General features: G+C 69.1%; 56 protein-coding genes and 1 tRNA gene (1 of these 57 cut by a window edge). 31 read left to right on the top strand and 26 right to left on the bottom strand.

Translation table 11 applies throughout. The features are described from left to right. Together ACO2SS_RS03960 and ACO2SS_RS03955 are read left to right on the top strand one after the other, a co-directional pair. A protein-coding gene (locus ACO2SS_RS03960; RefSeq protein WP_423276290.1) for a 23S rRNA (adenine(2030)-N(6))-methyltransferase RlmJ crosses the window boundary here: on the top strand, positions 1 to 588 show its 3' portion. The gene continues 267 nt to the left of window position 1, outside the view; 588 of the gene's 855 nt are visible here — the last part of the coding sequence; the start codon falls outside the window, past its left edge; it ends in the stop codon at positions 586 to 588. Between the two features lie 34 nt (positions 589 to 622). Further along, positions 623 to 1222 carry a glutathione S-transferase gene (locus ACO2SS_RS03955; protein WP_423276788.1) on the top strand — a complete coding sequence of 200 codons (600 nt, stop codon included), beginning with the start codon at positions 623 to 625 and terminating at the stop codon, positions 1220 to 1222. A gap of 25 nt (positions 1223 to 1247) precedes the next feature. On the opposite strand, the gene ACO2SS_RS03950 is transcribed toward ACO2SS_RS03955, so the two are convergent. Together ACO2SS_RS03950 and treZ are read right to left on the bottom strand one after the other, a co-directional pair. Further along, on the bottom strand, positions 1248 to 1712 hold the full coding sequence (locus ACO2SS_RS03950; protein ID WP_423276288.1) for a MucR family transcriptional regulator: 465 nt from the start codon (positions 1710 to 1712) through the stop codon (positions 1248 to 1250). Positions 1713 to 1851: 139 nt separating this feature from the next. Next, on the bottom strand, positions 1852 to 3738 hold the full coding sequence (gene treZ, locus ACO2SS_RS03945; protein ID WP_423276287.1) for a malto-oligosyltrehalose trehalohydrolase: 1887 nt from the start codon (positions 3736 to 3738) through the stop codon (positions 1852 to 1854). A gap of 130 nt (positions 3739 to 3868) precedes the next feature. On the opposite strand from treZ, the gene ACO2SS_RS03940 reads away from it, so the two are divergent. Together ACO2SS_RS03940 and glgA are read left to right on the top strand one after the other, a co-directional pair. Beyond that, positions 3869 to 5455: an alpha-amylase family glycosyl hydrolase gene (locus ACO2SS_RS03940; RefSeq protein ID WP_423276286.1), complete on the top strand. Its 1587-nt coding sequence runs from the start codon at positions 3869 to 3871 to the stop codon at positions 5453 to 5455. A 120-nt stretch (positions 5456 to 5575) separates the two neighbouring features. Then, entirely contained in the window at positions 5576 to 7093 is a 1518-nt protein-coding gene (gene glgA / locus ACO2SS_RS03935) for a glycogen synthase GlgA (protein ID WP_423276285.1), read from the top strand. Positions 7094 to 7135: 42 nt separating this feature from the next. On the opposite strand, the gene ACO2SS_RS03930 is transcribed toward glgA, so the two are convergent. The 12 genes from ACO2SS_RS03930 to purC form a co-directional block, all read right to left on the bottom strand. Further along, positions 7136 to 7720 carry a HupE/UreJ family protein gene (locus ACO2SS_RS03930; protein ID WP_423276284.1) on the bottom strand — a complete coding sequence of 195 codons (585 nt, stop codon included), beginning with the start codon at positions 7718 to 7720 and terminating at the stop codon, positions 7136 to 7138. Positions 7721 to 7735: 15 nt separating this feature from the next. Further along, positions 7736 to 8362: an urease accessory protein UreG gene (gene ureG / locus ACO2SS_RS03925; RefSeq protein WP_423276283.1), complete on the bottom strand. Its 627-nt coding sequence runs from the start codon at positions 8360 to 8362 to the stop codon at positions 7736 to 7738. Next, positions 8359 to 9084 (bottom strand): urease accessory protein UreF, encoded by a 726-nt coding sequence (locus ACO2SS_RS03920; RefSeq protein ID WP_423276282.1) that lies wholly within the window; start codon positions 9082 to 9084, stop codon positions 8359 to 8361. Before ACO2SS_RS03920 ends, ureG begins: the two co-directional genes overlap by 4 nt. After that, entirely contained in the window at positions 9029 to 9679 is a 651-nt protein-coding gene (locus ACO2SS_RS03915) for an urease accessory protein UreE (protein WP_423276281.1), read from the bottom strand. Before ACO2SS_RS03915 ends, ACO2SS_RS03920 begins: the two co-directional genes overlap by 56 nt. A 67-nt stretch (positions 9680 to 9746) precedes the next feature. After that, positions 9747 to 10400, bottom strand: a complete 654-nt coding sequence (gene yihA / locus ACO2SS_RS03910; RefSeq protein WP_423276280.1) for a ribosome biogenesis GTP-binding protein YihA/YsxC — start codon at positions 10398 to 10400, stop codon at positions 9747 to 9749. A gap of 124 nt (positions 10401 to 10524) precedes the next feature. Continuing rightward, positions 10525 to 12345 (bottom strand): membrane protein insertase YidC, encoded by a 1821-nt coding sequence (gene yidC / locus ACO2SS_RS03905; protein WP_423276279.1) that lies wholly within the window; start codon positions 12343 to 12345, stop codon positions 10525 to 10527. Between the two features lie 5 nt (positions 12346 to 12350). Beyond that, on the bottom strand, positions 12351 to 12776 hold the full coding sequence (gene rnpA, locus ACO2SS_RS03900; RefSeq protein WP_423276278.1) for a ribonuclease P protein component: 426 nt from the start codon (positions 12774 to 12776) through the stop codon (positions 12351 to 12353). A gap of 17 nt (positions 12777 to 12793) precedes the next feature. Beyond that, positions 12794 to 12928, bottom strand: a complete 135-nt coding sequence (gene rpmH / locus ACO2SS_RS03895; protein ID WP_010300405.1) for a 50S ribosomal protein L34 — start codon at positions 12926 to 12928, stop codon at positions 12794 to 12796. Positions 12929 to 13178: 250 nt separating this feature from the next. Next, positions 13179 to 13254 (bottom strand) — tRNA-Thr (locus ACO2SS_RS03890). Between the two features lie 49 nt (positions 13255 to 13303). Further along, entirely contained in the window at positions 13304 to 13873 is a 570-nt protein-coding gene (locus ACO2SS_RS03885) for a hypothetical protein (protein WP_423276277.1), read from the bottom strand. Next, complete coding sequence (locus ACO2SS_RS03880; protein ID WP_423276276.1) at positions 13870 to 14343, bottom strand: PaaI family thioesterase; 474 nt, start codon at positions 14341 to 14343, stop codon at positions 13870 to 13872. The genes ACO2SS_RS03885 and ACO2SS_RS03880 overlap by 4 nt, the downstream gene beginning before the upstream one ends. Positions 14344 to 14424: 81 nt before the next feature. Continuing rightward, the gene (gene purC / locus ACO2SS_RS03875) at positions 14425 to 15219 is read right to left on the bottom strand and encodes a phosphoribosylaminoimidazolesuccinocarboxamide synthase (RefSeq protein ID WP_423276275.1); all 795 of its coding nucleotides are present in this window, start codon (positions 15217 to 15219) and stop codon (positions 14425 to 14427) included. A gap of 238 nt (positions 15220 to 15457) precedes the next feature. On the opposite strand from purC, the gene ACO2SS_RS03870 reads away from it, so the two are divergent. The 7 genes from ACO2SS_RS03870 to ACO2SS_RS03840 all read left to right on the top strand — a co-directional run bounded on the left by ACO2SS_RS03870 (position 15458) and on the right by ACO2SS_RS03840 (position 23136). Then, positions 15458 to 15781, top strand: coding sequence for a DUF1476 domain-containing protein (locus tag ACO2SS_RS03870; RefSeq protein ID WP_423276274.1), 324 nt, complete (start codon positions 15458 to 15460; stop codon positions 15779 to 15781). Between the two features lie 82 nt (positions 15782 to 15863). Continuing rightward, entirely contained in the window at positions 15864 to 16640 is a 777-nt protein-coding gene (locus tag ACO2SS_RS03865; protein WP_423276273.1) for an HpcH/HpaI aldolase family protein, read from the top strand. Positions 16641 to 16746: 106 nt separating this feature from the next. Further along, a complete protein-coding gene (locus ACO2SS_RS03860) occupies positions 16747 to 17307 on the top strand; it encodes a L,D-transpeptidase (protein ID WP_423276272.1) in 561 nt (186 codons plus the stop codon). A 191-nt stretch (positions 17308 to 17498) separates the two neighbouring features. After that, positions 17499 to 17999: a BA14K family protein gene (locus ACO2SS_RS03855; protein WP_423276271.1), complete on the top strand. Its 501-nt coding sequence runs from the start codon at positions 17499 to 17501 to the stop codon at positions 17997 to 17999. Between the two features lie 117 nt (positions 18000 to 18116). Beyond that, complete coding sequence (locus ACO2SS_RS03850; protein WP_423276270.1) at positions 18117 to 18536, top strand: VOC family protein; 420 nt, start codon at positions 18117 to 18119, stop codon at positions 18534 to 18536. Between the two features lie 300 nt (positions 18537 to 18836). Beyond that, entirely contained in the window at positions 18837 to 20009 is a 1173-nt protein-coding gene (locus ACO2SS_RS03845) for an efflux RND transporter periplasmic adaptor subunit (protein ID WP_423276787.1), read from the top strand. A gap of 1 nt (position 20010) precedes the next feature. After that, complete coding sequence (locus tag ACO2SS_RS03840; RefSeq protein ID WP_423276268.1) at positions 20011 to 23136, top strand: efflux RND transporter permease subunit; 3126 nt, start codon at positions 20011 to 20013, stop codon at positions 23134 to 23136. Between the two features lie 3 nt (positions 23137 to 23139). On the opposite strand, the gene ACO2SS_RS03835 is transcribed toward ACO2SS_RS03840, so the two are convergent. After that, a complete protein-coding gene (locus tag ACO2SS_RS03835; RefSeq protein ID WP_423276267.1) occupies positions 23140 to 24051 on the bottom strand; it encodes a DMT family transporter in 912 nt (303 codons plus the stop codon). A gap of 34 nt (positions 24052 to 24085) precedes the next feature. Continuing rightward, entirely contained in the window at positions 24086 to 24547 is a 462-nt protein-coding gene (locus ACO2SS_RS03830; protein WP_423276266.1) for a PaaI family thioesterase, read from the bottom strand. A 120-nt stretch (positions 24548 to 24667) separates the two neighbouring features. Between ACO2SS_RS03830 and xdhA the strand changes: the two genes are divergently transcribed. From xdhA to ACO2SS_RS03795, 7 genes are read left to right on the top strand one after another with little or no spacing between them, the layout of a single operon-like run. Beyond that, the gene (xdhA, locus tag ACO2SS_RS03825) at positions 24668 to 26143 is read left to right on the top strand and encodes a xanthine dehydrogenase small subunit (protein WP_423276265.1); all 1476 of its coding nucleotides are present in this window, start codon (positions 24668 to 24670) and stop codon (positions 26141 to 26143) included. Then, the gene (gene xdhB, locus ACO2SS_RS03820; protein ID WP_423276264.1) at positions 26136 to 28481 is read left to right on the top strand and encodes a xanthine dehydrogenase molybdopterin binding subunit; all 2346 of its coding nucleotides are present in this window, start codon (positions 26136 to 26138) and stop codon (positions 28479 to 28481) included. Before xdhA ends, xdhB begins: the two co-directional genes overlap by 8 nt. Then, on the top strand, positions 28478 to 29506 hold the full coding sequence (xdhC, locus tag ACO2SS_RS03815; protein ID WP_423276263.1) for a xanthine dehydrogenase accessory protein XdhC: 1029 nt from the start codon (positions 28478 to 28480) through the stop codon (positions 29504 to 29506). The genes xdhB and xdhC overlap by 4 nt, the downstream gene beginning before the upstream one ends. Continuing rightward, complete coding sequence (locus ACO2SS_RS03810) at positions 29503 to 31062, top strand: ABC transporter ATP-binding protein (protein ID WP_423276262.1); 1560 nt, start codon at positions 29503 to 29505, stop codon at positions 31060 to 31062. Before xdhC ends, ACO2SS_RS03810 begins: the two co-directional genes overlap by 4 nt. Continuing rightward, entirely contained in the window at positions 31056 to 32132 is a 1077-nt protein-coding gene (locus tag ACO2SS_RS03805; RefSeq protein ID WP_423276261.1) for an ABC transporter permease, read from the top strand. The genes ACO2SS_RS03810 and ACO2SS_RS03805 overlap by 7 nt, the downstream gene beginning before the upstream one ends. Positions 32133 to 32184: 52 nt before the next feature. Further along, a complete protein-coding gene (locus tag ACO2SS_RS03800) occupies positions 32185 to 33108 on the top strand; it encodes an ABC transporter permease (RefSeq protein WP_423276260.1) in 924 nt (307 codons plus the stop codon). 28 nt (positions 33109 to 33136) lie between these two features. Next, positions 33137 to 34216, top strand: a complete 1080-nt coding sequence (locus ACO2SS_RS03795; RefSeq protein WP_423276259.1) for a BMP family ABC transporter substrate-binding protein — start codon at positions 33137 to 33139, stop codon at positions 34214 to 34216. Positions 34217 to 34261: 45 nt separating this feature from the next. Here the strand turns inward: ACO2SS_RS03795 and phaR are convergent, their stop codons facing one another. Next, the gene (phaR, locus tag ACO2SS_RS03790; RefSeq protein WP_423276258.1) at positions 34262 to 34846 is read right to left on the bottom strand and encodes a polyhydroxyalkanoate synthesis repressor PhaR; all 585 of its coding nucleotides are present in this window, start codon (positions 34844 to 34846) and stop codon (positions 34262 to 34264) included. Positions 34847 to 35152: 306 nt separating this feature from the next. Between phaR and ACO2SS_RS03785 the strand changes: the two genes are divergently transcribed. From ACO2SS_RS03785 to ACO2SS_RS03770, 4 genes are all read left to right on the top strand, one after another. Beyond that, positions 35153 to 35824 carry an amino acid ABC transporter permease gene (locus tag ACO2SS_RS03785; RefSeq protein ID WP_423276257.1) on the top strand — a complete coding sequence of 224 codons (672 nt, stop codon included), beginning with the start codon at positions 35153 to 35155 and terminating at the stop codon, positions 35822 to 35824. Beyond that, positions 35824 to 36480: an amino acid ABC transporter permease gene (locus ACO2SS_RS03780; RefSeq protein WP_423276256.1), complete on the top strand. Its 657-nt coding sequence runs from the start codon at positions 35824 to 35826 to the stop codon at positions 36478 to 36480. The genes ACO2SS_RS03785 and ACO2SS_RS03780 overlap by 1 nt, the downstream gene beginning before the upstream one ends. A gap of 50 nt (positions 36481 to 36530) precedes the next feature. Then, entirely contained in the window at positions 36531 to 37349 is an 819-nt protein-coding gene (locus ACO2SS_RS03775) for a transporter substrate-binding domain-containing protein (RefSeq protein ID WP_423276255.1), read from the top strand. Between the two features lie 113 nt (positions 37350 to 37462). After that, positions 37463 to 37759 carry a hypothetical protein gene (locus tag ACO2SS_RS03770; RefSeq protein WP_423276254.1) on the top strand — a complete coding sequence of 99 codons (297 nt, stop codon included), beginning with the start codon at positions 37463 to 37465 and terminating at the stop codon, positions 37757 to 37759. Positions 37760 to 37766: 7 nt separating this feature from the next. On the opposite strand, the gene ACO2SS_RS03765 is transcribed toward ACO2SS_RS03770, so the two are convergent. Beyond that, positions 37767 to 38504, bottom strand: coding sequence for a methyltransferase domain-containing protein (locus ACO2SS_RS03765; RefSeq protein WP_423276253.1), 738 nt, complete (start codon positions 38502 to 38504; stop codon positions 37767 to 37769). A 99-nt stretch (positions 38505 to 38603) separates the two neighbouring features. On the opposite strand from ACO2SS_RS03765, the gene gloB reads away from it, so the two are divergent. Genes gloB through ACO2SS_RS03750 form a run of 3 tightly spaced genes read left to right on the top strand, consistent with a single transcriptional unit; the run spans position 38604 to position 40574 of the window. After that, positions 38604 to 39374, top strand: coding sequence for a hydroxyacylglutathione hydrolase (gloB, locus tag ACO2SS_RS03760; RefSeq protein ID WP_423276251.1), 771 nt, complete (start codon positions 38604 to 38606; stop codon positions 39372 to 39374). Beyond that, positions 39371 to 39826 (top strand): cupin domain-containing protein, encoded by a 456-nt coding sequence (locus ACO2SS_RS03755; protein ID WP_423276250.1) that lies wholly within the window; start codon positions 39371 to 39373, stop codon positions 39824 to 39826. Before gloB ends, ACO2SS_RS03755 begins: the two co-directional genes overlap by 4 nt. Further along, positions 39819 to 40574, top strand: coding sequence for a GNAT family N-acetyltransferase (locus tag ACO2SS_RS03750; RefSeq protein ID WP_423276249.1), 756 nt, complete (start codon positions 39819 to 39821; stop codon positions 40572 to 40574). The genes ACO2SS_RS03755 and ACO2SS_RS03750 overlap by 8 nt, the downstream gene beginning before the upstream one ends. Here the strand turns inward: ACO2SS_RS03750 and ACO2SS_RS03745 are convergent. The 4 genes from ACO2SS_RS03745 to ACO2SS_RS03730 form a co-directional block, all read right to left on the bottom strand. Then, positions 40554 to 41429, bottom strand: coding sequence for a DMT family transporter (locus ACO2SS_RS03745; RefSeq protein WP_423276248.1), 876 nt, complete (start codon positions 41427 to 41429; stop codon positions 40554 to 40556). The two genes, ACO2SS_RS03750 and ACO2SS_RS03745, sit on opposite strands and share 21 nt — an antisense overlap. A 52-nt stretch (positions 41430 to 41481) precedes the next feature. Beyond that, positions 41482 to 42207 (bottom strand): acetoacetyl-CoA reductase, encoded by a 726-nt coding sequence (phbB, locus tag ACO2SS_RS03740; protein WP_423276247.1) that lies wholly within the window; start codon positions 42205 to 42207, stop codon positions 41482 to 41484. A 142-nt stretch (positions 42208 to 42349) separates the two neighbouring features. Then, complete coding sequence (locus ACO2SS_RS03735; protein ID WP_423276246.1) at positions 42350 to 43528, bottom strand: acetyl-CoA C-acetyltransferase; 1179 nt, start codon at positions 43526 to 43528, stop codon at positions 42350 to 42352. Between the two features lie 98 nt (positions 43529 to 43626). Continuing rightward, positions 43627 to 44712, bottom strand: coding sequence for a polyamine ABC transporter substrate-binding protein (locus ACO2SS_RS03730; RefSeq protein ID WP_423276245.1), 1086 nt, complete (start codon positions 44710 to 44712; stop codon positions 43627 to 43629). Positions 44713 to 44887: 175 nt separating this feature from the next. Between ACO2SS_RS03730 and ACO2SS_RS03725 the strand changes: the two genes are divergently transcribed. Next, a complete protein-coding gene (locus ACO2SS_RS03725) occupies positions 44888 to 46135 on the top strand; it encodes an ABC transporter substrate-binding protein (RefSeq protein ID WP_423276244.1) in 1248 nt (415 codons plus the stop codon). 11 nt (positions 46136 to 46146) lie between these two features. Here ACO2SS_RS03725 and ACO2SS_RS03720 read toward each other — a convergent pair whose 3' ends face one another. After that, a complete protein-coding gene (locus ACO2SS_RS03720; RefSeq protein WP_423276243.1) occupies positions 46147 to 46680 on the bottom strand; it encodes a L,D-transpeptidase family protein in 534 nt (177 codons plus the stop codon). Between the two features lie 94 nt (positions 46681 to 46774). Between ACO2SS_RS03720 and ACO2SS_RS03715 the strand changes: the two genes are divergently transcribed. Further along, positions 46775 to 47461, top strand: coding sequence for a response regulator transcription factor (locus ACO2SS_RS03715; protein WP_423276242.1), 687 nt, complete (start codon positions 46775 to 46777; stop codon positions 47459 to 47461). 12 nt (positions 47462 to 47473) lie between these two features. Then, entirely contained in the window at positions 47474 to 47965 is a 492-nt protein-coding gene (locus tag ACO2SS_RS03710) for a cyclic nucleotide-binding domain-containing protein (RefSeq protein ID WP_423276241.1), read from the top strand. Here the strand turns inward: ACO2SS_RS03710 and ACO2SS_RS03705 are convergent. Then, the gene (locus tag ACO2SS_RS03705; protein WP_423276240.1) at positions 47927 to 48736 is read right to left on the bottom strand and encodes an exodeoxyribonuclease III; all 810 of its coding nucleotides are present in this window, start codon (positions 48734 to 48736) and stop codon (positions 47927 to 47929) included. The two genes, ACO2SS_RS03710 and ACO2SS_RS03705, sit on opposite strands and share 39 nt — an antisense overlap. Before the next feature lie 110 nt (positions 48737 to 48846). Here ACO2SS_RS03705 and ACO2SS_RS03700 point away from each other — a divergent pair, with 110 nt between their 5' ends. The 3 genes from ACO2SS_RS03700 (at position 48847) to ACO2SS_RS03690 (ending at position 51895) form a co-directional block, all read left to right on the top strand. Continuing rightward, positions 48847 to 50217: a serine hydrolase domain-containing protein gene (locus ACO2SS_RS03700; RefSeq protein ID WP_423276239.1), complete on the top strand. Its 1371-nt coding sequence runs from the start codon at positions 48847 to 48849 to the stop codon at positions 50215 to 50217. A 55-nt stretch (positions 50218 to 50272) separates the two neighbouring features. Further along, positions 50273 to 50539: a hypothetical protein gene (locus ACO2SS_RS03695; RefSeq protein WP_423276238.1), complete on the top strand. Its 267-nt coding sequence runs from the start codon at positions 50273 to 50275 to the stop codon at positions 50537 to 50539. Between the two features lie 195 nt (positions 50540 to 50734). After that, entirely contained in the window at positions 50735 to 51895 is a 1161-nt protein-coding gene (locus ACO2SS_RS03690) for an AAA family ATPase (protein ID WP_423276786.1), read from the top strand. A gap of 7 nt (positions 51896 to 51902) precedes the next feature. On the opposite strand, the gene ACO2SS_RS03685 is transcribed toward ACO2SS_RS03690, so the two are convergent. After that, positions 51903 to 52667, bottom strand: coding sequence for a LolA family protein (locus ACO2SS_RS03685; protein ID WP_423276237.1), 765 nt, complete (start codon positions 52665 to 52667; stop codon positions 51903 to 51905). A 65-nt stretch (positions 52668 to 52732) separates the two neighbouring features. Then, a partial coding sequence (locus ACO2SS_RS03680) for a DNA translocase FtsK (RefSeq protein ID WP_423276236.1) occupies positions 52733 to 54529 on the bottom strand: 1797 nt, incomplete at its 5' end.

Below are 54529 nucleotides of genomic sequence, written 5' to 3'. Positions count from 1 at the left end.
CGGGCCCGCTACGGCGAGACCATCTATCCGGGCTCGCCTGCGATCATCCGGGAAATGCTGCGCCCCGGCGATCGCGCCGTCCTGGTCGAAAAGCATCCCGAGGACGGGGCCCTGCTCGCCGAGCGCTTCAACCAGGTTCAGAACGCCAAGGTCATGCGGATGGACGGGTGGATCGCCCTGCGCGGCCTCATCCCGCCGAAGGAGCGCCGAGGGCTCGTGCTGATCGACCCTCCCTTCGAGGAACCGGGCGAGCTCGCCCGTGCGGGCGCCCGTCTCCGCGACGCCGTCCGGCGCTGGCCGACCGGCACCTTCGCGTTCTGGTACCCCATCAAGGACCCGGCCGAGATCCAGGCCTTCCTCGACGAGACGGCGAGCCTGAAGGTTCGGGACATGCTGTGCCTGGAGCTTCTGGTGGATCGCCCGGACGGGGTGCGGCTCGCAGGCAGCGGCCTCCTCGTGATCAATCCACCCTGGCGGCTTGCCGACGAGGCCGGAATCCTGCTGCCGGCTTTCGCCGAGCGGCTCGCGAGGCGTGACTACGGCGCGTTTCGGTGCGAGAGGCTCGGCACCCAGAGCGCCCCGGCTTGAGGCCGACCCAAAGGCGCCGGGAGGAGACGACGTGATGATGATCCTGCGGTTCTCGCCCGCATCCCCCTATGCCCGCAAAGTCCGGATCGCCGCCGATCTCGTCGGCCTCACGGAAAAGATCGAGCTCAAGGTCACAGACACGGGCGACCCGGCGAGCGGCATCCGCGAGGTCAACCCGCTCGGCAAGATCCCGGCGCTCACGCTGGAAAACGGGGAAACTCTCTACGACTCGCGCGTGATCGTGGACTACCTCGATCACCTCGGAGGGGGCCGGCTCGTCCCGGCCGGCGAGGCGCGGTTCGCTGTCCTGCGCCACCAGGCGCTGGCCGACGGCATTCTTGATGCCGCCCTCCTCCAGGTCTACGAGGGTCGCTACCGTCCGCCGGAGCACCGCGTCCAGAGCTGGCTGGACATGCAGGCCGGCAAGGTGTCCCGCGCTCTCGCTCATTGCGAGAGCGAGCTCTCTCGGCCGAGCGACATCATTCACATTGGGCACGTCGCCCAGGCCTGCGCGCTCGGCTACCTCGACCTGCGCTTCGGGGGTGAATGGCGGAAGTCCCATCCCGCCCTGGTCGCCTGGCTGGAGGATTTCGCCTCGCGCGTGCCGGCTTTCGAGGCGACGCGGCCGGCCTGAGCCGGCCGCCCCCAATCGGCGCGGATCAGGCGCTCTTGCGCCGGCGGCCAGAGCCCGCCGGCGGACGCTCGGGCTGGGAGGGACGACGCTGCCGCCCCAATCCCATGGACTTCGCGAGCTCCGAGCGCTGGCGAGCATAGCTCGGCGCAACCATCGGATAGTCGATCGGCAGGCCCCACTTCTCCCTATACTGCTCGGGCGTAAGGCCACGGCCATTGAGGTGGCGCTTCAGCGACTTGTAGCGCCGGCCATCCTCCAGGCTGATGATGTAGTCGTCTCCAATCGACTTCTTGATCGGCACCGGCGGGACGGGGCGCTCGGTCTGCTCGGGTGCAGCCGGCCGGGTGAGGCCGACCAGCGAGGCATGCACGGAGGCGATCAGCCCCGGAATGTCGCTTTTCTGGACTGCATTGTGAGCCACGTAAGCTGCGACGACGTCCGCCGTGAGCTCAACGTAATTGAGCTCCGTGGCGGGTGCGGTATCGGTCATTTTGGAAGTACTTCCGTCTTGATTTGCCCCTCGCGCACGACATGGACCCGCGCAAGTTGAGTGTCAAGATGATTGAGTAGTCGAACAGGCGTCTATCCAGGGGACGTTGTTCTGGTTCAGAGTACCTAGCCCGAGCTAACTAACCCATTTTAGGCGAGAGCACCAACGCAGAATGGCCCGAAATACGCCAGCCCAGCTCTGAAGTTACCTTTGGTGTACCTTGCCCACCATAGCTGAGCGACTCGCTCGACCAGACAATCTGCCAATCCGCTCCGGTTGGCGGGGCAAGCAGAGGCTCCGCGATGCTACGCCGGACGAGGTCCTGACCCAAGTTGACCAGCAGCAGCCGGTCGCCCTCGGGATGGAAGAACCGGAGCGCAAAAGCCGCCGGGCCGATCACGGCCCCATCCACTCCACCCCGTGCCTGGGCGGAGAAGGCCGGCTCGGAGCGCCGAAGCGCCAGGAGATCCTTGTGCAGCGCGAGCGTCTGGCCGTGCTTCTCGCATTCGGACCAATCGAGCTTGCTCCTCAGGAACGTATCCACCGCCCCGGGATCGGCGAGGTTCGAGCGGACCGCCTCGTCGTCCCCCACTCCCGGAAACTGGGATATGAATTCCGCCCGCCCGTCCCGCACCAGCCCCGCAAGCTCGGGATGGTGGTCTGCGAAGTAGAGGAACGGTGACGAGGCCCAGAATTCCTGGCCCTGGAACAGCATCGGCGTGCCGGGCAGGAGCAGGACCAGCGCCGTCATGGCGCGGGCCTGGCCCGGATGAGACAAGGCGTGGAAGCGAAGACCGGACGCCGAATTCGCGACTTGGTCATGGTTCTGGATGAAATTCACGAAAGCTGACGGGTCCAGGTCCAGTCCGGGCGTTCCGCGGTTCTTGCCCTGGTGGAAGTAGAACTGGCCCTGGAACAGGTAGCCGTATTTCGCTGCCGAAATGAATTCCTGCGGCGAGCCGTCGTGATCCTCGTAATAGGCCTCGGCACGCCCGATCAGCGCGACCAGGGCCGAATGATGCAGATCGTCGTTCCACAACGCATCCAGGCCGTAGCCTCCATCGTCCGGATGGCGGACCAGGAGCGTCTCCTGCGGCTCGTTCTCGCCGACGAGGATGATTGCGCGGTGCCCGGCAGCCTTGCGGCAGGTCTCCGCGATCTCCCGGAGGATGTGCCGGTCCGAGGAATCGAAGATGCTCTGCGTCGCGTCGAGGCGGAGCCCGTCGAAGTGGAATTCCTCGATCCAGTAGGCGGCGTTCGCGAGAAAGAAGGCGCGGACCTCGGCGCTGTCCGGACCATCGAAGTTGATCGCTTCGCCCCACTCGGTTTCGTACCGGTCGCTGAAGTAGCGCGGCGAGAAGCAGGACAGGTAATTCCCGTCCGGACCAAGGTGATTGTACACCACATCGTGGATCACCCCGATCCCGTGCCGGTGCGCCGCGTCGATGAAGGCCTTCAGGTCGTCCGGCCGGCCATAGAGGCGGGTGGGCGCAAATAGCGCGACGCCGTCATAGCCCCAGCCGAAGCGGCCCGCGAATTCGGCCACCGGCATCATCTCGATGACCGTGACGCCGATATCCTTCAGGTGCGGCAGTTTCTCGATCGCGGCTCGCCAAGTCCCCTCGGGCGTGAAGGTGCCGACATGCAGCTCGTACACGACCTGTCCGTCGATCCGGATGCCCGGCCAGTCGTCGTCCGTCCACCTGAACGCCTCGGGATCCATGATCTCCGAGGGCCCGTGCGGCCCGTCCGGCTGGAAACGGGATGCGGGGTCGGGGTAGAGCCGCTTGTCGTCGTCGAGCCGGTAGCCGTAGCGCGCGCCGGCCCGCATGCCCGGCACGAATCCGGCGAAATAGCCGCCCTCCTCCGGCTCGAGCTCGTGGCGCTCGCCCGCGATCTCGACGGCGACGCGCCGACGCGCCGGCGCCCAGACCCGGAAAGAGGCTCCCTCCGGGGAAAAATCGGCCCCGAGGGGCAGCTTCCAGCGTGTTTTGGAAGCGCCGTCGCACCCCTTGCCCATGGGCATCCGACACTCCCCCGCATGCGCTGCGGGCTTTGAACCGCCGCCCTACCAGTGCGGTTCCAGGCCGGCGGAACAACCCTGCGGCTGGGGACTTCCGCATTGCATTCGAAAGCAGGCGATCCAGGGAGAGGTCATGCCGGCCAATACGTGGTGGAAGAACGGCATCGTCTACCAGATCTACCCCCGGTCCTTTCAGGACTCGAACGGCGACGGCGTCGGCGACCTCAGAGGCATCGCGTCCAGGCTCGACTATCTCGTCGACCTCGGGATCAACGCGGTCTGGATCTCGCCGATCTTCCCCTCCCCCATGGCGGATTTCGGCTACGACGTGTCCGATTACTGCGGCATCCACCCGCTCTTCGGCAGCATGGAGGATTTCGACCACCTCATCGCGGAGGTGCATCGGCGCGGGTTGAAGCTGATCCTGGATTTCGTGCCGAACCACAGTTCGGACCGGCATCCCTGGTTCAAGGAGAGCCGATCCTCGCGCAACAATCCGAAACGCGACTGGTACATCTGGCGCGACCCGAAGCCCGACGGCTCGCCGCCCAACAACTGGGTGTCGAATTTCGGCGGGAGCGCCTGGCAGTTCGACGAGGCGACGGGCCAATACTACTACCACGCCTTCCTGAAGGAGCAGCCGGACCTGAACTGGCGCAATCCGGAGCTCCGCCAGGCCATGCACAACGTGCTGCGCTTCTGGCTCGACAAGGGCGTCGACGGGTTCCGGGTCGACGTGATCTGGCACCTGATCAAGGACGCGCAATTCCGCGACAATCCGCGCAACCCGGCCTGGCATCCCGACCGGCCGGAGATCGAGAGCCTTCTCCAGGTCCATTCCAACGACCAGGAGGAGGTGCACGACGTCATCGCCGGGATGCGGCGCATCCTCGACGAATACAAGGACCGGGTGCTGATCGGAGAGATCTACCTGCCGACCGACCGGCTGGTGACCTATTACGGGAAGGACCTGTCCGGCGCCCATCTTCCCTTCAACTTCCAGCTCATCCAGGCCGCCTGGAACGCCCGCGCCATTTCCCATCTCGTCAACGAATACGAAGCGGCGCTGCCCGAGGGCGCCTGGCCGAACTGGGTGCTGGGCAACCATGACCAGCCGCGCATCGCGGCCCGGATCGGGGCCGAGCAGGCGCGCGTCGCCGCAATGCTGCTCCTGACCCTGCGGGGGACGCCGACGATGTATTACGGCGACGAGATCGGCCTGCCTCGGGTCGAGATTCCACCGAACCGCGTTCAGGACCCCTGGGAGAAGAACGAGCCGGGGCTCGGCTTCGGGCGCGACCCGGCCCGGACTCCCATGCAGTGGGATGGCTCCACATTCGCCGGCTTCAGCACCGTTCAGCCCTGGCTTCCGCTCGGCCCCGACCACGAGCACGACAATGTGGAGGCCTTGTCCCGAGACTCGGGCTCGATCCTGTCGCTCTACCGGCAGCTGATCCGCCTGCGGCGCAGCACTCCGGAACTGGCGATCGGCGACTACCACCCGATCCCGACGGAGAGCCCAGCCTTCGCGTTCCTGCGGACCTATGGGGAAGGCCGAAGGGTGGTCGTCCTCAACGTTTCGGGGGAACCAACCGCGGCCAAGCTGGTTTCCGTGCCGGATGGGCTCCGTGTGAAGCTGTCGACGTACCTCGACCGGGTAGGTGAGGCGGTTGGCGTGAATGTTGCGCTGCGCCCAAACGAGGGGCTCGTCCTGGGCTAGGTCGTTTCTTCAGTTTGCATTTCCTTAATTGTGCGATGCAGTACTGAGGGCCCGGTCGGGTAGCGATTCAACTTGCCCGAGGCCATATAGGCCTAGGTGTCGTGAGGGCGGACAGGCGGCATGGAAGCGCGGGTGATAGCCGAAGAGGATCGCCTGGGCGAATTGCCTGCGGAGCTGAAGGACCCCGGTGGATCCAGCGCCGCAGGGCCGGTCCAGCGGATTCTCTACGTCACGTCCGAGATGACGGACTACGTGAAGGCGGGCGGGCTCGGCGACGTGTCCGCGGCACTGCCGCGCAGCCTCGGCCAGCTCCACGACGTCCGCGTCCTCATCCCCGGCTACCGTCAGGTGCTCGCGGTCGAAGAGGACATACCGGTCGTGGCGCGACTTCCGGCCGCACATGGCCTGCCTGCCTGCGAGCTGGGCAGGATCGATTGCGCCGACGGCCTCACGGTCTACGTGATCCTCTGCCCGGAGCTCTACGACCGCGAAGGGTCGCCCTATGGCGACGAGAGCGGCACCGACTGGGCCGACAACGACATCCGCTTCGCACGGCTGGGGCTTGCGGCCGCGCAGATCGCCGCAGGGGTCCGGGATCTCGACTGGACACCGAGCCTCCTCCATCTCAACGACTGGCCATCGGCACTCGGCTCGGCCTACGTGGCCTGGGCCGGCATGACGACGCCCAGTGTCCTGACCATCCACAATCTGGCGTATCAGGGCCTGTTCGAGCCGAGCCGCCTGCGCAGCCTCGGCGTGCCCGATTCCGCCTTCGGGGTCGAAGGTGTCGAATTCTACGGCAAGTTGTCCTTCCTGAAGGCAGGCATCGTCTACGCCTCGCACGTCACGACGGTGTCGGAGACCTATGCCCGCGAGATCACGACGCCGGAATACGGCTGCGGCCTCGACGGCCTCCTGCGGAAGCTGGATGGCGAGGGCCGCCTCACGGGCATCCTGAACGGCATCGACGAATCCTGGGACCCGCGGACGGACAGCCACCTCGAAAGCCCGTTCGCCCCGAACGACTTCAAGGGCAAGAAGGCCAATGCCGACGAGGTCCGGCGCGACTTCGGCCTCGCCGTGTCGCGCGGGCCGCTCTTCGCGGTCGTGTCGCGGCTGGTGCACCAGAAGGGCGTCGACCTCACGATCGAATCCACGGAGACGATCGTCCGGCAAGGCGGGCAGGTGGTCGTGACCGGCCGCGGCGAGGATCGCTTCGAGCGCGCCATGGAGCGGCTCGCCTCGCGCTATCCCGGCCAGGTGGGCGTGCGGATCGGCTTCGAGGAGCCGATGGCGCGCCGCATGTTCGCCGGCAGCGACTTCCTGCTGATGCCGTCCCGGTTCGAGCCCTGTGGGCTGAGCCAGATGTATGCCCAGCGCATGGGATCGCTTCCGATCGCCCGCGCGACAGGCGGGCTCGCGGATACGATCAAGGACGGCGTGACCGGGTTCCTGTTCCGGGACCCCTCCCTCGGCGCGATGCTGAGCGCGATCTATCGGGCGGTCGATGCGTTCGGCTCGCGGCGCAAGCTCAACGCCATGCGGCGCGCGGCGATGTCCGAACCCTATGGTTGGACGCGCTCGGCGGCCGGCTACAGCAGCGTCTACGACCGCGCCCTGGCGGGCCCGGCCCCGTAGGGCCGCGGCCAAACGGGACGGCTGCGCGCCGTCCCGGCCGATTCAGACGAGCTTCGCCAGTAGCACGAGGCCCGCGAGCGCGACGCCCCCGCCGGCCGCCTGCGCGAGACGCGGTGTCGCGAGGCGAGCGACGCCCAGCGAGGCCCCGACCCCTACGGCATGCAGGAAGGCCGTGGCTGCCAGGAAGCCGGCCGCGTAGCCGAAGGCGCTCGTCTCGGCCGGCATCTCGGCGCCGTGGGCATGGCCGTGGAAGATCGCGAAGCCACCGACGAGCAGCGCTGCGAGGGCGGTCGGCATGCCGAGCCGGAGCGCGATCGCTGCGCCGAAGGCGAAGACCGAGAGCGCGATGGCGATTTCGACGAACGGCAGCTCCACCCCGGCCATGCCGAGCGCTCCGCCCGCAATCATCATCAGGAGGAAGGCGAGCGGCAGCGCCCAGATCGCCCGGCCGCCGATCTGGCCGGCGAGGAGGCCCACCGCCACCATGGCGAGCATGTGGTCGAGCCCTCCCAGCGGGTGCGAGAGCCCGGCCCCGAACCCGAAGGCCTCGCCATGGCCCGGATGCGCGAGGGCCGGGGTCGTCCCTGCGACCAGGCCGAGAACTGCCCAGAGGGCTTTGCGCGACATTCCCGTGATCTCCGCTTAGGCCGCCGCGGCCAGCCCGCCGGCGTGTTCGATGAAGTTCGCGACGACGTCCACCCCGACGCCGCCCCGGATATTGGTGAAGACGTAGGGGCGCTGGCCGCGCATGCGGCGCGTGTCGGCTTCCATGATGCCGAGATCGGCGCCGACGAGCGGCGCGAGGTCGATCTTGTTCACGACCAGGAGGTCGGAGCGCGTGATGCCCGGGCCGCCCTTGCGCGGGATCTTCTCGCCGCCCGCGACGTCGATGACGTAGATCGTGATGTCGGCGAGCTCCGGCGAGAAGGTCGCCGCGAGGTTGTCGCCGCCCGACTCGATCAGCACGACGTCGAGGCGGGGGAACCTGCGGCGCATCTCCGCCACCGCGGCCAGGTTGATCGAGGCGTCCTCGCGGATCGCCGTGTGCGGGCAGCCGCCGGTCTCGACCCCCATGATCCGCTCCGATTCGAGCGCGCCCGCCACGGTGAGGATACGGGCATCCTCCTTCGTGTAGATGTCGTTGGTGATCGCGCAGATGTCGTAGCGGTCGCGGAAGGTCTTGCAGAGCGCCTCCATCAGGGCCGTCTTGCCCGACCCGACCGGGCCGCCGATCCCGACCCGCAGGGGCCCGTGGGCTGAAAAGCTCATGAACGGAACAGCCTCGTATATTGCGTCTCGTGCCTGAATGAGCCGAGATCGGCCCGGAAGGTCGCCGAGCCGACATCGTCGAGGCCGAGCGTCAGGGTCTCGTCGGCCAGCGCGCTCAGCGCAGGCACCAATCGGGCCAACACCCGCTGCCCGGACGTCTGGCCGATCGGCGCGAGGCGGATCGCGGCCGAGACCAGGTTCTGCGCCAGCGCGACCAGGTAGGCTTTTGCCGTCGCCGCGAGATCGATGCCGTGACAGGCGGAAGCGAGCCCGAGCGCGACCGGCAGGGCTACCTCGTCGAGATCGCCGGCGAGAGCTCCGAGCCGCTCATGCGGCCAGGCCGCCCCGACCGCATCCAGGAAGCTCCTGCCCTGCTGCGCCGTCTCGAGCCGGAACTCGGCCGATCCCGCCATGGCGAGAGCGAGCTCGTTCGCGGCGTCCAGGCCGGCTCGGCTGCCGCTTGCCGCGGCCCGGTATGCGGCGCAGAGCAGGATGGCGTCGTTACGGCCGAAGCCGTCATGGAGGATATCGGAGAGCCAGCTCTCGAGGCTGGCCTCGTCGCGAAGATCCCCCGCCTCCACGGCCCATTCGAGGCCGTGGGAATAGGCGTAGGCCCCGACCGGGAAGCTCGGCGACAGCCAGCAGAGCAGCGGGAGAAACCCCGCCTCAGCCATGGCGGTGGGCGTGACCGTGATCGTGCTTGTGGCCGCCCTCGTGCTCATGCCCGTGATGGTGGTCGCCACCGCCGTGGTGGTGCCCGCAGCCGCAGGCCGCGCCATGCTCGTGCGAATGGCCGTGCCCTGCATGAGAGTGGTCGTGATGGGCATGATCGTGGCCGTGTGCGTGATCGCCATGGCCGTGATCATGGCCGCAATCCGGACCGTGCTCGTGATAGGCGCCGCGCTCCGGCCGGAAGGGCCGCTCGACGAGCGTCGCGGTCGCGCCGAGGCCGCGCACCATCTCCATCAGGACATGGTCATGCGTGATGTAGATCGCGTCGGCCGTGATCTCGGCCGGCACGTGCCGGTTGCCGATATGCCAGGCGACCTTCATCAGCCGCAGCGGGTTGTCGGTCCGGACCTCGACCAGCTTTTCCGGAGCCGCCTTGATCTGCACCAGGCGTCCGTCCTCGAGCTTCACGGCATCGCCGTCGTCGAGCACGACCGCCTTGTCGAGGTCCAGCAGGAAGGACAATCCGCCCTCGCCCGTGAGGGCGACACGCCGCCGATGGCGCGCCTCGTGGTCGAGGGTGAGCGTGTCGGCCACGCGCTCCGGCTTCACGGCAGGGCGGCGGACGACGGAGGTGGCGCGTAACATCTCGAAACCTTGCTGTCCCGGGGTCAATCTAGCGGGTCTTCCGAGGCGGGTCGACGCCGAAGGCCGGCTAGGCGAGCCCGCCGCGCTCGGACAGGAGTTGCGCGATCGAGGCCCGCAGTTCGGCCATGCCGAAGCCCGTGCGGCTGGAGGTCGGCTGCACCACCGGGAAAGCGGCCGGCCGCCGCTTGATCGCGGCCTCGATTTCCGCGATCCGCTTCTCGAGCGCGTCGGCCGTCAGCTCGTCCGTCTTCGTGAGCACGATCTGGTAGGACACGGCGGCCGTATCGAGCCCATCCAGCACGGCCGTGTCGTTGGCCTTGAGGCCATGCCGGGAATCGGTGAGCACGTAGACGCGGGCCAGATTGGCCCGCCCGCGCAGATAGGCGTGGATCGTCTTCGTCCAGGCCTCGACCTTCTCCTTGCCGGCGGCCGCGAAGCCGTAGCCCGGCATGTCGATCAGCCGAAGCTTCCCGCCGATGTCGAAGAAGTTGAGCTCCTGCGTCCGCCCGGGCGTGTGCGAGGTGCGAGCCAGCGTCTTGCGGCCGGTCAGGCCGTTGACGAGGCTGGACTTCCCGACATTCGAGCGCCCCGCGAAGGCGATCTCGACGCCCTGCATGGGTGGCAGGTTGTCGATCCGCGACGCCGCCCAGATGAAATCCGCCGCGCCGGCGAACAGCTTCCGGCCGGCCTCGGTGAAGTCTGTGTCGGTCTGCTCTGTCATTTCGTCATTCCGGGACCCGCCGGCTCGGCGGAGCCGATCGGCGGGAACCCGGAACCCACGGCGGGGCTCCGGAGCACGAGGGCGGGTTCCGGATCACGCTCCGCGCGTCCGGAACGACGGCACGCTACCCTTTCGCGGGGGCGGACTTGCGGTTGAACAACGCGCGCAGGTTGTCCCACAGCTCGATCTTCACGCCGTTGCGCTTCATGATGATGCCCTGCTGCAGCACGGAGAGCGCGTTGTTCCAGGCCCAGTAGATGACGAGGCCCGCCGGGAAGCTCGCCAGCATGAAGGTGAAGATCACCGGCATCCAGGAGAACATCGCCTTCTGCACCGGGTCCGGCGGCTCCGGATTCATCTTCATCTGCAGGAACATCGTGATGCCCATGATGATGGGCCACACGCCGATATGCAGGAACTCCGGAACCGTGAACGGCAGGAGGCCGAAGAGGTTGAAGAGCGAGGTCGGGTCCGGCGCCGCAAGATCGCGGATCCAGCCGAAGAACGGCGCGTGCCGCATCTCGATGGTGACGAACAGCACCTTGTAGAGCGCGAAGAACACCGGAATCTGGATCAGGATCGGCCAGCAGCCGGCGACCGGATTGATCTTCTCGCGCTTGTAGAGCGCCATCATCTCCTGCTGCTGCTTGACGCGGTCGTCCTTGAAGCGCTCGCGGATGGAGAGCATCTCGGGCTGCACCGCCTTCATCTTCGCCATGGAGACATAGCTCCGGTTGGCGAGCGGGACGAAGAACAGCTTCAGGATCAGGGTCACCAGCAGGATCGAGACGCCGAAATTGCCGAAGAGCCGGAAGAAGAAGTCCAGCGCTTTGAACATCGGCTTGGTGATGAAGTAGAACCAGCCCCAATCGATCAGGAGGTCGAACTGCTTGATGCCGAGCGTGCGCTCATAGGCGTCGACGGCCGACACCTCCTTCGCACCGGCGAAGAGATGCTGCGTGGCCTGGGTCGATTCGCCGGGCGCGAGGGTCTTCCCGTCGGACAGCGAATTGGCCTGGTAGATGAAGCCCGAACCTTCCTGGCGGGACGTGAAGCTGCCCTGGAAGGGCTGGTTCTGGTCCGGGATGACCGTCGCGGCCCAGTACTTGTCCGTGATGCCGAGGAAGCCCCCGGTCACCCCTTCCCAGACCTTGCCGCGCGTCGTCTGGGCCAGGATGAACGGCTCCTTGTCGAGCGCCGCATAGCCCCATTCCTGGAGGCCGTTATTGCCGAGGACGCCGATCAGGCCCTCGTGGAGCACGTAATAGCCCTGGGTCGGCGGCTTACCGTGCCGGGAGACGAGCGAGTACGGATAAAGCGTGACGGGCGCCGAGCCCTTGTTCTCGACCGAGTCCTGGACGGTGAACATGAACTTGTCGTCCACCGAGATGACCCGCTTGAACACGAGGCCTGCGCCGTTGTCCCAGGTCAGCGTGACCGGGCGGGCGGGCGTCAGGGTCTGGGCGTCGGCGGTCCAGAGCACATCCTGGCTGGGGGCGCCGGGCCCGACCCAGCCGAATTCCGCGTAATACGGATGCGGGCTGCCGGACGGCGACAGCAGGACGATCCGGGGCGAATTCGGATTGACGGTCTCGTGGTAGTTCTTGAGCAGGACGTCGTCGATGCGGCCGCCCTTCAGCGAGATGGAGCCCGCGAGGGACGGCGTGTCGAGGGAAATCCGCGGCGCGCGCGCAAGCGCGGCCTCGCGGGTCTCGACGCCCGCCACGCCGGGCGCGCTCGGGATCGTCGAGGGGGCGGGCGTCGAAGGCTGCCCTCCCTGCGGCGACGGGCTCGGGATGTGGCTCTGGCCGGGCGCGGTCTGGGCGGTGGTCGCAGGCGGCCGCTGCCGCTCGACCATCGGCACGCCATAGAAGTAGTTCCAGCCGATCAGGACGACGATCGACAGGGCTATGGCGAGCAGCAGATTCTTGTTGTCTTCACGCATGATCGTCAGGTCTGCCCGGGGGCGGCCTCTTTCGCGGGGTTCGTCGCATGATCGCGGTCGCGCGCCGGCGCCTTCGGTCGCGTCACGGCCTTGAGGCCGCGGGACAGATCCTCGATCAATGTTGCGTAGGGGGCGGCGAGCGTATCACGCCGGCCGATCACGACGACGTCGACGGGCTCGCCCGAATAGGGCTGCCCGGCCTCGGCTATGGCGCTGCGGAGCCGGCGGCGGATGCGGTTGCGCTCGGTCGCATGGCCGACGCGCTTAGTCACGGTGAACCCGACGCGGAGGCCGGACCCGGCCTCACCCTCGGGGCGGCGGCGCCCCTGGAGGCTCATCCGCTCGGTATGGAATCGGCGGCCGGAGGCCGCCGCCAGGAATTCGGGCCGCTTCGTGAGGCGCTCCAGCGCCGCATCACGCCGGGTGCGCACCCACGCGGCCCCCGGTATCAGGCCGAGAGGCGCTTGCGCCCGCGGGCGCGCCGCGCCGCGATGACCTTGCGGCCGCCGACCGTCGCCATGCGGGCCCGGAAGCCGTGCCGACGCTTGCGGACGAGCTTCGACGGTTGATAGGTCCTCTTCACGTGTCATCTCCGGTCGCGTGTCCGGGTGGGCTCCCGACCGCTATGTGGTGTTGCGACTGTGTCCGAAAAGACGGGCGGGGCGCCGCAAGGGCACCCTCTGCTCGCCGGGGCTTATGCGGAGGATCGGCTCCGATGTCAATGTGAGGGGTCGGACCGGATGGCAGCCATGCAGGCCGGGCGCCTGCCGGGCGGGAAGCCTGGGACGGCGACCCGGCGCCAGAGCGCATTCGACGGAGGGTGGGGAAGAAGGTGGTGCCGCAAGAGGGATTCGAACCCCCGACCCCCTCATTACGAATGAGGTGCTCTACCAGCTGAGCTATTGCGGCGCACCGGCACCTCTTAATCGCTCAGGCGGCCCGAGCGCAAGGTCAACGATCAGCCTTGTCGCGCGACGACGTCGCGGGCGAGGCGCAAGGCCGCGTCCGCCGCGGGAGCGACGACGACGAGCGCCGTAAGGACGCCGCCGGCCATCCGGGTCAGCACGGCCGCATGGGCGGCCCGGGATCCGTCCTGCCGCGAGAGGTGGAGCGCGAAGCCGCGCCACGTGCCTTCCCGCAGAGGTTCGGCTTCGGCCGCGATCTTCGGCCGCGGGACGGTTGCGCGCGCCTTCTGGCGTGGCTTGCCTTCCAGGAGAGCCCTGGCCAAGCGCTGCGGCTCGCCGGCTTCCCGGGCCAGGCGCTCGGCGACCGAGCCGCGGGCCCGGAACAACCCGATCGCGCCCGGGGGCGAGCAGGATGGGGCGAAGCAGCCCGCGATTGCGACGGGCTCGATGCCGCCCTCGGACACCCAGGCATCCACGGGCAGGCGCACCCAGGGCTGCGAGATGTCGAGACCGGGCACGTCAGGTGGGAAGGCGACGGAGGATGTCAGGTCGAGATCGACGCAGCCGGCGAGCCCGAGGCCGCAGATCGCGGCCGCGAGACCGGCCAGGCGGCGCCGGATCACGCCTCGGCTCCTCGCGCGCCGCCGCCGGCCCGGTGCTCCGACAGCGCCTTCCAGGATCCCTGGCAGGAGGCGACGAGCCGCCGCCCCGAGCGCAGGAGGCCGCGCATGAAGACCATGCTCCGGGTGCGCTGGACCACCTCGCCCTCGAGCTCGACGAAGGATCCGATCCTTCCCGCGCCGACGAACTGCATCTCGAAGCTCGTCGTCACGAGAGGGCGCCCGGCCGCGTCCCAAGCCAGGATCCCGAGCCCGCGATCGGCGAAGGTCATCAACATGCCGCCCTGGACGACGCCGACGAGGTTGGCGTGGCGCGGCTCGGCCAGGAAGCCGAAGCGTTTCTCCGCCCCTTCGCCCCGCGCCCAGATGGGACCGACCAGGCCGATGAAGCCTTCCTCCTCGGCCGAGGTCCAGCCGGCCTGGCGAAGGCTGTCCGGCGTCTCTGGGGGCCGGGGCGAATGCGGTGATGTCATCGGGGGGAGGGCAAGGGTGCGCGGAGACAAGAAAAAGCCCGGCCGAAGCCGGGCTCGCGAAGGCGGCGCGGCGCCGCCGGATTACTGGACGAGGCGGGGGCCGGTCGCCTGGATGTTCTCGTTCTCGCCGAGGATGCCGAGCCGGCGCGCGACCTCCGAATACGCCTCGATGAGGCCGCCGAGATCGCGGCGGAACCGGTCCTTGTCGAGCTTGTCCTGGCTCTTGATGTCCCAGAGCCGGCAGGAATCGGGAGAGATCTCGTCGGCCACGACGATCCGCATCATGTCGCCCTCCCAGAGGCGCCCCGCCTCCATCTTGAAGTCGACGAGCCGGATGCCGACGCCGAGGAAGAGCCCGGACAGGAAGTCGTTCACCCGGATGGCGAGCGCCATGATGTCGTCGATCTCCTGCGGCGTGGCCCAGCCGAAGGCGGTGATGTGCTCCTCCGACACCATCGGGTCGTTGAGGGCGTCGTTCTTGTAGTAGAACTCGATGATCGAGCGCGGGAGCTGCGTGCCCTCCTCGAGGCCGAGCCGCTGCGCGAGCGAGCCGGCCGCGACGTTGCGCACCACCACCTCGAGCGGGATGATCTCGACCTCGCGGATCAGCTGCTCGCGCATGTTGAGCCGCCGGATGAAATGCGTCGGCACCCCGATATCGTTGAGGTGCTGGAAGACATATTCCGAGATGCGGTTGTTGAGGACACCTTTCCCGTCGATCACCTCGTGCTTCTTGGCATTGAACGCGGTCGCGTCGTCCTTGAAGTGCTGGATCAGCGTGCCCGGCTCGGGACCCTCGTAGAGGACCTTCGCCTTGCCCTCGTATATGCGACGGCGGCGGTTCATGGGCGTGTACCGTGGTTTGAGGAAATCCATGGGGGCCGGGGCTCCTGACGGGACGATCGGTCCGCGGCTGCGCGCGCGGCCAGCAACATGACGTTGCCGACCGGCCACTCGCAGGTCCGGAATCTAGACGATCAACTGGCTGCGCACAACGCGCTGCGCCCGCTCGCCCACTTCTATGGTGATCGAAAGCGGCTTATCCAAGGCTGGCGAAAGCTTGGCAGGAGCTACATATAGCGGCGACAGCTCAAGTGAGGAGGACACGACCCGTATGGCTCAGTTCGACGATCGGCGCGACGCGTTCGAAAAGAAGTTCGCCCATGACGAGGAGCTTCGCTTCAAGGCGACGGCCCGTCGCAATAAGCTTCTCGGGCATTGGGCCGCAAGCCGGCTCGGCAAGTCCGGCGCCGAGGCCGAGGAATACGCGAAGTCGGTGGTCCTGGCGGATTTCGAGGAAGCCGGCGACGACGACGTGATCCGCAAGGTCAAGGCCGATCTGGAGCAGGGCGGCCATCCGGCCTCCGAGTCCGACATCCGGGCCAAGCTCAACGACTTCCTGTCGGAGGCCGTGGCGGAGATCCAGGCCGGCCGCTGACCGCGAGCGGCTTGACTCACGGGCGGCCGTCGCGTTCTCCCGCCCCTGATCCCGGACGATGCCGGGACAGGGAGGAAAACCGATGGCGTCACCCGTCCAGGCGCTTGCCGCAGGCCTGACCGGCACCAGGCCGGTCTTCACCGCCTGGTGCGGGCTGCCAGAACCCTCCATCGCGGGCTATCTCGCGCGGGAGGCCGGGATCGATGCCGTCGTGCTCGACATGCAGCATGGTGTGATCGATTTCCTGAACGCGACCCGCGCCATCCCGCTGGTGGCGGCGTCCGGCAAGCCCGCGATCCCCCGCATCCCGGTCGGCGAGTTCGCGACCGCCTCGCGGCTCCTGGATGCGGGCGCTGCCGGCATCATCGCCCCCATGATCAACACGGTCGAGGATGCCAGGCGCCTTGCCGCCTTCATCAAGTTCCCGCCCCTCGGCGAGCGCAGCTGGGGCCCGCATCCGGCCCTGACCCTCACGGGGCTGCAGCCCGCGGATTATTTCGGGACCGCCAACAGCTTCCTGCGCTCCTTCGCAATGATCGAGACGCGCGAGGCACTCGACCGGATCGACGACATCCTGGCCGTGGACGGGATCGACGCCGTGTTCATCGGCCCGTCCGACCTCTCGATCGGCCTCTCCCGCGGCGCGGCCCTGGACCCGAACGGGGCCAAGGTGAACACCGCAATCGACCACGCCCTCGCGCGGGCGAAGGCGGCCGGCAAGGCGGCCGGCATCTATGCGCCCAACGGCGAACGCGCCGCCGATTTCGCGAAGCGCGGCTTCCATCTGGTGTCCGTCGCGAGCGACATCGGGTTCCTCCGGGCCGGCGCGGCCGCCATGATGAAGGCCGCGACGGCCTGAGGCGGGTACCCCCTTGCCGCGGGGAGATCGTCCCGCGGCTTGACGCGCCCGGGTCGTCCGTCCAGCGTCCCGGGCGATTGTGACACGTGAAAGGAGCAGATTGCCGATGCGATCTGTGATCGCCGCCGCTTCCGCGGCCTTCCTGGCCCTTGCGGCCCCCTCCCCGGCCCGGGCCTTCCTCGATTCCGGGCCGGTAGCTGATTTCTTCAACGAGTTTCGCGAGCAGGCGATCCCGCGCCAGACCGTGCGCTACACGGGGGGCGAGAAGCCCGGGACGATCGTGGTCTCCACGGGCCAGCGCCGGCTCTATTACGTGCTCCCGGGGGGCCGCGCGATCCGCTACGGCGTCGGGGTCGGCCGCCAGGGATTTTCCTGGTCGGGCATGAAGACCGTCACGATGAAGAAGGAATGGCCGTCCTGGCGGCCGCCGAGCCAGATGCTGAAGCGCCGCCCGGACCTGCCGCGCTACATGGCAGGCGGGCAGGACAATCCCTTGGGCGCACGCGCGCTCTATCTCGGGTCCAGCCTCTATCGCATCCATGGGTCGAACGAGGCCGAGACGATCGGGTCGGCCGTCTCGTCCGGCTGCATCCGCATGACGAACCGGGACGTCGTCGATCTTTACGATCGCGTCCGGATCGGCACGAAGGTGGTCGTGAAAGGCTGAACCTGCCGGCGGCCGCCCCGCGCCTTGCAAGGGACGCAATCAGCTGGAAACCTTGGCCGTATATCCTGGTACTGTTCGGGCGAGAGCTGGAACCAGGCTATACCCAGAGCATTGGCTCACTCAGCCGGAAGGCGGGGCGGGGCGGACCCGCCTGCGGCTTGAACGATGAAGGTCGGAACGGAAGGACCACGATGACAAGTTCGCTTCGCAAGTGCCTCGGTGCCAGCGCCCTCGGCGCGGCGCTCCTCGCAGGCAGCATGATGTCCGCGCAGGCCGCACCGGCTCCGGCGGATCGCCTCGCCCAGGCTGCCGCGCAGGCGCAGAGCCAAGCCTATCCCGGCGAGAGCTTCACGCAGGGCAAGATCTATTACGGCCGTCCCGGCCGCGGCGGATATCGCGGCGGCTATTACGGACGCGGCTATTACGGGCGCGGCTACGGGTATCGCCGCGGCTATGGCGGCGGCGGAGTTGCGGCCGGCGTGGTCGGCGGCCTCGCGCTCGGTGCGCTGGCCGGCGCGGCGATCGCGAATTCGCAGCCGGCACCCGGCTATGTCGGCCCCGGCACTCCGGTCGGAAACGTCTACGGGGCGGACCCGAACTGGGTGAATTATTGCGCGAGCAAGTATCGCTCGTTCGATCCCCGCACGGGCACCTACCTGGCGAACGACGGATACCGGTATCCCTGCCAGTAAGACGCAAGAACTGCGAATGGGCCCCTCGGGGCCCATTTTCGTTTCTCCGGCGCGGAGGCGCGATTCCGCGACAGGCGCCGCGCCTGGCCTGCGAGGATCGGACCGGAAGGAGCCGAGATGATCGACCATGTCGGCTTCCGGGTCACGGATCTGGGCGCGGCGCGCCGCTTCTACGATGCCGCGATGGCACCGCTCGGCCTCCGGGTCATCGACAATACCGCGACCTCCTTCCTCATCGCCCGCAGCGGCGACGAGCCGGCCCCCTTCATCTGGGTCGGGACAGAGAAGCCGAGCTTCTGGATGCCGGGCCACAGCACCGCCGCCGCCCCGATCCATCTGGCTTTCACGGCGAGCAGCCGTGCCGCCGTCGATGCCTTCCACGAGGCGGCCCTGGCCGCAGGCGGACGGAACAATGGCGTGCCCGGGCCGCGTGGCCCGGAGGGAATGGGCTATTACGCCGCCTACGTGCTCGACCCGGATGGCAACAACGTCGAAGCCGGAATTCGCGCGGCCGCGAATGCGTCTCCAGCGGGATGAGGAGTCGGCGGCACTGGCACCGCGCCCGAAGATGTCGCTGCTCGCGGCCGATGGGCGCCAAGGGAGCGCGACGGGTACTTTCGCGCCTATTTTCGATTTTCTGGTATCCTACACGTGATCGGGCGGCCTTGAACTTGCCTTCGAAGCTCTGCGTACTAGCTGGAGCGTAGGTCGGACAGGATGGCCAAGTTGGACAGCACCCCGCATGCGGGCGGCGGCGCGGCGCGCGCATCCCGCTCGGGGCCGGCTGTTCGCCCGAGCGAGGCCCAGCCGGCGCGCTCGCGCGGCTGGGTCTGGGGAATGCTCCTCGTGCTCGCCCTTGCCGGAGGCGGTGTCTGGTACTGGCAGCGAGGCAATGCGGCAGCCCCTCGACAGCAGGATGCGGCGGGCCAGCGCGCGCAGCCGGCCGGCATCCCGGTGGAGGTCGCGGCCGCCCGCAAGACGGACCTGCCGATCTATCTGGACGGGCTCGGCACCGTGCAGGCCTTCAACACGGTGCTCGTGCGATCGCGCGTCGACGGCGAGCTGGTGAAGATCGCCTTCCAGGAAGGCCAGATGGTCAAGCAGGGCGACCTGATCGCCCAGATCGATCCGAGGCCCTATCAGGCGGCGCTCGACCAGGCCCGGGCGAAGAAGCAGCAATCCGAGGCGAACCTCGTCAGCAACAAGAACGACCTGGACCGGACGCGCCAGCTCGCCGGCCGCGGCTTCGCCCCCCAGCAACAGCTCGACCAGCAGACCTCGACGGTCGGCTCGACCACGGCCCAGATCGCCATGGACCAGGCCGCCATCGAGAATGCCGAGCTCCAGCTCGGCTTCACGACGATCCGGGCGCCCATCTCGGGCCGTACGGGCGTGCGGCTCGTCGACCAGGGCAACATCGTGCGCGCGTCCGACCAGGCCGGCATCGTCGAGATCGCCCAGATCGATCCGATCTCCGTCCTCTTCACGGCACCCGAGCAGCAGCTCCCAGGGATCGCCCGCGCCATGGGGCGGGGGCCCGTCAAGGTGATCGCCCTGTCGAGCGATGCGCGCGAGAGCCTCGCGCAGGGGACCCTCAACCTCATCAACAACCAGGTCGATCCGGCGAGCGGGACGGTGCGCCTCAAGGCCGTGTTCGAGAATGCGGACGAGCGGCTCTGGCCGGGCCTCTCCGTCAATACGCGCCTCCTCGTCCGGACGCTGCGCGACGTCGTCACGGTGCCGGAGGACGCGATCCAGCGGGGCCCCGACGAGCTCTTCGTCTTCGTCGCGAAGGACGACGGCACGGTCGAGAAGCGGGGCGTGAAGGTCGGGCCATTCAGCGAAAGGCAGGCCGTGATCGAGGAGGGGCTCGCGTCCGGCGAGCGCGTGGTGACGCTCGGGCAGTCGCGCCTCCAGCCCGGCAGCCGCATCCAGGTCGTCACGCCGCAGGCGCAGCGCACCGCGCATGGCGGGGCCGCGACCGCTCCGGCTCCAGCCGCGGCGCGCTGACATGCGCACCAACATCTCGGCCCTCTTCATCCGGTTTCCGATCGGGACGTCGCTCCTGATGGTGGCGTTCCTGTTCCTGGGGGTCGCGGCCTTCCCGAACCTCTCCGTCGCGCCCCTGCCCCAGGTCGATTTTCCGACCGTCCAGGTCACGGCCAACCTGCCTGGCGCCTCGCCCGAGACGATGGCGACCTCCGTCGCCCAGCCGCTCGAGCGCCAGTTCGCCCAGATCCCGGGCATCCAGCTGATGACCTCCACGTCCTTCCTCGGGACGACGCAGATCACCGTGCAGTTCGAGCTCGGCCGCAATGTCGATGCGGGTGCGCAGGACATCCAGGCGGCCATCAACGCGGCGGGAGGCGAGCTGCCGCAGGACATGCCGAGCCCGCCCTTCTACCGGAAGGTGAACCCGGCCGACCCGCCCATCATGATCATCGGCGTGACCTCCGACACGCTGCCCCTGATCGAGGTCAACGAATACGCCGATGCCCGGCTCGGGCGGCAGATCTCGCAGCTTTCCGGAATCGGGCAGGTCTTCATTGGCGGCGAGCAGAAACAGGCCATCCGGGTCCAGATCGACCCCGCCAAGCTGGTGGCCAAGAACCTGCAGCTCGACGACATCCGCCAGCAGCTCGCGCTCACGACCGTGAACATGCCGAAGGGCACGCTCGACGGCGACCGCCGCTCCTTCGCCATCTACGCCAACGACCAGCTCACCGAGGCGGAGAAGTGGAACGACGTCATCGTCGCCTACCGGGCGGGGGCGCCGGTGCGGGTCCGCGACATCGGCCAGGCCGTCGCGGGGCCGGAGGACATCAAGCGCGCCGCCTGGGTCGGGCAGAAGCGCGGGGTCTATCTCGTCATCTTCAAGCAGCCGGGCGCCAACGTGATCGAGACCGTCGAGCGCGTGAAGGCCGAGCTGCCGCGCCTCCAGGCCTCGATCCCGCCCTCGGTCGAGATCTCGGTGGTGAGCGACCGCACCCAGACGATCCGGGCCTCGGTGCACGAGGTGGAGCTGACGCTGCTGCTCACGATCGGCCTCGTCGTGCTCGTGATCTTCCTGTTCCTGCGCAGCTTCTGGGCGACCGTGATCCCCAGCGTGACGGTGCCGATCGCGCTCGCCGGCACGGTCGCCCTGATGTGGGCGGCGGGCTACAGCCTCAACAACCTGTCCCTGATGGCCGTCATCATCGCCGTGACCTTCGTGGTCGACGACGCGATCGTGATGCTCGAGAACATCGTCCGCCATGTCGAGGAGGGCGAGCGGCCGATGGAGGCCGCCTTCAAGGGCGCGGCCGAGATCGGCTTCACCATCGTGTCCATCTCGATCTCGCTGATCGCCGTCTTCATCCCCCTTCTCTTCATGGGCGGGATCATCGGGCGCCTGTTCCGCGAGTTCGCTGTGACGGTGTCCATGATGGTGGCCGTCTCCGCCCTGGTCGCGCTGACCCTCACGCCCATGATGGCCTCGCGGCTGCTCAAGGCCCGGGAGGAGGAGCATCACGGCGCCCTCTATCTCTGGCTCGAGCGGGCCTTCGCCAGGATCGAGGGCGCCTATGAGCGCAGCCTCGACGTCGCCCTGCGCCATCGCTTCGTGACGCTGCTCGTCTTCCTCGGCACGATCGCGCTGACGGGCTCGCTCTTCGTCGCGATCCCGAAAGGCTTCTTCCCGCAGCAGGATACCGGCCTGCTGATCGGCAACGCGGAGGCCGCGCAGGACGTCTCCTTCGCCGAGATGACGCGCCGCCAGGAGGCGATGCTCGACATCTTCGCCCGCGATCCGGCCGTTGCGAACTTTTCCGCCCAGATCGGCGGCAACAATGCCGGCAATGTCGGCCGCATCTTCGTGACGCTCAAGCCACACGCGGAACGCGACGTCACCGTCTACCAGGTCATCGAGCGGCTGCGCCCCCAGCTCGAGACCATCCCCGGCATCCGGGTCTTCCTCCAGGCTGCGCAGGACATCAATGTGGGAGGGCGCTCCTCCCGCACGCAGTTCCAGTACACGCTCCAGGACGCGGATTCGGACAACCTGACCGAGTGGTCGCCCCGCATGCTGGAGGCGATGCGGCGCCTGCCCGAGCTGCGCGACGTAGCCAGCGACCAGCAGAATGGCGGCGGCGTCCTGCGCCTCACCATCGATCGCGACCAGGCCTCCCGCTACGGCATCACGCCACAACTCATCGACCAGACGCTCTACAGCGCCTTCGGGCAGCGCCAGGCCGCGCAGATCTTCACGCAGGTCGACACCTACAAGGTGATCCTCGAGATCCTGCCCGGGCTCCAGGGCCAGACGGAGACGCTGCAGCGCCTCTACGTGAAGTCACCGATCACGGGCCAGCAGGTGCCGCTCGCCGCGATCGCGAGCTGGACGACCCGCGGCGTCGTTCCGCTATCGGTCAGCCACCAGGGCCAGTTCCCGGCCGTGACGATCTCCTTCAACCTAGCGCCCGGCGTTTCGCTCGGCCAGGCCACGGACGCCATCCAGCGCGTCGCGCGCGAGATGCGGCTGCCCGCCTCCATGCAGGGCCGCTTCCAGGGGAACGCGCAGGAATTCCAGAAGTCGCTCGCGACCGTCCCGCTCCTCGTCCTTGCGGCCGTGATCGCCGTCTACCTGATCCTCGGCATCCTGTATGAGAGCCTCATCCACCCGCTGACGATCCTCTCGACCCTGCCCTCGGCCGGGCTCGGCGCGCTGATCGCCCTGAAGGTCGGCGGGTTCGACTTCAGCCTGATCGCCCTGATCGGCGTGATCCTCCTCATCGGCATCGTGAAAAAGAACGGCATCATGCTCGTCGACTTCGCGATCGTGGCCGAGCGAGACGGGAAGCTCGAGCCCGAGGAGGCGATCCGGAAGGCGGCCGTGCTGCGCTTCCGGCCCATCATGATGACGACGCTGGCGGCGATCTTCGGCGGCATCCCGCTGATGATCGGCTTCGGGGCCGGGGCCGAGATCCGCCAGCCCCTCGGCTACGCCATGGTGGGCGGCCTCGTGGTCAGCCAGGCGCTGACGCTCTACACGACGCCCATCGTCTACATCTATCTCGACCACCTCTCGTCCTGGCTCGGCAGCTTCCGCCGCGGCCGGGGCGCCGATCGTCGCCAGGCCGCCGCGGCGCCCGCCGAGTAGCCCTCAGGCCCGTGCCGCAGCACGCCGCTCCCGGCGCTCCCACCAGAGCAGGTACAGCCCCGACGCGATCACGATGGCGGCCCCGACCAGCGTCCAGCCGTCCGGCACGTCGCCGAACACCAGGTAGCCGAGGATCCCCATCCAGAGGAGCTGCGTGTAGATGAAGGGCGACAGCACGGGCGCCGGCGCCCGCGCATGCGCGAGGACGAGCAGCCAGTGCCCCGCCGCCGCCGTCACGCCGATCCCGATCATCAGCGCCCAATGCAGCAGATCCGGCGGCGTGCTCCAGACGAAAGGCAGGATCGGCGTCATGATCAGCACGCCCACCATCCCCGAATAGAAGACGGTCGTGGAACTCCGGTCGTGCGCCGCCAGGGTCCGGGTCACGATCGCGTAAAGCGCATAGAGCACCGTGCTCGCGACCGTCAGGAAGGCCGCCGGATGCAGGGCGCCCGAGAGCGGGCGGGTCACCACCAGGACGCCGAGGAAGCCCACGCCGATCGCCGCGAGGCGGCGAGGTCCCGCCCATTCGCCCAGGAACGGGCCTGCCATCAGGGCCACCAGCAGCGGCATGGCGAACTGGATCGCCATGGAGGTCGTGAGCTGCAGGTGCTGGAGCGCGAAGAAGTTCAGGACCGTGCAGCCCACCAGGATCGCCGACCGCAGGATCTGCAGCCCGAGGCGGTTGCTGCGGGCGATGCCCGGAACAGTGATCGGGTTCAGGAAGGCGGAGACGACGACCACGTTGAAGGCGTAGCGCGCCCAGGCCGTCATCATCGGGTCGAGCGTCCGGTTCAGCCATTTCGCGCTCGCATCGCAGAGCGAGAAGCACACGACGCCCACGCACATCAGGAGGATGCCGCCGAGCCGCGAGCCCTGCGGCAAGGCCGGCCGCTCCGCGCCCTTCTCCTTCATGCCGGCCGCCGCCGGAGCGGGACCGGGCCTTTTCTCAAGCGTGACCGGCTGGCGCGATGGCCGAGGCCTCCACGATCGAGATGGTGGCGATTGCGGTCGCGGTCGGGATCTCCTCGGCGCCCGTGACGCAGACTACGTCGGCCGCCACCACGGAGGCGAGCCGCCCCGCCCGGACCACGCGTGCGCGGCAGACGAGCCGCTCGCCCTTGGCGGGGCCGAAGAGATTGAGCCGGTAATCGGTCTGCAGGCAGGCCTCGCCGTCGTCGAGCCGGGTCGCGGCCGCGATCCGGGCGCCCTGCTCCACCAGGATGGCCGTGATCTCCTCGTGGAAGCAGCCCTCCTCCTCCAGCAGTTCCGGGCGACAGCCGACGGAAATCGTCGCCCCGCCGGGCTCCAGGACGGACAGGTCAGCGCCCATGAGCGCCATGACGGTCTCGCCGGCCACCCGCTCCCGGATGGCGCGAAGGCGATGCTGAAGGGGCGAGACGTCGCTCATGGGGGAAGTCTTAGCAAGGCGCAGGCCGCCGACAAGCGCGCGCGACGGGACGGACCATTGACGCAGGGGCGCAGGTCGGCCGACCATTGCCCTGTCCGCAGAGCGATTTGTGCGGGGACGATGCGCGAGAGGGTCCGGTTTTATCTCGGGGAGGAGCGCATCGAAATTGCCTCCTGTGACCCGACGGCAACGCTGCTGGACTGGCTCCGCCTCGAACGCGGGCTGACCGGCACCAAGGAAGGCTGTGCCGAGGGAGATTGCGGTGCCTGCACGGTCGCGGTCGGGCGCCCCGACGGCGACCGCATCCGCTACGAGGCCATCAATGCCTGCATCAGGTTTCTGCCGACGCTCGACGGCTGCCAGGTGCTCACCGTCGAGCATCTGCGGAAGGCAGGAGCCCTCCACCCGGTTCAGGCGGCGCTCGTCGAACACCACGGCTCGCAATGCGGGTTCTGCACGCCGGGTTTCGTCATGTCGCTCTTCTGCCTCGCCCAGAACGAGCGCGATCCCTCGACCGACCGCATCGATGATGCGATCGCGGGCAATCTCTGCCGCTGCACCGGTTACCGGCCCATCGTGGATGCGGCCCAGGCAGCCTGCGCGAGCGATGCCGCCCGCCTGGACGTTGCCGCTCCCTTGAAGAGGCTCGCCGCGCTCTGCGACGACGAGATGGTTGCGGTGGGAGATGGCGAGCGGCGCTTCTTCGCCCCGGCAACTGTCGAGCAGCTCGGGTCCCTCCTCCAGGATCATCCCGACGCCATCCTGGTGGCCGGCGCCACCGATGTCGGTCTCTGGGTCACCAAGGAGATGCGCCGGCTCGACCCCGTCGTCTTCCTGGGTCGGATCCGGGAATTGCAGGCGATCGAGGAGACGGGCGAAAGCCTCGCGATCGGAGCCGCCGCGACACTCACGGAGGCCCAGCGGCGGCTCGCTTCCATCCACCCCCATGTCGGCGAGTTGATGCGCCGGTTCGGCGGCGAGCAGGTCCGCAATGCCGGGACGGTCGGGGGGAACATCGCCAATGGCTCGCCCATCGGCGACCTGCCGCCCGTTCTGATCGCCCTCGGGGCCACGCTGGTCCTGCGCGGCCCGAGCGGCCGGCGCGAGATGCCGATCGAGCGCTTCTTCCTCGCCTACAAGAAGCAGGACCGCGAGCCGGGCGAGTATGTCGAGCGGGTGCTCGTCCCGCGGCTCGGCCCGGACCACGCCTTCCACGCCTCCAAGGTTTCCAAGCGCTTCGACGAGGACATCTCCGCCGTCTGCGGCGCGTTCCGGCTGACGCGGGACGGAGCGGGCACCGTCACGGAAGCCCGGCTCGCCTTCGGCGGCATGGCGGCCATCCCCAAACGTGCTCCGGCGGCCGAAGTGGCTCTCATAGGACGGCCCTTCGACGAGGGCGCCGCCGAGGGCGCCGCAGCCGCGCTGGACCAGGACTTCTCGCCGCTCGACGATTGGCGCGCGAGCGCCCGCTACCGGTTGCTCGTCGCCGGCAATCTCATCCGCCGCTTCGCGATCGAGGAGAGGGAGCCGGACACCGTGACGCGGGTGGCCGGGCGTCTGGCGCGAGCCGGGGCGGGGAGCGCAAGCCATGCTTGAGCGGTCGCCTGCCCTCTCGGTCGCGGGCGACATGGGCGCGCCGCAGCGGCACGATTCCGCGCACAAGCATGTCGCGGGCGAAGCGCCCTACACGGACGATATCGTGGCGCCCGCAGCGCTGCTCCACGCCTATCTCGGCCTCTCCGAGCGGGCCCATGCGGGTATCGTGGGGCTGAATATCGACGCGATCCGGGCCGCGCCGGGCGTCGTGGCGGTGCTGACCGCGGAGGACATCCCCGGCGTCAACGACGTGACGCCCGTGACCGGCTTCCACGACGAGCCGCTCTTCGCGACCGACAAGGTCACCTGCCACGGCCAGCCGCTCTTCGCCGTGATCGCGACGACGCGGGACGCCGCCCGCCGGGCCGCGAGGCTCGCGGAGGTCATCTATGTCGACCTGCCGCCCGTGCTCGACGTCAAGGCGGCCCGTGGCTTCGGGACCGGCTTCGTCGCGCCCGGCATGACGCTCACCCGCGGCGACGCGAAGGACGCGCTCTCGGCCGCGCCGCAGCGGATCAAGGGCCGCGTCACGATGGGCGGCCAGGATCATTTCTACCTCGAGACCCACGTCGCGCTCGCGGTGCCGGGCGAGGACGGCGACGTGACCGTCCATTCCTCGACCCAGCACCCGACGGAGGTGCAGCACATGGTGGCCCATGTGCTGGGCGTGCCCTTCAACGCCGTGACGGTCGAGGTGCGGCGGATGGGCGGCGGCTTCGGCGGCAAGGAAACCCAGGGCAACCTCTTCGCCGCCGTCGCGGCGCTCGCGGCCGTGAAGCTGCGGCGGCCGGTGAAGATCAGGCCCGACCGCGACGACGACATGATCGCGACCGGCAAGCGGCACGATTTCGTGGTCGATTACGAGATCGGGCACGACGAGGAGGGACGCATCCTCGCGGTCGAGGCGACCTATGCGGCGCGCTGCGGGCACACGGTCGACCTCTCGGCCGCCATCACGGACCGGGCGCTCTTCCACGCGGACAATTGCTACTACTACCCGGCCGTCCACGTGACGTCCGAGCCATGGCGGACGAACACCGTCTCCAACACGGCCTTCCGGGGCTTTGGCGGCCCACAGGGCATGGTCGGGGCCGAGCGCTTCATCGAGGAGGTCGCCTTCGCGACGGGACGCGACCCGCTCGATATCCGCATGCTCAACTTCTACGGCGAGGGAGAGCGGGCGGTGACGCCCTATCATCAGGTCGTCGAGGACAACATCGCGCCGGAGTTGGTTACGGAGCTCGAGCGCCGCTCGGATTACCGCACCCGCCGGGAGGCGATCCGGGAGCTGAATGCCCGCAGCCGGATCGTGAAGCGGGGACTCGCCCTCACGCCCGTGAAGTTCGGCATCTCCTTCACGGCGACCCAGTACAATCAGGCGGGCGCGCTGGTTCACGTCTACACGGACGGCTCGATCCACCTGAACCATGGCGGCACCGAGATGGGCCAGGGCCTCTACACGAAGGTCGCCCAGGTCGTCGCCCGTGCCTTCCAGGCCGATCTCGACGCCGTGAAGATCACGGCCACCAGCACCGGCAAGGTGCCGAACACCTCCGCCACCGCCGCCTCCTCGGGCTCCGACCTCAACGGCATGGCGGCGCTCGATGCCTGCGAGACCATCAAGGCGAGGCTGCGCAGCTTCGCTGCCGGGAAATGGGACGTGGACCCGGCGGAGGTGGCATTTCTGCCCGGCCGGGTGCGGATCGGGTCGGAGGAGGTGCCGTTCGCCGATTTCGTCTGCGCGGCCTACAACGCCCGCATCCAGCTCTCGGCCACCGGCTATTACCGCACGCCCAAGATCCACTGGGACCGCCAGAGCGGCCGCGGCCACCCGTTCTACTACTTCTCCTACGGGGCGGCCTGTTCCGAGGTCGCGGTCGACACGCTGACGGGCGAGTACAGGGTCGAGCGGGTGGACATCCTCCATGATGTCGGGCGCTCGCTGAACCCGGCCATCGACCGCGGGCAGATCGAGGGCGGCTTCATCCAGGGCATGGGCTGGCTCACCACGGAGGAGCTGTGGTGGGATGCCCAGGGCCGCCTGCGCACCCATGCGCCGGCCACCTACAAGATCCCGGTCGCCTCCGACCGGCCGCGCATCTTCAACGTCGACCTCTGGGACGGCGAGAACCGGGAGGCCACGATCGGCCGCTCGAAGGCGGTCGGCGAGCCGCCCCTGATGCTGGCGATCTCCGTCCTGCACGCGCTTTCCGACGCGGTCGCGAGCGTCGCCGACCATCGCTTCTGCCCCTGCCTCGACGCCCCCGCCACGCCGGAGCGCGTCCTCTTCGCGATCGAGGCCTTGCGGGAGCGGGTGCAGAAAGGGGCCGGGCAGTGAAGCGCGACAGCCCCTGCCCGCCCTCCCCCTCGTGGGGAGCGTGGCCCGATGCCGGGGCTCAGCCCCGGGCAGGAGGGGCGGGTGGGGGGCCGGACGAGATCGCATCCACCGTGGAGCCTGGCGGCACGCCCCCCACCCCCGACCCCTCCCCACGAGGGGGAGGGGAGCGCCTCCCGCTCTCGTCCGCGCTTGCGCATCTCGTCGCCCGCGGCGAGCCCGCGATCCTCGTCGCGCTCGCCAAGGCGCGAGGTTCCACGCCCCGCGAGGCGGGCGCCGCGATGCTCGTCACCACGGGCGAGAGCCGCGGCACGATCGGGGGCGGGCAGCTCGAATTCCATGCGATCGATACCGCCCGGGTGATGCTCGCGCGCGGCGAGGCCAACCGGGAGCTCGACCTGCCGCTCGGGCCGCTGCTCGGCCAGTGCTGCGGCGGCCGCGTGCGGGTGAGGCTGGAACTGGCCGGGCCGGAGCATGTCGGGGCGCTCCGCGCCGCCGAGGAGATGGAGCGGAACCGCGCGCCGAGCGTGCTCGTCTTCGGCTGCGGCCATACGGGCTGGGCGCTCGCGCGCGCTCTCGCTCCCCTTCCCTTCCGGACCACGCTCGTCGACGACCGGCTCGAGACCGGCCTGGAACTGCCCGCGGAAATCGCCTTCGCGCAGCTCGACGACCCGGCCGCCGCTCTCGCCGCCGCGCCGGCCGGAGCCGCCTTCGTCATCCTCACCCATTCCCACGCGCTCGATTACCGGCTCGCCGACGCGGCGCTCCGGCGGGGCGACGCCGCCTATGTCGGGATGATCGGCTCGGCCACGAAGCGCGCCCGCTTCGGCCACTCCTTTCTGCAGGGCGGCGGCTCGGCGCGGGCGCTCCATGCCCTGACCTGCCCGATCGGCGGGTCGGATGTTGCGGACAAGCGCCCGGACGTGATCGCGGCCCTCACGGCCGCCGAGCTGATCCGGGTTTTCGCGCGGCGCAGTTCGTGCGAGGCAGGAGAAATCGGAGAGAAGCCCCGACAGGCTGTCGCGTGACGTCCCCACAACCGCCCCGCCTGGAGCTCTCCGGGATCACCAAGACCTTCCCGGGCGTCGTCGCGAACGAGGACGTGAGCCTGCGGGTCGAGCCGGGCGAGATCCACGCGCTTCTCGGCGAGAACGGCGCCGGCAAGTCCACGCTGGTCAAGATCATCTACGGCGTGCAGCAGGCCGACGAGGGCGAGATCCGCATCGACGGCCGCCCAGTCGCGATCCCGAGTCCCAAGGCCGCGCGCGCCCTCGGCATCGGCATGGTGTTCCAGCACTTCTCGCTGTTCGACGCCCTCACGGTGATCGAGAACATCGCGCTGGGGCTCGACGAGGCGGTGGACCGGGGCGACCTGGCGCGGCGCGTCGATGCGATCCTGCGCGCCTACAGCCTGCCGCTGGATCTTGAGCGCGAGGTCCACACGCTGTCGGTCGGCGAGCGGCAGCGCATCGAGATCGTCCGCTGCCTGCTCGTGAAGCCGCGGCTCCTCATCATGGACGAGCCCACCTCCGTGCTGACCCCGCAGGAGGCCGAGAGGCTGTTCGCCATGCTGCGGCAACTCGCGGCCGAGGGCTGCGCGATCCTCTACATCTCGCACAAGCTGGCCGAGATCAAAGCGCTCTGCAGCCGGGCGACCATCCTGCGGGGCGGCCGCGTCGTCGCGAGCTGCGATCCCCGGGCGGAAACGACCCGGCGCATGGCGGAACTGATGATCGGGACGGAGCTGCGGCAGGTCGAACGGCACGGTCGCGCCGCGCCCTCCGGCGCCGTCCGGCTCCAGGTGGAGGGGCTGTCCCTGCCGCCCGCCGGGCCGTTCTCGGTCCCGCTCCGCGACATCTCCTTCGCGGTCCGGGCCGGCGAGGTATTCGGCATCGCGGGCGTTGCCGGGAACGGCCAGTCGGAGCTCCTGCTCGCGCTCTCCGGCGAGCGCGCTGCGCCGGCGGCCGAAATGGTGCGCCTGGACGGGCGCGCGGTCGGCCGCAACCGCGCCGGCGCGAGGCGCCGCGCCGGGCTCTGCGCCGTGCCCGAGGAGCGCAACGGCCACGCGGCCGTGCCGGACCTCTCGCTCTCGGACAACGCCATCCTGACGGCACGCCACCGGCTGCCGCTGACCGCGACGGGGTTCCTGCGGTTCGGGGCGGCGCGGGGCTTCGCGCGCCGGGTGATCGAGCGCTTCGGCGTCAAGGCCGTCGGGCCGGGTGCGGCGGCCCGGAGCCTTTCGGGCGGCAACCTGCAGAAATACGTGATGGGACGGGAGATCCTGCAGCACCCCGAGGTCCTGGTCGTCTCGCAGCCGACCTGGGGCGTCGATGCCGGGGCCGCGAGCGCCATCCACCGCGCGGTCCTCGACCTCGCCGAGGCGGGCTCCGCCATCGTGGTCATCAGCCAGGATCTCGACGAGCTCCTTGCCCTCTCCGACCGGCTGGCCGTGCTCAACGAGGGCCGGCTCTCGCGGCCGATCCGCGCCGAGGAGGCCAGCCCCGACGAGCTCGGGCTCCTGATGGGCGGGGTGCACGGCGAGCACGCGGGAGCACGGCCCTCCTCGGGAGGCGCCGGATGCTGAAACTCGAGCGACGGCCCGAGCCCTCCCGGGCCATGATCTACCTGACGCCCTTTCTCGCCGTGCTCCTCACGGTCGCGGCCGGCATGATCGTGTTCGGCCTGATGGGCTATGACGGCCCGGGCGCCGTGCGGCAGATCTTCCTGGCGCCCCTCTCGCACCCGGATCGCTGGCCCGAGCTCCTGGTCAAGGCCGGGCCCCTGATCCTGATCGCCACGGGCCTCTCCGTCGGCTTCCGGGCCAATGTCTGGAACATCGGCGCGGAGGGCCAGTACATCGCCGGCGCGATGGCCGGGACGGGCGTCGCGCTCCTGACCTGGGGGCAGGAGGGTCCCTGGATCCTCCCGGCCATGTGCCTCGCGGGCGTGCTCGGCGGCCTGGCCTGGGCGGCCATCCCGGCCTTCCTGCGCACCCGCTTCGGGGTCAGCGAGATCCTGACCAGCCTGATGCTGACCTATGTGTCGGTCCAGCTCCTGTTCTTCCTGGTGCGGGGGCCCTGGAAGGATCCGGACGGGTTCAACTTTCCCCAGACCCGCATGTTCACGCCCGACCAGACCCTGCCGGCGGTCGCGGAGGGCTCGCTCGTCCATCTCGGGATCCCGATCGCGGCCGTGGTGGCGCTCGTGGTGTGGGTGCTGCTCGCCCGCACGCTCGCCGGCTACGAGGTGAAGGTGGTGGGGCTCGCGCCGGCCGCCGCCCGCTATGGCGGCTTCTCCGAGCGCCGCACCATCTGGCTGACGCTGCTCGGCGCCGGCTGCCTCGCGGGCCTTGCCGGCATCTTCGAGGCGGCGGGTCCATTCGGCCAGCTCACGCCGCAATTCCCGGGCGGCTACGGCTACACGGCCATCATCGTGGCCTTTCTCGGCCGCCTGCATCCGGTCGGCATCATCCTTGCGGCGCTCGTCCTCGCGGTGACCTATGTGGGCGGCGAGCTCGCGCAGACCGCCGTCGGATTGCCCCAGGCCGCGACCGGCATGTTCCAGGCGATGCTCCTCTTCTTCCTGCTGGCCGCGGATGTGCTGATCCGCTTCCGCCCGGCCCTCACCCGGTCTGCACGGGCGAGGGCCGCGTGAGATCCTCGATCCGCTCCCGCCTCCTCAGCGCGACGAAAGTGGGAGCCGCCGCATGAACACCGCGCTGCTCGTCTCCTTCGTCATGACGGTCGCGATGGCCGCGACCCCCATCCTTCTCGCCTCGCTCGGTGAACTCGTGGCCGAGAAGGCCGGGGTCCTGAACCTCGGCGTGGAGGGCATGATGCTCATCGGCGCCGTCACGGGCTTCGCGGCGGCGACGCTGACGGGCTCCGCCTATCTCGGGCTCCTGGCCGCGATGCTGGGCGGCGTCGCGGTCTCGCTGATCTTCGCCGGGCTCACCCTCGGGCTATCCGCGAACCAGGTCGCGACCGGGCTCGCGCTCACCATCTTCGGCACCGGCGCCTCGTCCCTGCTCGGCGCGCCCTTCGTGGGGCGTACGATCGAGCGGCTGGGGCCGCTGCTGCCGGCGGACCTCGCGGAGCACCCGCTGCTGCGCGTCGTCTTCGGCTACGACCTGCTCGTCTACCTCTCGCTCGGGCTGACCTTCGCGGTCGCCTGGTGGCTCAAGCGCACGCGCCCGGGGCTGATCCTCCGGGCGGTCGGGGAATCCGACTCCTCGGCCCGTTCGATCGGCTACCCCGTCCTGGCGGTCCGCACGGCGGCGGTCGCCTTCGGGGGGGCGCTCGCCGGCCTCGGGGGCGCCTATTTCTCGCTCGAGCTCACGCCCATGTGGGCCGACCGGCTGACGGCCGGGCGCGGCTGGATCGCGCTCGCCCTCGTCGTCTTCGCGTCCTGGCGACCGCTGCGGCTCCTGGCCGGGGCCTACCTGTTCGGGGCCGTCATGACCTTCGAGCTCCACGCGAAGGCCTCGGGTTTCGGGCTGCTGCCGCCGGAAATGCTGGCGATGCTGCCCTATCTGGCGACCATCCTCGTCCTGACGCTGATCTCCATCCGGCCCGGCCGCCTCTCGGCTGCGGCACCCGCGTGCCTGGGAAAATCCTTTTCGCCTGCCTAAATCGTCACCTGAAAGGAGAGATTGCTCGATGGCCGCCATCATTACCCGCCGCAAGCTGATCACCGGAGCCGCAGGGGCCGCAGCGCTGCCGCTGCTGGGCGGGACGCTCGCCGCGCAGGCGCCGCTCGGGGTGGGCTTCATCTATGTCGGCCCGACCGGGGATTACGGCTGGACCCACTCGCACGACCTCGGCCGCAAGGCGATCGAGAAGGAATTCGGCGGGAAGGTGAAGACGAGCTTCGTCGAGAACGTGGCCGAGGGGCCGGATGCCGAGCGCGTGCTCCGGCAGCTCGCGACGGGCGGCAACAAGCTGATCTTCGCCACCTCCTTCGGCTTCATGAACGCGGCCGTGCGGGTCGCCCGCGCCCTGCCGAACGTCTGGTTCGAGCACGCGACCGGCTACCAGCGCGCGGCCAACCTCGCGACCTACAACGCCCGCTTCTACGAAGGGCGCGCCGTCTGCGGCACCATCGCGGGCCACCTCTCGAAGACCGGCACGGCCGGCTACATCGCGTCCTTCCCGATCCCGGAGGTCGTGATGGGGATCTCGGCCTTCACGCTGGCCGCCCAGAAGGTGAACCCGAACTTCAAGACGAAGGTGCTCTGGGTCTCCACCTGGTACGACCCCGCCAAGGAGGCCGATGCCGCCAAGGCCCTCATGGACCAGGGCTGCGATATCCTCGCCCAGCACACCGATTCACCCGCGCCGCTCCAGGCCGCGGAGGCGCGCGGCATGCTCGGCTTCGGCCAGGCCTCCGACATGCTCGCCTATGCGCCGAAGGCGCAGCTCACCTCCATCGTCGACGAATGGGGGCCCTACTACATCCGCCGGGTCAGGATGGCGCTCGACGGCACCTGGAAGTCGGGCGACACCTGGGACGGCCTGAAGGAAGGCGCCGTCCGTATGGCCGCCTACGGCGAAGCCGTCCCGGAGAACGTCCGGCGCGAGGCGGACAAGGTCAGGGACGGCATCATCGCCGGCACGATCCATCCGCTCGCCGGCCCCATCAAGGACCAGAAGGGCGAGCTTCGGGTCAAGGAAGGGGAGCAGATGACGGACGCGCAGCTCTCGAAGATGGACTGGTACCCGGCCGGCGTTCAGAGCTGACGGGCGCGAGCCCACCCCAGCCGGCGGTGCGGACCCGCCCGCCGGCTATTTCTTGGCCAGGCTCTCCAGCTTCTGCTGCATCTCGGCCATCTGCTTCTTCAGCGCGTCGAGCTCGTTCCCGCCGGAGGCCTGCGTCGACGGGGCTGAAGGCTTCTCCGGCTCGTCCCCGGCCTTGGGCGTGAAAGGCGACCACATCCGCATCGCCTCCGTGAAGAAGGTCATGTTGGCCCGGACCTGATCCTCCATGGCGTGGAAGGCCGAGGGCCCGAAGGTCTTCTCCATCTGGTCGCGCAGCTTCTGCTGGTCGCGCGTCAGGTGGTCCATCGAGAATTCGAGATAGCGCGGCACCAGGGCCTGCATGCTGTCGCCGTAGAAGCGGATGAGCTGGCGCAGGAAGGTCGTCGGCAGGAGGTTCTGCTGCCCGCCCTTGCTCTCCTGCTCGAACATGATCTGGGCGAGAACCGAGCGGGTGATGTCCTCGCCGGTCTTGGCGTCGTTGACGACGAAATCCTCTCCCGCCCGGACCATGGCGGCGAGATCCTCCAGCGTGACATAGGTGCTGGTCCCCATGTGATACAGGCGACGGTTGGCGTATTTCTTGATGACCGTCGGCGCCTTTTCAGTGGCCATTCGACCCCCATCCTCCCCGGAACGGTTCCGAGTTTTTCACGGGCCGTGCTGCACTGCAATCTGGATTTTATCTAAGAAGGACGGAGATCCTTCGCACCGGCAGCGCGGCTGTTGTGCAGCGATGCTGCGCAGCATGCGCCCGAGGATAATAGCCGGGGCGGCAACGTCGCCGCCTTGGCCGGGTGGCACACGAGGCAAGTCACCGCGGGAAGCGGCAGGCTTCGCACCCTTGCCTCCGGCCGCCACATCCGACCATTAGACGGGCCAGCACCAGCCGCGGGTGACGCGGCGTCGGACAGGGGAGCCATGTCCTTCACCCTCCGGTTCGGGCCCGTTCTGGACGCCTGGCGCCAGCTTCTCGACGGCATCTGGGTCACCCTGCAGCTCTCGGCTGCCGCGATGCTGATCGGGCTGGTCGTCGCCGTCGTCTGCGCCTGGGCGAAGGTGTTCGGGCCGCGCTGGGCGGGCTGGATCGTCAACGTCTACGTGGAGGTGATCCGGAACACGCCGTTCCTGGTGCAGCTCTTCTTCATCTTCTTCGGGCTTCCGGCCGTCGGGCTCCGGCTCTCGCCGGACGCCGCCGCGCTCGCCGCGCTGGTCGTCAATGTCGGCGCCTATGCGACCGAGATCATCCGGGCCGGCATCCAGTCGGTGCAGAAGGGGCAGATCGAGGCGGGGCTGGCGCTCGGCCTGCGGCCGCTCCAGGTGTTCCGCCTCGTGATCCTGAAGCCGGCGCTGCGGGCCGTCTACCCGGCCCTGACGAGCCAGTTCATCCTCCTGATGCTGTCCACCAGCGTCGTGTCGGCCATCTCGGCCGACGACCTGACCTCCGTGGCCAACAACATCCAGTCGCGGACCTTCACGAGCTTCGAGGTCTATATCGTCGTCACCCTCATCTATCTCGGCCTGTCCTTCCTGTTCGCCGCCCTGTTCCGGGCGATCGACAGGCGCGTCTTCGCCTACCCGGTGGCCCGCTGATGCTGAGGCAGTTCGGCCCCACGGAGGCGCTCTTCATCCTGGCGGCGGCGCGGTGGACGATCGCGCTCTCCGCGATCGCGTTCCTGGGCGGCGGCATCGGCGGGCTCGCGGTCGCCCTCGCCCGGGTATCGCCTCGCAAATGGCTCTCGCGGCTCGCGAGCGGCTTCATCCAGGTGTTCCAGGGAACGCCGCTGCTGATGCAGCTCTTCCTCGTCTTCTTCGGCGCGAATGCCTTCGGGCTCGGGCTGAACCCCTGGTTCGCGGCCGCGATCGCCCTGACCCTGAACGCCAGCGCCTTCCTGGGCGAGATCTGGCGCGGCTCGATCCAGTCGGTGCCGACGGGACAATGGGAGGCGGGGACGGCGCTCGGCCTGCATTACGGGCGGCTGATGCGCCTCGTCATCCTGCCCCAGGCGATGCGGGTCGCGCTACCGCCCACGGTCGGCTTCCTGGTCCAGCTCATCAAGGGCACGTCGCTGGCCGCTATCATCGGCTTCACGGAGCTAACCCGGGCGGGGCAGATCATCAACAACGCGACCTTCCGGCCCTTCCTGGTCTTCGGGCTCGTGGCGGCCATCTACTTCGCCCTGTGCTGGCCGCTTTCCCTCCTGGCCGCCTGGCTGGAGCGACGGATGGCGGCAGCCCACGCGCGTTGACGCCGCCCGGCCGATCGGCGACGGCTGCGCCACAACCTCTGGAGGAATTCATGTTCAGCACAATCTCGCGCCGGGCCGCGCTTTCGGGCCTGGCCTTTGCGGCGGCGCTCGGCGCGGCGGCGCTTGGCGTCCAGCCGGCCGGCGCGCAGACGGTCGACGAGATCAAGAAGAAGGGCGTGGTGAATATCGGCATGCTGGTCGACTTCCCGCCCTTCGGGATCACCAACCTGGAAGGCAAGCCGGACGGGTTCGACGCCGATGTCGCCAAGGACCTCGCCAAGGCCCTGGGCGTGCGGGCCAACATCGTGCCCGTCACCGGGCCGAACCGGATCCCGTATCTCCTGACCGGGCAGGTCGACATGCTGATCGCCTCGCTCGCGATCACGCCCGAGCGCGCCAAGCAGGTCGCCTTCTCGGATCCCTATGCGGGCATCCGGATCGTCGTGTACGGCAAGACCTCGGCGGCCGTGAAGGAGCCGGCCGACCTGAAGAAGTTCACGGTCGGCGTCGCGCGCGCCTCCACGCAGGACGTGTCCCTGTCCGCGATCGCGCCCGAGGGCACCAACATCCGCCGCTTCGACGACGACGCCTCGGCCGTGCAGGCGCTCCTGTCGGGCCAGGTGGACGTGATCGGGGCCGCGACGCCGGTCGTCGGCGAGATCGAGAAGATCGCCCCCAAGGGTGCCTTCGACACCAAGATCACGCTCCGCGAGCAGGTGCACGGCATCGCGCTCCGGCCCGGCCAGGACGACCTAATGAAGGCCGTGAACAGCTTCATCGCGCAGCAGCGCGAAAGCGGGCAGCTCAACGCCACCTTCAAGAAGTGGCTCAACACGGACCTTCCGGACCTGAAGAAGCCCGCCACCTGAGCGGCGAAACATGCGCGAAACGGAGAGCCGGCTTCGCGCATCATCCAGGCAACGTGGCGAATCTAGACAACCTCTCCGACCGGCAAGAACCACGCCGGCGGATGGGGGTATCGATGATCGCTCGCACCAAGGTTCTGTCCACTCTCGCTGCCGCCGCCCTCCTGGGCGGCGCGACGCTCGGCTCGGCGAGCCCGGCCCAGGCGTGGTGCGGATATTACGGGTGCGGGTACGGCTATTCGGACGGTGCGCTGGCGGCCGGCATCATCGGGGGCCTCGCGGTCGGCGCCATTGCGGCCTCCGCTGCGCACCAGGCCCAGGCGGAACGCGAGGCCGAGGCCCGCCGGGCCTATTACGGCCCGCGCCGCGCCCCGGCCCGCAAGGCGCGGGCGGCCCGCCAGGTCCGGCGCTGAAACTGCGTCAGCCCGCCGTCGGCACGGGCGAGGCGCGCGGCACAAGGACGGGGGCGAACTGGCGCGACCTGCGCCGCTCGTAGACCGGGATCGGACGGTGGAGCTGCTTGGTGGCGTCCACCATGTGCAGCCCGGCGAACGGGAGGGACAGGCTGCGGCCGAGCCCCTCCCAGGCTCCCGCGCCGGACAGGAGGAAACGGCTTCTGAGCGGCGGCACGTAGAGGATCTCGGCCCAGCTCTCGGGCGAGAACAGCGCCCCTTTCATCAGGTGGCGCAGCTGCCGCCGGCTGAAGGGCTGGCCATGCCCGAACGGCGTCGTATCCACCCGCGACCACACTCCACGCCGGTTCGGGCAGACGAGAACGAGGCGCCCACCCGGCGTCAGGATGCGCCAGACCTCGTTCAGGAGCTCCGCCGGACTGGCGACCGTCTCGAGCGCATGCACCACCAGAACCCGGTCCACCGAGCCATCGGCGAGCGGCATCATCATCGGGTCGACCAGCGCGGAGGCGGACAGGCCCGAGGCCGGCCAGTTCACGACGCCCTGCCAGCCCGGCATGAAGGCGAGACGCGGGCCGGTCCCGTCCAACTCGGCCAGGAACGGGACGGCATAGCCGAGGCCGAGCACGCTCAGGCCGCGCAGGTCCGGCCAGAACTGCGCGAGCGTGCGGGTGACCACCCGCCGCGCGACGTGGCCGAGAGGCCCCGCGTAGAAGGCGCGCAGATCCGTGACGTCCACGCTCATCCGACCCTGCCCTGCTCCCGGTCCGGCCGGATCCCGGCCGAGGTTCCATCGTTTCCCGGCCCGTGATAGCCGAACGGCCGTTCACGCGGGATTATATCCATGCCGGCCGACATCCACGCCTTCCGCTGCCTCGAGGACAATATCGGGGTCCTGATTCGCGATCGCGCCACCGGCGCCTGCGCGGCGATCGATGCGCCGGAGGAGGCCGCCGTCGTGAAGGCGCTCGACGAAACGGGCTGGAAGCTGAGCCACATCCTGGTCACGCACCGGCACGCCGATCACGTCCAGGGCATCCCGGGCCTCAAGGCGCGGTTCAACTGCCGCGTCGTGGCACCGAAGAAGGCGGCCTCCGAGGTCCCCGATGCCGACCAGACGGCCGGCGAGGGCGACCGTGTCGCAGTGGGCGACCTCTCGGCCGAGGTCTGGGACACGCCCGGCCATTGCCGCGACCACATCGCCTACTGGTTCGGCGCCGACAAGGTTCTCTTCGCGGGCGACACCCTCTTCACGCTCGGCTGCGGCCGGGTGATGGAATCGACCATGGACGAGATGTGGCATTCGCTCGAGCGCTTCGCCGCGCTTCCCGACGACGCCCGGGTCTATTCCGGGCACGACTACGTCCTATCGAACGCCAGGTTCGCGCTCGCGGCCGATCCGGACAACGCCGCCCTGAAGGCGCGGTTCGCCGAGGCCGAGGCCGCCGCGAAGGAAGGCCGCTTCCTGGTGCCCTCGACGATCGGCGAGGAGAAGGCCACCAATCCGTTCCTGCGCGCGGGCGAGCCGGCCCTCGCCAAGTCCGTCGACAAGGCGGGAGCGCCAGCCAACGAGGTCTTCGCGGCCCTGCGCGAGTGGAAGAACCGCTTTCGATGATCGCCGCGGGCCTCACGGCCGAGGAGGTAATCCGCCTTCTCGACCTCGCGCCACACCCGGAAGGCGGGCATTTTCGCGAAACCTTCCGGGATCCGCGCACGGTCGAGGGGCGCTCGGTCGCGACGGCCATCTACTACCTCCTGGCGGAGGGCGAGACCTCCGCCTGGCACCGCGTCGATGCGGCCGAGACCTGGCACCATTATGCCGGCGCGCCTCTGGTCGTGACGACCTCCTTGGATGGGCATGATGCCGAGGCCCGGCATCTCGGGACGGACCTCGCGGCCGGAGAGCGGCCGCAGATCACCGTGCCTGCCGGGACGTGGCAGAGTGCGGCGAGCCTCGGGGCCTGGACGCTCGTCGGCTGCACGGTCGCGCCCGGCTTCCGCTTCGAAGGCTTCGAGATGGCGCCGCCGGACTGGCGGCCGACGCGGGGGCTCTCCTCCGATGCCTGACCTGTCGCTCGTGCAGGCGCTCGAGACGCGCCTCATCAATGCCTGGCCGTCCTTCGAAATCGAGGTGGTCGGCGGCTGGATCCTTCGCTTCGCGGAGGGCTATTCGAAACGGGCCAACGCGGCGACCCCGTTCGTGCCCGGAGCCACGATCGACCCGGCGCTCATCGACCACATCGTCGGCTCCTTCGAGGAGCGGGGCGTCTCACCCTGCTTCCGCCTGACGGGCGTCGAGGACCGGCGCTGCGAGGAGGTGCTGGCCGCCAGGGGCCTGGTGGATTTCGACCCCTCGCTCTGCCTCGTCGCGCCGCTCGGGCCCGAACTGGAGCACGATCCGTCCCTGATCGTCCGCCCAGCCCCGAAGCCCGCCTGGATCGAGGCGGCGGCGGCCGCCTATGGCGGGGAGAAGGCGAATGCCGAGCGGCTCGGCCGCATCGTGCGGCTGATCCGTCGGCAGGCCGGCTTCGCCACGCTGTCCCTCGACGGGGAGGATGCCGGGTGGGGCCTTGCGGTCGCGGAGCGCGGCTGGGTCGGGCTCTACGATCTCGTGATTTCCCCAAGCCTGCGCGGCCTCGGGCTCGGCCGCCGGCTCGTCACCTCCCTCATGGCATGGGGCCGCGAACAGGGGGCCACGCATGCCTATCTGCAGGTGCGGGAGGCCAACGAGGTCGCCACCAGCCTCTATACGTCGCTCGGCTTCACCACCGGCTACCGCTACACGCACCGCATCCTACCGCCGCCTCCCGGCTAGCGCCGGCAGCGTCGCCACGACGGCGCCGGCCGCGATCAGCCCGCAGGCGAGGGCCAGCGACCAGGTCGGCTCGGCGTAGCCAGCCAGAATCAGGATCCCTGTCGAGGCCACCGGGATCGCATAGGAGCCGATCCCGAGCAGCCTGATGTCGCCGCGCTTCATGCCGACATCCCACAGGTAGAAGGCGGCCCCGACCGGCCCGAGCCCGCTCGCGACGACGGCCGCCCACTGCAGGGGGCTTTCCGGCCAGATCGTCCGTTCGAAAGCGAGGTGGCACAGCAGGCCGAGCGCCGCGGTCGCGAGGCAGAACCCGGTGACGGCGTCGGTCGGCACGGCCGCCACCCGCCGCGACAGGACCGAATAGCCCGCCCACACGAAGGCGCAGGCAAAGGCGCAGGCGTAGCCTGCCCAGTATTCCGGCCGGATCTCGATCGCGCCGCGCCCCGCCACCAGCACGACCACGCCCGCAAAGCCGAGGAGCGCGCCCGCCACGTGCTGCAGGCGCAGCCGATGCCCCGGCAGCAGCGCCGAGAACAACACGATGAGCAGCGGCCAGAGATAGTTGATGAGCCCCGATTCGGCGGGCGGCGCGAGCTTCAGGGCTGCGAAATAGAGCGCGTGATAGCCGAACAGCCCCGCGATCCCGAGCGCCCAGACGGGCGGCGCCTGGCGCAGGGCGGCCGCTGCCCCGGGGCGGGCAAGCCAGGACAGGGCCCCGAGCCCGCCCCCGATCGCGAAGGTCATCGCGAGGAGCTGGAAGGGCGGAACGGGGCCCGTCGCGGCCGTGAACAGCGCGAGCAGGGACCAGAGCGCGGCCGCGCCGAACCCGGTGATCGTTGCGGCGCGGGAAGACATGCCCGCGCCCTAGCGAGCGGGCGCCTCGATGGTCAAGCGGCCGGCGGGCCGCTCAGATCATGTATTGCCCGCCATTGACCGTGAGCGTGGAGCCCGTGATGAAGCCCGCATCCTCGCTCGCCAGGAAGACGACCGCGCGCGCGATCTCCTCGGGCTCGCCGAGGCGGCCGACCGGGATCCCGGGCAGGATGTTCTTCTCCACGATGGCGGGGTCGATCGCCTTGACCATCTCGGTCGCGATGTAGCCGGGGCAGATGGCGTTCACGGTGATGCCGGCCCGCGCGCCCTCGAGCGACAGCGCCTTCACGAACCCGATATCGCCCGCCTTGGCGGCCGAGTAGTTCGCCTGCCCCACCTGCCCCTTCTGCCCGTTGATGGAGGAGATGCAGACGACCCGGCCCCATTTCCGGGACCGCATGCCCTCCCAGACCGGGCGCGTCATGTTGAAGAGCGAGTTCAGGTTCGTGTTGATGACCGAGTACCACTGCTCCTTGGACATGCGGTGGAACATGCCGTCCCGGGTGATCCCGGCATTGTTCACCAGGACGTCGACCGGCCCGACCTCTGCCTCGACCTGGGCGATCCCGGCCGCGCAGGCATCGAAGTCGGACACGTCCCACTTGAAGGTCTTGATGCCGGTCGCGGACGAGAACGCGGACGCAGCCTCGTCATTGCCGGCGTAGTTCGCCGCGACCGTGTAGCCCGAGGCCTGCAGGGCCTTCGAGATCGCCTCTCCGATGCCGCGCGTCCCGCCCGTCACCAATGCCACGCGTGCCATGCGTCACTCTCCCTGTTCGATGCCCCGGCTCTTGTGGCCGACAAGCAAACGGCCCGGCGATGCCGGGCCGTTCACTCATGTTACCGCGATGGGAGCGGGCGTCGATCCCCGCAAATCGCGACTTTCGGATCTTCGTCGGGGCTCAGCGCTCGACGCACATCGCAACGCCCATGCCGCCGCCGATGCACAGCGTGGCGAGGCCGCGCTTCGCGCCGCGCCTGCCCATCTCGTGCAGGAGCGTGACGAAGACGCGTGCGCCGGAAGCGCCGATCGGGTGCCCGATGGCGATCGCGCCGCCATTGACGTTCACGATCTCCGGATCCCAGCCCATGTCCTTGTTGACTGCGCAGGCCTGGGCCGCGAAGGCCTCGTTCGCCTCGATGAGATCGAGATCCGGCACCTTCCAGCCGGCCTTCTCGAGGGCGCGCCGCGATGACGGGATCGGGCCCGTTCCCATGATGGACGGGTCCACGCCCGCGGTCGCCCAGGACACGATCCTGGCCAGCGGGGTGAGGCCGCGCTTCTCGGCCTGGGCGGCGCTCATCAGGACCACGGCGGCGGCGCCGTCATTGATCCCGGAGGCGTTGCCGGCCGTGACCGTGCCCTCCTTGTTGAAGGCGGGGCGGAGCTTCGCGATCGCATCCATGGTGGTGCCGGCACGGATGTACTCGTCGTCCGTCACGACGGTGTCGCCCTTGCGGCCCTTGATGGTGACCGGGACGATCTCGTCCTTGAACTTGCCGGCCTTCTGGGCGGCCTCGGCCTTGTTCTGCGAGGCGACCGCGAAGCGATCCTGCTCCTCGCGCGAGAGCTGCCATTGCTGCGCGACGTTCTCGGCCGTGTTGCCCATGTGATAGCCGTGGAAGGCGTCGAGGAGGCCGTCCTTCAGCATCGTGTCGAGGAGCTTCAGGTCGCCCATCTTCGTGCCGGACCGCATATGGGCCGCATGGGGAGCCATCGACATGGATTCCTGGCCGCCGGCCACGATGATGTCGGCGTCGCCGCTGGCGATCTGCTGCATGCCGATGGCGACCGTGCGCAGGCCGGAGCCGCAGAGCTGGTTCAGGCCCCAGGCCGTCTTCTCGGCCGGGATGCCGGCCGCCATGGCGGCCTGGCGGGCCGGGTTCTGGCCCTGGCCTGCCGTCAGGATCTGGCCGAGGATGACCTCGTCGACCTCGCCGGCCTCGACCTTCGCGCGCTCGAGCGCGGCCTTGATGGCGATCGCGCCGAGCTCATGCGCAGGCGTATTCGCGAAGGCGCCGTTGAACGATCCGACCGGCGTGCGGGCGGCCCCCACGATGACGATGTCGGCTTGAGCCATACCTGTTCTCCCGTTCGGCAGATTGCTGAAACTCGAGGCGATGGCGGGATCAACTCCCGCCCCGCCCCCAAGTCAAGCCGCCGCCCGGACCCGCCGGTTCACCGGCCGGTCCGGATCCGCGTCCAGAGCCTCGTGACGGTCCTCTGGATCCGCTCGTCGTAGGCCGTGTTCGTGAACAGCCGCCCGAAGGTCTCGGCGTCCGGATAGATGCCGGGATCGGACGCGATCTCCGGCTTGATCCGCTCCTTGGCCGGCAGGTTTCCGCTCGCATAATTCACGAAGTCGGTGTTCGCGGCCGCGACGTCGGGCCTGAGCATGAAGTCGATAAAGGCGTAGGCCTCCGGCACATGCGGGGCATCGGCCGGGATGGCCATGGAGTCGAACCACATCAGCGCGCCCTCGCGCGGGATGACATAGGCGATGTCGACCCCGTTCTTCGCCTCCTGGGCGCGCTTGCGCGCCTGCAGGATGTCGCCCGAATAGCCGACCGCCAGGCAGATCTCGCCGTTGGCGAGCGCGTTGATGTATTCGGAGGAGTGGAATTTCCGGATGTTCCCCCGCACCTTCATCAGGGCGTCCGCGGCCTTCTGCAGATCGGCGGGCGTCTTGGAATCGGGGTCGAGGTCGAGCGCCTTCAGGATGCCGGGGAAGACGTCCTCGGGCGAATCCAGGACGTAGATGCCGCAATCCTTGAGCTTGCCGGACAGTTCGGGGTCGAGAAGCAGCTTCCAGCTGTCGAGCGGCACGTCCCCGAGCCGCTCCTTCACCTTGGCCCGGTTCACGCCGATGCCCGTCGTGCCCCACATGTAGTTCACGGCATGGAGATTGTCGGGATCGAAGGCGGCGAGCCGCTTCTGGATGTCCGGCCAGGCGTTCTTCAGGTTCGGCAGCTTTTCGCGGTCGAGCTTCTGGAAGACGCTCGCCCGGATCAGCCGCTGCAGGAACGGCCCGGAGGGCACGACGACGTCGTAGCCCGACTTCCCGGCGAGCAGCTTCGTCTCGACGATCTCGTTGTTGTCGTAGGTGTCGTACACGACCTTGATGCCCGTCTCGGCCGTGAAGCGTTCCAGCACCTTCGGATCGACGTAATCCGACCAGTTGTACACGTGGACGGTGCGCTCCTGGGCGGAGGCGGCCGTGATGGACAGGGCGCACAGCAGCGCGGCGGCAAGGCGTCTGATCATGATGGGGGAAAGCTATGGGCCGAGGTGCCTCGATACAACCGCCAAGCTTCGCCCAAGACCATCGCGGCGCAACGATTTTTCGCCTTGCGCCATGCCCTGACCATCATTGACAGCGAGAACGTTCCAGGGGAGGCCAACGGGGCTCGGATTGCCTCCGGGCGGGCGAGAGGACGGGATGATCTCACGTCGCAGTTTCGTTCAGGGCGCAGCCCTGGCCGCGATCTCGGCGAAGGCGCGTGCGCAGGCGACGCCGGAGGTGGTCGTCGGGCTCCTGTTCCCCCTGACGGGCCCCAGCTCCCAGATCGGAATCGACGCGCGCCACGCGGTGGAAACCGCCTTCGACATCGTCAATTCCCCGTATCCGGATCTCGACCTACCCCTGGCGGAGGAAGCGGGGCTCCCCGGCCTCGGCGGCGCCAGGCTGCGCGTCATCGCGGCCGACCATCAGTCGAGCCCCCAGGTCGCCCGCACGGAAGCGGAGCGGCTGGTCAAGCACGAGAAGGTCTGCGCGATCATCGGGTCGTACCAGAGCGCCATCGGGGCCAGTATCGCGCAGGTTTCGGAGCGGCTCGAGGTGCCCTACATGGCGTCCGAGAACTCCTCGCCGAGCCTCACCCGCCGCGGGCTGCGCTACATCTTCCGGCCCGGCCCGCACGACGACATGTTCTCGGAGACGATGTTCGATCTCCTCGACGACCTGCGCCGCAAGGGCGGCGGGGTGGAGACCCTGGCCCTCTTCGCCGAGGATACCCTGTTCGGGACGGATTCCGCCAACACGCAGCGCCGGCTCGCGGGCGAACGGGGCTACAAGATCGTCGCCGATATCCGGTACCGGGCGAACGCCCCCGCGCTCGGCGACGAACTGCGCCAGCTCAAGGAAGCGGATGCGGATGTCCTGCTGCCCTCCAGCTACACGCAGGACGGCATCCTGCTGGTCAAGGGCATGGTGGAGATCGGCTATCAGCCGCGGGCGATCCTGGCCCAGAATTCCGGCTTCTCCGACCGAACGCTCTACGATGCCGTCGGGCGCGACGTGGTCGGCTGCATCACGCGCGCCTCCTACTCGCCCGAGCTCGCCGCCCGGCGCCCCGACATCGGGCGGGTGAACGCGCTCTTCAAGGCGCGGTCCGGAAAGGACCTCAGCGATCTTTCCGCGCGCCAGTTCACGGCCGCGATGGTCCTGGCCGACGCGGTGAATCGGGCCCAGGCGACCGATGGGCCGACCATCCGCGAGGCGCTCGCCGCCTCCGACATTCCGGGCGATCAGACCATCATGCCCTGGACGCGCATCGCCTTCGACGAGACGGGCCAGAACCGCGATGCGGATCCGGTGCTCCTTCAATGGAACGGGCAGGGCTTCGCGACGGTGTTCCCGGCGAATGCAGCCGTCGCCCAGGTGCAGTTCCCGATGCGACCGGCCTAGTGGCGGCGGCGCTAGCCGACGATCTCGATCCTGGTCCCGGGACCGATGCGCTCGACGAGCGCGGCGATCCGGCGGCGATCGACCGCGACGCAGCCCTCCGTGGGCAGGAAGCCGGGGCGGGCGGAATGAAGAAAGATCGCGCTGCCGCGGCCGGGCACGATCGGGCCGCGGTTGTAGGAAAGATCGAGCACGAGGTCGTAGAGGGCATCGTCGCGCCACATGCGCTCGTGTCCGCAGGCGGCCGGAAGATCGACCGGGCGGTTGTAGCGGCGGTCCCGCGGGTCGTCCGACCAGCCGAGATCGGGCCGGATCGGCGCCAGCGGCAGAATCGTGGCCGGCCGCCGCATCCGGTCGGGCCGGTACAACGCGGCGAGCACCTTGAAGCGCCCTATCGGCGTGCGTCCGTCGCCCTCCCGCTTCCCGTGGCCCGGCCCGCTGCGGCCGAGGGCGCAGGGCAGGTTGATCCCCGGGCCGACGAGGCGCCCCTTGGTTCGGTCGAGCGGAGAGCGAAACACGCGGATAAGTCGGGCGGTGCGGCGCTTCATGCTGGGGAGGGGTCTTCAACCCGGCCCGGCTGTCAAGGTATGAAGGCCTGATGTCGAGCTCCGCCCGGCCCAACGCGTCGAGAGAACGTTTCTGATGGCGCGCCTCAATCGGCTCCTCGTCGTCGAGGACGACAGCGATCTCCGCGAGACCCTCGTCGAGCAGATCGGCCTCTCCAGCGAGTTCGAGGTCGATCCGGTCGGAACGGCCTCCGAGGCCCGCGAGGCGTTGCAGCGGGAGCGGTTCGACCTCGTGATCATGGATATCGGCCTGCCGGACATGGACGGCCGCGACGCGGTGCGGCTGATCCGCCAGGACGGCTTCCGCGGCCCCATCGTCATGCTGACCGGACAGGCGAGCGACGCCGACGTGGTCACCGGCCTCGATGCCGGGGCGAACGACTATGTCGTGAAGCCCTTCAAGTTCGCCGTGCTCCTCGCCCGCATCAGGGCGCAGCTCAGGACGCACGAGGCGAGCGAGGATGCCGTCTTCCGGATCGGCCCCTACACGTTCCGGCCCGGCGCCAAGCTGCTCGTGAGCGAAAAGGGCTCGAAGCTGAAGCTCACGGAAAAGGAGACCGCCATCCTCCGCTTCCTCTACCGGGCCGGGCAGAAGGTGGTCTCGCGCGACATCCTCCTGCAGGAGGTCTGGGGCTACAACGCGGCCGTGACGACCCATACGCTCGAGACGCATGTCTACCGGCTGCGCCAGAAGATCGAGACGAACCCCTCCGCGGCCCGCATCCTGGTGACCGAGCCGGGCGGCTACAAGCTGCTTCCCTGAAGGCCCTGAACCATGGCCATCGAGACCACGCTCTCGATTCTTCGGCGCGCGCCGATCCTCGGGCTGTTCGAGGACGAGGCTCTCCGGGTGATCGCAAACGTGGCCGACACGCGCCGGCTGCGTCCGGGCGAGGTCCTGTTCCGGCACGGCGACCGCTCGGATGGCGGCTACGTGGTGACCGCGGGGACGATCGCGGTCGGCCGGGCAGGGGCCGAGGAGCCCGTGCTGCTCGGGCCGGCCTCAGTCATCGGCGAGATCGCGCTGTTCATACGCATGCAGCGCCCCGCGACGGCGACCGCCCAGGAGGCCGCGTCCGTCCTGCGCATCTCGCCCACGCTGATGAAGCGCGTGCTGCATGAATTCCCCTCGGCGGCCCCCGCCATGGCCGAGGTCCTCACGCGCGACCTCGAGGCCGTCGCGGCCGGCCTGACGAGCGTCGAACGCCTCTTCGCCGAGCAGGAAGCCTCAGAGCGAGAGAGTCGCGGTCACCGGGACGTGGTCTGACGGGCGCATCCAGCCACGGACATGGCCGTGGATGTCGACGGATTGGAGCGTCGAGCCGAGATCGTCCGAAATCCAGACGTGATCGAGCCGGCGGCCCTTGTTGGCGGCCGCCCAGTCCGGAGAGCGATAGCTCCACCAGGTGTAGAGCTTGGTCGGCTCGGGCGTGAGATGGCGCGCTGAATCGACGAAGCGGCCCTCCTGCCGCAGCGTTTCCAGGGCTTCGGTCTCGATCGGGGTGTGGCTCACGACGTCGAGAAGCTGCTTGTGCGACCAGACGTCGTGCTCGAGCGGGGCGACGTTCAGGTCGCCCACCACGATCGTCGGGCGGCGATCGCGCTTCCCGGCCCAATCCCGCATCTCGGCCAGGAACTGGAGCTTGTGCTTGAACTTCGGGTTCAGGTCCGGATCCGGAACGTCGCCGCCCGCTGGAACATAGAAGTTGTGGATCTCGACGCCGGCCGCCTCCCCGGCCTCCGGCCCGAGGGTGACGGAGATGTGGCGGGCGTCCTGCCGCTCGCACCAGTTCTGCGGCTCGACCTTCTCGAAGGGGAAGCGCGACAGGATCGCGACCCCGTTATAGCCCTTCTGCCCGACCTGGACGACGTGCGGGTAGCCGAACCCCTGCAGGGCTTTCAGGGGAAAGCAGTTGTCCGGGCATTTCGTCTCCTGGAGGCAGAGCACGTCCGGCCCGATCTCCCCGAGCGCCCGCTCGACCTGGTCGATGCGGAGCCGGACGGAATTGATGTTCCAGGTTGTGACGGAGAGCTTCACGACGGGTCCGCAAGGGAGGATCACGCGACGCTGGCGCGCCGGGAGACGGGCCTGTAGCGTTTGCGGCAGGGCCCGGGAGAGGCCCAGGATCTACGGTTGGGAGGATAGGCATGCAAGTGTGGGTAGCCCCGCGCGCGGTCGGCGCGCGTCCGCGAACTGGGGATATCGTCGCCGCAGCGCTCGCCGCCATGCTGGCCGGCGCGGCAGTCCCGGCCCTTGCCGAAGCGCCGGCCGCACGGCCGGTCGCGACCCTCGCGACCGCGAGCCCGGAAGAGGTCGGGCTCTCCTCCGCCCGGCTCGCCAATATCGGCAAGGTCTTCGAGCGTGAGATCGCGGCCGGCCGGCTGCCGGGTACCGTGGTCATGGTCGCCCGCCGCGGCCGCATCGCCTATGCGGAGAGCTTTGGGTTCCGCGACGAGGCCGCGAACGCGCCGCTCGGCAAGGATGCGATCTTCCGCATCTACTCCATGACCAAGCCCTTCGCGTCGGTCGCGGCCATGATGCTGGTCGAGGACGGCACGATCCAGCTGACCGACCCGGTCTCGAAATTCCTTCCGGAGTTCAAGGACCTGAAGGTGAGCGTGCCGCGTGGGAACGCGCTCGGCGAGCAGACATGGGAACTCGCCGCGGCCGAGCGCCAGCCGACCGTGCAGGATCTCCTCCGGCACACGGCCGGCCTCGCCTATGGCGAAATCACCACGAACGCGCCCGTGAAGGCGGCCTACACCAAGGGCAAGCTCTTCAAGCCGGATTTCGACTACAACACGACGGATCTCACGCCGGAGGAATTCGTCTCCGCGATCGCGGCCGCGCCGCTCGCTTACCAGCCGGGCACGGTGTGGCAGTACAGCCTCGCCACGGACGTGCTCGGGCGCGTCGTCGAGAAGGCGTCCGAGCGGAGCCTCGGCGAGTTCCTCGAACAGCGCCTCTTCAAGCCGCTGAAGATGAACGAGACCGGCTTCTCCGTCCCGGCCGATCGCACGGCCCGCATCGCGCAGGCATTCCCGACCGACCCTGCAACCGGCAGCCCGAACCGCCTCATCGACGGCGCGGTCCCAAAGAACGATTCCGGAGGCGCCGGCGCCTATTCGACAGCCGCCGATTATCTGCGCTTCGCGCAGATGCTGCTCGACGGCGGCAAGCTCGAGGGCACCCGGGTCCTCAGCCGGAAGACGATCGAGCTGATGACGTCCGACATGCTCGGCGACAGGATCAGGCCGATCGCCACGCCCGGAGACCTGCTGATGGGCGTGCCCGGCTACACGTTCGGGCTCGGCTTCATGGTCCGGAAGGAGCCCGGGATCGCCGGGGTGCCGGGCTCGAAGGGCGAGTTCATGTGGGCGGGCTATGCCGGGACGTTCTTCTGGGTCGACCCTGCGGAAGACCTTGCCGTCGTCATGATGACGCAGGCTCCCGGACCGAGCCGGGCCTTCTACCGGCGCGAGATCAAGCAGCTCGTCTACGGGGCGATCGCCGACTGACGAGGCGCCGGCACCTTTCCGGCCTCCGCCCGTTCTCGACGGGAGGAGGCCGGACATGCCCCGACGGAAGCAGCTGAACGACCTCGCCGCGCTGGGATGGCTCGCGGCCGAATCCGCCGCCGTCATCCAGTTGCGGCTCCTCAAGCTCGCGCTCGGCGGACCAAAGGCGAAGCGCGAAGCGCGCCGGATGGTCAGCGAGAAGGTCCTGGCCGCCGGCTCCGCCACCCGCACGCTGATGACGGGCGGCTCGCCCGGGCAGGTCGTCAGCGGCTACCGCAAGCGCGTCAGGGCCAACCGGCGGCGGCTGTCGGGCGGCGGCTGAAGCGCGCTTACTCTGCCGAGGCCGGAGGACGTCCGCCTTGATGTTGCCCAGCACCCGCCTCCACCCGGCCGATGCGCAGCCGGACGGAATTGATGTTCGGGGTGCCGTCCCTCAGGTTGCTGTCGGATCGCCTCAAGCGTGATGGCGACCGGGCCGGCCGGGATCGGCCGCGCCCGATTGTCGGAACGCCTGCCCATGCTCAAGAGCCTCGCGGTGCAGAACTACAGGTCGTTGCGCGACCTCGTCGTTCCACTCGAGCGGGTGAACGTCGTGACCGGCCCCAATGGCGCCGGCAAGTCGAACCTCTACCGAGCCCTGCGGCTCCTGGCCGCCACGGCGCGAGGCGAGATCGTCGGCCAGCTCGCACGGGAGGGCGGCCTTCCCGCGACCTTGTGGGCCGGGCCGGAGACGATCAGCCGGGACATGAAGGCGGGACGCGTCCCCATCCAGGGGACGGTGCGGAAGGGCAGCGTCAGCCTGAAGCTCGGTTTCGCCTCCGACGACTTCGGCTACAGCATCGACCTGGGGCTGGCCCCGGACCCGCTGGCCGGGTTTGCGCTCGATCCCGTCATCAAGCGCGAATGCATCTGGTCGGGCGAAAAATTCCGGCCCGCCTCCCTCCTCGTCGACCGCCGCGGCCCCGCGCTGCGCGCCACCGACGAGACGGGCGCCTGGCGGATGGTGCCGGTGGAGCTCTCCGGCTTCGACAGCATGATGACGGAGTTCCTCGACGTCCACACGGCCCCGGAGATGGTGCTGCTCCGGTCCCGAATGCGCTCCTGGCGCTTCTACGACCATTTCCGGACGGATCTAGACGCCCCGGCCCGCAAGCCGCAGGTCGGCACCTACACGCCGGTCCTCGGCCATGAGGGAGCCGATCTCGCGGCGGCCTTGCAGACCATCGCCGCCATGGGCGACCGAAACCTGCTCGCGCAGGTGATCGACGATGCCTTTCCCGGGGCGCGCATCGAGGTCGGCACGGACGGTGGCCGCTTCGAGCTCCTTTTCCGGCAGCCCGGGATGCTCAGGCCGCTTTCCGCGGCGGAATTGTCCGACGGAACGCTTCGCTACCTGCTGCTGGTTGCGGCGCTGCTGTCCCCGAGGCCGCCGGAGCTCCTGGTCCTGAACGAGCCCGAGACCAGTCTCCACCCGGATCTCGTTCCGGCGCTCGCCCGGCTGATCGGGCAGGCTTCCTCGGCGGCCCAGGTGATCGTGGTCACGCACGACGAGACGCTCACGTCGCATCTCGCGGCGGAGTTCGACCTGAACCACATCCGGCTGGACAAGGATTCGGGCGAGACGATCGCCGATATCGATCTTCTCAGGCGCCCTCCCTGGGCCTGGCCGCCGCGCTGAGCGGCGCCTACTCCACGGGCCGCATGTAGTTCAGCATGAAGATCCGCGGATCGATCGTCCGGTTCTTCTCGATGTCCGAGAGCGAGACGGTGGTCGTGAAGCCCTGCGGGTCCACCACGCGCCAGCGCTTCAGGCCGGTGATCTCCGGGTCGAAATAGAGCGTGATCTTGGAGGTCCCGCCGAGCGTGGAGGTATCCTCGATCGAGATCCGCACCCCATCCGGGTCCGCCACCACGGCCGTGACGGAGGCCTCGCGCGCGAGGTCGATCTTGGACGAAAGCAGGAATTTCAGCGGCGTCTGCGAGATCGGATAGGGGTCCGAGGTGTTCAGCTTCCGGTCGCGGACGAGCACGGTCGAGCCGTCGGACACGATCTCGAGCGTGGACGGCTTCGCGTATTCGAAACGCAGCTTGCCGGGCCTCTGCACGTAGAGGACACCGGTGAACCTGCGCCCGTCCCCGCCGACCTGCGTGAAATCCGCCGCCATCGACGTGACCGAATTGAGCGCCGCGTTCGCCTTCTCGACGATCTGCTTGTCGCTGAGCTTCTCGCCGGCCGCGGCCTGGACGACCGGCGCGCCGCGCGCTCCCGGCTTCGCGACCGGCATGATGGAGCCCGTCGTGGTCACGTCCTGCTCGCCTCCCAGCGAGGCGGGCCGCGGCGGCGGGACGACATTGACGAGGCGCGATCGGCTCGCCGCTTCGGCCGCGGAGCCGAAGGCCGCGGCGGCCGTGAGGGCAAGCGCGATGCCGCGAGCAACAGACGCCTTCATGAACTCAACTCCACGCGTTCTGGCAGGCGCCTGACGGGCACCCGCCGGGGCCGTAGCGGCTCGCCTCAATCGGCGCCGGCGCTCTCCAGCAGGATCTCGCGCTTGCCCGCATGATTGGCGGATCCGACGATGCCCTCGTTCTCCATCCGCTCCATGAGGGAGGCGGCGCGGTTGTAGCCGATGCCGAGCCTGCGCTGGATATAGGAGGTGGAAGCCTTCTTATCACGCAGCACGACCTGGATCGCCTGGTCGTACAGGTCGCCGCCCTCCTCGCCGAAGGAGCCCTTGTCGAAGATGGCGGAATCGTCGCCGCCACCGGCCGCGCCGTCCTCGTCACCGGTCGTGACCGCATCGAGATATTGCGGCCGGCCCTGCGCCTTCAGGTGGGCCACGACCTTCTCAACCTCGGTGTCGGACACGAACGGGCCATGCACGCGGGTGATGCGGCCGCCGCCCGCCATGTAGAGCATGTCGCCCTGCCCGAGCAGCTGCTCGGCGCCCATCTCGCCGAGGATGGTCCGCGAGTCGATCTTGGACGTGACCTGGAAGGAGATGCGGGTCGGGAAGTTCGCCTTGATGGTGCCCGTGATGACGTCGACGGACGGCCGCTGCGTCGCCATGATGAGGTGGATGCCGGCCGCGCGCGCCATCTGGGCGAGACGCTGGATCGCGCCCTCGATGTCCTTGCCGGCCACCATCATCAGGTCGGCCATCTCGTCCACGATCACGACGATGTACGGCAGCGGCTCGAGATCCATGATCTCGTCCTCGTAGATCGCCTCGCCGGTCTCCCTGTCGAAACCGGTCTGCACCGTGCGGGTGATGACCTCGTGGCGCTCCTTGGCCTCCGCCACGCGGGCGTTGAACCCGTCGATGTTGCGGACGCCGAGTTTCGACATCTTCTTGTAGCGCTCCTCCATCTCGCGCACGGCCCATTTGAGGGCGATCACGGCCTTCTTGGGGTCGGTCACGACGGGCGAGAGGAGATGCGGGATGCCGTCATAGACGGAGAGCTCGAGCATCTTCGGATCGACCATGATCAGCCGGCACTGCTCGGGCGTATGCATGTAGAGCAGGCTGAGGATCATGGTGTTGATGGCGACCGACTTGCCCGACCCGGTCGTGCCGGCGACGAGCAGGTGCGGCATGCGGGCGAGGTCCGCGATGATCGGCTCGCCGCCGATGTTCTTGCCGAGGCAGAGCGCGAGCTTCTGCTTGGTCCCGGCGAAGTCCTCCGAGGCGAGGAGTTCGCGCAGATAGACCGTCTCGCGCTTCTGGTTCGGCAGCTCGATGCCGATCGCATTGCGGCCGGGCACGACCGCGACGCGGGCCGAGACCGCCGACATGGAGCGGGCGATGTCGTCGGCGAGGCCGATGACGCGGCTCGACTTGGTGCCGGGGGCGGGCTCGAGCTCATAGAGCGTGACGACCGGGCCGGGCCGCACGTTGATGATCTCGCCGCGGACGCCGAAATCCTCCAGCGTCGATTCGAGCAGGGTCGCGTTCTGCTCCAGCGCGTCCTTGGAGACGGTCGCGACCTGCTTCTTGGCCTCGGCCAGGAGCGTGAGCGCGGGCATCTCGTAGTCGCCGCCGGAGAATTGCGGCTCGGGGCGCCGTGCCGCCTGCCGGGTCGGGGCGGCAGGCGCCGAGACGCGGCTCGGGGCGCTGGCGGGTTTCGCGACGGCGCGCGGCGGCTCATAGGCCGGCTCCTCGTCATCCGCGTCGAACGGCTCGATGTCCTCCGGCTCGTCCCGGATCTCGTCGCGCTCGGGCTCGACCGCGATCCTGCGTCCCGCACGGGCCACCGGCGCGACCGGCAACTCGTCCGCCTCCTCGTCGTCGAAGTCGTGCACGGCCGGCGC

It is taken from the genome of Enterovirga sp. CN4-39 (genome assembly GCF_049446235.1).
Classification (GTDB): Bacteria; Pseudomonadota; Alphaproteobacteria; order Rhizobiales; family Beijerinckiaceae; genus Enterovirga.
This window is presented reverse-complemented; position numbering and strand designations above follow the sequence as displayed.

Bases quoted from the DNA above. Each gene is read 5' to 3' on its own strand.
- ACO2SS_RS03785 (WP_423276257.1), top strand. From the start codon at position 35,153: ATGTCCTTCACCCTCCGGTTCGGGCCCGTTCTGGACGCCTGGCGCCAG.
- ACO2SS_RS03795 (WP_423276259.1), top strand. From the start codon at position 33,137: ATGGCCGCCATCATTACCCGCCGCAAGCTGATCACCGGAGCCGCAGGG.
- ACO2SS_RS03845 (WP_423276787.1), top strand. From the start codon at position 18,837: ATGCTCCTCGTGCTCGCCCTTGCCGGAGGCGGTGTCTGGTACTGGCAG.
- ACO2SS_RS03690 (WP_423276786.1), top strand. From the start codon at position 50,735: ATGCTCAAGAGCCTCGCGGTGCAGAACTACAGGTCGTTGCGCGACCTC.
- ACO2SS_RS03955 (WP_423276788.1), top strand. From the start codon at position 623: ATGATGATCCTGCGGTTCTCGCCCGCATCCCCCTATGCCCGCAAAGTC.
- ACO2SS_RS03765 (WP_423276253.1), bottom strand. From the start codon at position 38,504: ATGAGCGTGGACGTCACGGATCTGCGCGCCTTCTACGCGGGGCCTCTC.
- ACO2SS_RS03725 (WP_423276244.1), top strand. From the start codon at position 44,888: ATGATCTCACGTCGCAGTTTCGTTCAGGGCGCAGCCCTGGCCGCGATC.
- ACO2SS_RS03805 (WP_423276261.1), top strand. From the start codon at position 31,056: ATGCTGAAACTCGAGCGACGGCCCGAGCCCTCCCGGGCCATGATCTAC.
- ACO2SS_RS03715 (WP_423276242.1), top strand. From the start codon at position 46,775: ATGGCGCGCCTCAATCGGCTCCTCGTCGTCGAGGACGACAGCGATCTC.
- purC (WP_423276275.1), bottom strand. From the start codon at position 15,219: ATGGATTTCCTCAAACCACGGTACACGCCCATGAACCGCCGCCGTCGC.
- ACO2SS_RS03775 (WP_423276255.1), top strand. From the start codon at position 36,531: ATGTTCAGCACAATCTCGCGCCGGGCCGCGCTTTCGGGCCTGGCCTTT.
- ureG (WP_423276283.1), bottom strand. From the start codon at position 8,362: ATGAGCTTTTCAGCCCACGGGCCCCTGCGGGTCGGGATCGGCGGCCCG.
- ACO2SS_RS03870 (WP_423276274.1), top strand. From the start codon at position 15,458: ATGGCTCAGTTCGACGATCGGCGCGACGCGTTCGAAAAGAAGTTCGCC.
- ACO2SS_RS03920 (WP_423276282.1), bottom strand. From the start codon at position 9,084: ATGAGCACGAGGGCGGCCACAAGCACGATCACGGTCACGCCCACCGCC.
- xdhB (WP_423276264.1), top strand. From the start codon at position 26,136: ATGCTTGAGCGGTCGCCTGCCCTCTCGGTCGCGGGCGACATGGGCGCG.
- yihA (WP_423276280.1), bottom strand. From the start codon at position 10,400: ATGACAGAGCAGACCGACACAGACTTCACCGAGGCCGGCCGGAAGCTG.
- ACO2SS_RS03755 (WP_423276250.1), top strand. From the start codon at position 39,371: ATGATCGCCGCGGGCCTCACGGCCGAGGAGGTAATCCGCCTTCTCGAC.
- ACO2SS_RS03720 (WP_423276243.1), bottom strand. From the start codon at position 46,680: ATGAAGCGCCGCACCGCCCGACTTATCCGCGTGTTTCGCTCTCCGCTC.
- ACO2SS_RS03780 (WP_423276256.1), top strand. From the start codon at position 35,824: ATGCTGAGGCAGTTCGGCCCCACGGAGGCGCTCTTCATCCTGGCGGCG.
- ACO2SS_RS03835 (WP_423276267.1), bottom strand. From the start codon at position 24,051: ATGAAGGAGAAGGGCGCGGAGCGGCCGGCCTTGCCGCAGGGCTCGCGG.
- ACO2SS_RS03745 (WP_423276248.1), bottom strand. From the start codon at position 41,429: ATGTCTTCCCGCGCCGCAACGATCACCGGGTTCGGCGCGGCCGCGCTC.
- ACO2SS_RS03865 (WP_423276273.1), top strand. From the start codon at position 15,864: ATGGCGTCACCCGTCCAGGCGCTTGCCGCAGGCCTGACCGGCACCAGG.
- ACO2SS_RS03915 (WP_423276281.1), bottom strand. From the start codon at position 9,679: ATGTTACGCGCCACCTCCGTCGTCCGCCGCCCTGCCGTGAAGCCGGAG.
- ACO2SS_RS03800 (WP_423276260.1), top strand. From the start codon at position 32,185: ATGAACACCGCGCTGCTCGTCTCCTTCGTCATGACGGTCGCGATGGCC.
- treZ (WP_423276287.1), bottom strand. From the start codon at position 3,738: ATGCCCATGGGCAAGGGGTGCGACGGCGCTTCCAAAACACGCTGGAAG.
- ACO2SS_RS03830 (WP_423276266.1), bottom strand. From the start codon at position 24,547: ATGAGCGACGTCTCGCCCCTTCAGCATCGCCTTCGCGCCATCCGGGAG.
- ACO2SS_RS03770 (WP_423276254.1), top strand. From the start codon at position 37,463: ATGATCGCTCGCACCAAGGTTCTGTCCACTCTCGCTGCCGCCGCCCTC.
- ACO2SS_RS03850 (WP_423276270.1), top strand. From the start codon at position 18,117: ATGATCGACCATGTCGGCTTCCGGGTCACGGATCTGGGCGCGGCGCGC.
- ACO2SS_RS03840 (WP_423276268.1), top strand. From the start codon at position 20,011: ATGCGCACCAACATCTCGGCCCTCTTCATCCGGTTTCCGATCGGGACG.
- ACO2SS_RS03685 (WP_423276237.1), bottom strand. From the start codon at position 52,667: ATGAAGGCGTCTGTTGCTCGCGGCATCGCGCTTGCCCTCACGGCCGCC.
- ACO2SS_RS03855 (WP_423276271.1), top strand. From the start codon at position 17,499: ATGACAAGTTCGCTTCGCAAGTGCCTCGGTGCCAGCGCCCTCGGCGCG.
- ACO2SS_RS03735 (WP_423276246.1), bottom strand. From the start codon at position 43,528: ATGGCTCAAGCCGACATCGTCATCGTGGGGGCCGCCCGCACGCCGGTC.
- ACO2SS_RS03930 (WP_423276284.1), bottom strand. From the start codon at position 7,720: ATGTCGCGCAAAGCCCTCTGGGCAGTTCTCGGCCTGGTCGCAGGGACG.
- ACO2SS_RS03700 (WP_423276239.1), top strand. From the start codon at position 48,847: ATGCAAGTGTGGGTAGCCCCGCGCGCGGTCGGCGCGCGTCCGCGAACT.
- phbB (WP_423276247.1), bottom strand. From the start codon at position 42,207: ATGGCACGCGTGGCATTGGTGACGGGCGGGACGCGCGGCATCGGAGAG.
- ACO2SS_RS03750 (WP_423276249.1), top strand. From the start codon at position 39,819: ATGCCTGACCTGTCGCTCGTGCAGGCGCTCGAGACGCGCCTCATCAAT.
- ACO2SS_RS03730 (WP_423276245.1), bottom strand. From the start codon at position 44,712: ATGATCAGACGCCTTGCCGCCGCGCTGCTGTGCGCCCTGTCCATCACG.
- ACO2SS_RS03950 (WP_423276288.1), bottom strand. From the start codon at position 1,712: ATGACCGATACCGCACCCGCCACGGAGCTCAATTACGTTGAGCTCACG.
- ACO2SS_RS03695 (WP_423276238.1), top strand. From the start codon at position 50,273: ATGCCCCGACGGAAGCAGCTGAACGACCTCGCCGCGCTGGGATGGCTC.
- ACO2SS_RS03710 (WP_423276241.1), top strand. From the start codon at position 47,474: ATGGCCATCGAGACCACGCTCTCGATTCTTCGGCGCGCGCCGATCCTC.
- phaR (WP_423276258.1), bottom strand. From the start codon at position 34,846: ATGGCCACTGAAAAGGCGCCGACGGTCATCAAGAAATACGCCAACCGT.
- ACO2SS_RS03940 (WP_423276286.1), top strand. From the start codon at position 3,869: ATGCCGGCCAATACGTGGTGGAAGAACGGCATCGTCTACCAGATCTAC.
- glgA (WP_423276285.1), top strand. From the start codon at position 5,576: ATGGAAGCGCGGGTGATAGCCGAAGAGGATCGCCTGGGCGAATTGCCT.
- ACO2SS_RS03880 (WP_423276276.1), bottom strand. From the start codon at position 14,343: ATGACATCACCGCATTCGCCCCGGCCCCCAGAGACGCCGGACAGCCTT.
- ACO2SS_RS03860 (WP_423276272.1), top strand. From the start codon at position 16,747: ATGCGATCTGTGATCGCCGCCGCTTCCGCGGCCTTCCTGGCCCTTGCG.
- xdhA (WP_423276265.1), top strand. From the start codon at position 24,668: ATGCGCGAGAGGGTCCGGTTTTATCTCGGGGAGGAGCGCATCGAAATT.
- yidC (WP_423276279.1), bottom strand. From the start codon at position 12,345: ATGCGTGAAGACAACAAGAATCTGCTGCTCGCCATAGCCCTGTCGATC.
- gloB (WP_423276251.1), top strand. From the start codon at position 38,604: ATGCCGGCCGACATCCACGCCTTCCGCTGCCTCGAGGACAATATCGGG.